Consider the following 57,671-nt stretch of genomic DNA (forward strand, 5'->3'; position numbering starts at 1 on the left):
AAGGAGGTGAAGCTCTTTACTACTTTTAGAGGTGATGCATACGACAATGATAATGTTCCCAATGATTATCTAGCTGGCTTGAATTTTCATTTCCCTTCGGTGTCTTTTCCCTCGTATAGTGAGCAATTCAAAGGATTTGAGAAAAACTATAAAGAGGCCTATGCCATCTCGCCTAACGAGGATGCATCAAGAGGCTTCGACGTCACCATGGACGTGCTCCTAAGGTTGGCGTACAAGCAAGACCTTTTTGTTGCTGCCAACTATGTGGGTGAAACCAGATACTTCGAGAATAAATTCAACTATCAGAGAAACCCCATAGGTGGATACTATAACAATGCGGTTCATATCGTACAATACGACGGGTTGAATATCAAGGAGGTGAAGTAATGAAAAAGCTTTTATTCATCGCGATTTCTTTTTTTCTGTTGAATTCGTTCTCAATAGAGAAAGATGAGCGTATTGAATGGAGGGAGGACCGAAAGCTCACCTGGGCAGATTTTAAGGGAGCGCCAGACGAAGACACTCCCTATGCTGCGATCACGGCCTCAGGTCTCTACCATGAGTTTAGCGGGAAGATCAGGGCAGGAAAGGTAACATACAACAGCAAGGTGGTCTGCTATTTCCATCCTCAGGATTCTTGGTATAAAAAAGAAATGGCCTCAGAAAATCTCCTTGCACACGAGCAATTGCATTTCGATATCTCTGAATTACATGCTAGGCAATTGAGAAAGGCCATCCAAGCGTTCAACTTTACCAAGAACATGCAAAGCGAAATGGATGCATTGTACAAAAAGGCAAACTCAGATATGAAAGCCATGCAAACCCGCTACGATAATGAAGTTGATTTCTCCTTGAACAAAGAACAGCAAAAGGCGTGGCAAATAAAAATACAGAAGGAATTACAGAGACTTGTTGCTTACAAATAACTCTTAAAGGCCTCTTTCCAGATTCCATATCCTTTCGCGTTCATATGCAATCCATCCTCGATAAAGATATCTTTTAGAGGTTGCTTCTCTTTATCAAGCATGGCGTCCCAGATATTCAAATATTCAACGCCTTGTTTGCGTTTCGCCAATTTTTCCAAAAGTCTATTCAATTGTAAATAGTCGTCTTTTAGATGCCATCGTACGAGGCTCGGTTTTGCAGAAATGATCACAAATTGGGTGAAAGGAAGCTTCCGTTGCAACTTTCGGACCAATCGCCTCATATGCCTGAACGTCTTTTTTGCCGATTTGCCTCTGGCAATATCGTTGTCTCCCTCATAAATAAAGACTTTTACCGGGTAAAAGCGCAGCACCAGTTGCTCTCTGTAGAAGATCAGGTCGCTGGTTTCAGAACCGCCAAAACCTGTGTTGATGATATTTCTGCCAGGGAAGTCTGTTTGAAGATGATGCCACATTCTGATGCTAGAACTTCCGGTAAAGACGATTGCGGAGTCTTTGGGTTGCACGTTAGGATACATCGTAATCAACGCATTCACCTCCTCTTCAAATTCTTGGGAAAATGAAAGAAAAGATAGAAAAAACAGGCCGGTTGCCAAAAATGCTCTGAACATATAAAAAAATGTTTGAAGGCTTTGTCGTAAACTTGTGCCATGCAATTACAGCCCGATAAAGATAAACTAATAGAATTGGCTCACTATAAGATGCCTTTTGGAAAATATAAAGGACGCCATCTGGTCGATCTTCCAGAAGCTTATCTTGTATGGTTTAAACAAAAAGGTTTTCCAGAGGGGAAGTTAGGGGCGTTGTTACAGACCATTTATGAGGTGAAGATCAATGGTCTTGAGCCCATCATAAGAAACATTCAACGTCAGTTTCCGGAATAGTGGTATTTCATTTGGAATTGACGGTGATGGATCAATTAACTTGGTTGAAGGGTGTCAATTAGCGCGTGTCAGCCGGCCTACCGCAGGCAGGTTCGAGTGATTGCGAGTGAAGCGAGGAATTGCCCGAACGTTCGGTTCGGACGGGTATCGACAGCTGCTTGTGGATTTTGGGTTACGGGTGGCTCTGCACTCTAGGTTCTATGTTCTCGGTTCTTGACCAATCATTCAACATACATCCATTTCCAGATTTTCAAATTTTCTCATTTTCAAATTCTCATTTTGTAATTCATAATTCGTAAGCTGTCATAGGAAGCTGTTCTCGATACGATCTCTTGGACATCACTCGAACAGACATTCTTATTTCGTAATTCGTAATTCCCAAAGCAATTCCATATCTTTGCATCCCGTAACTAAGAATTCGATTCATGGCAAGGACCAAATATATTTTTGTTACGGGAGGTGTTACTTCATCCCTGGGTAAAGGGATCATTGCCGCTTCCTTGGCAAAACTACTTCAAGCGAGGGGCTATAAGGTTACCATCCAAAAATTTGACCCCTACATCAATGTCGATCCTGGAACGCTGAACCCTTACGAACATGGGGAATGTTATGTGACAGATGATGGGGCGGAGACCGATTTGGATCTCGGTCATTATGAACGATTTTTAAATGTTCCCACCTCGCAAGCGAACAATGTGACCACAGGTAGAATCTATCAAAGTGTTATAGAAAAAGAACGCAGAGGGGAGTTCTTGGGGAAGACCGTGCAGGTAGTACCACATATCACCAACGAAATCAAAGAGCGCATCCAAATTTTAGGAGACTCTGGGGAATACGATATTGTCATTACCGAAATAGGAGGTACGGTCGGGGATATTGAATCACTACCCTATATCGAAGCAGTACGTCAGTTGCGATGGGAGCTTGGTGACGACAACGGTATCGTGATCCATCTTACTTTAGTGCCCTATCTTTCTGCCGCTGGAGAACTAAAGACCAAACCCACGCAGCATTCTGTAAAGACCTTGATGGAGAGCGGAATCAGAGCAGATATTCTAGTTTGCAGAACGGAACATGAGCTTTCTGAAGAATTAAGACACAAGCTGGCGCTTTTTTGTAATGTGCAGCGTGAAGCGGTCATACAATCGATCGACGCATCTACGATCTATGACGTTCCAAACCTGATGCTTCAGGAGGGGCTAGATCGCGTGACCTTGAAAAAATTGGGCTTGGCCGATGACGACAAACCCGATCTAGCGCAATGGAACAGTTTTTTGAGACGCCACAAGAATCCAAAAAGCGAAGTGACCATTGGCCTGATCGGAAAATATGTAGAACTTCAAGATTCGTATAAATCTATCTTAGAAGCCTTTATTCATGCAGGTGCAGCGAATGAGGTGAAGGTGAATGTGGAAAGTGTTCATTCAGAATATATCGATGCCAAGAATGTCGCGAAGAAGATCGGACACTTGGATGGTGTGTTGGTAGCTCCAGGTTTTGGAGAGCGCGGTATCGAGGGCAAGATAGAGGTGGTGCGTTACGTACGCGAACACGATATTCCTTTTTTGGGAATATGTCTTGGAATGCAAATGGCCGTTATCGAATATGCAAGGAATATCTTGGGGTTAGAAGATGCCAACTCAACGGAGATGAACGAGCATACCCCGCATCCAGTGATCAGTTTGATGGAAGAGCAAAAGACGATCACCGATATGGGGGGGACCATGCGTTTGGGTGCCTGGAAGTGTACCATCGAAGAAGGGAGCAAGGCATTTGAAATATATGGTGAAAAAGAAATTATGGAGCGCCATAGACATCGCTATGAATTTAACGATGCCTACAAAGAACGCTTGATCAACGCTGGGATGCGCGCTACTGGCTTAAATCCGGACACCGGCCTTGTGGAGATCATAGAGTTGCCGGATCATCCGTGGTTTGTTGGAGTGCAATATCACCCAGAATATAAAAGTACGGTAGCCAATCCGCATCCACTATTTGTAGCCTTTGTAAGAGCAAGCCTACTGTACGCAGAAAATAAACGTGCCACTTTGGCATAAAAACCGTTTTTGGTTTTCGATTTGATGAACATAAACAGAATACAACGTCTTATAACTAACTAATAGCATTTGACGTTCCTTTATATTATTTGATTACATGGAAGAAAAAAAGTTTGACCCCTGGCAGTTGGTAGGAATGGTGTTGATTGCCGGAATCCTCACCTGGATGATGTTCAATAATTCTGCGGAAAAGCAAGAAGAGCTCGAAGCAGAACAAAACAAGACCGAGCAAGTGGAGGGGGTCGCTTCAGAACAGAATACAGCTGAAACGAAGATAGCGGAAACACCAGCGACCGCAAGTCCTACAGATTCATTGGCTGTGGCCAAATTACAAAGTTCTTTGGGAGCATTTGCCTATTCGGCCACCCTACCATCGGCATCTGATAGCGAACAAGTGTTAGAGAACGACCTGATCTATGCAAAAGTAAGCAATAAGGGAGGACAGATCTCTGAGCTTTACCTAAAGGAGTTTGTTACCTACGATTCATTGCCATTGCACATTGTAAAGGATGGGAATACCTCATTTAATATCAATTTTGGCACCACCGACAATCACATCCTTAACACAAGAGACCTATATTTTGAACCTTCCTTGAGTAAGAATGGTGAGAACACCGTGCTTTCGATGAAATTGAAAGTGGCTGCGGACAGGTTCCTTGAATACCGTTACGAATTGAACCCCAATTCATATATGATCGACTTTTCCGTGCGTTCGCAAGGACTTTCCCAAGTCTTGAATAGCAATGGTCCCATCAACTTGGATTGGCAGATGAAAGGCTTGCGCCGATCTAAGAGTGTGACTTACGAGAATAGATATACACGCTTGTCCTATGAGCATGATGGTGGCAAACACAGCAAGCTTGGTGCAACTGGCGAGGATGAAGAAGTAGAAGAAGGTCTAAGTTGGATTTCCTTTAGGCAGCACTTTTTTAGTGCCATATTGTTAACGGATATACCTTTTAAGGAAGCAACACTATCTTCGGTTGATCTGGTAGAGGATGAGGGCAAGGATGTACAATTCACCAAGGCCTATGCGTCGAGCATTCCTTTGACACTGGATGGTGGAGAGCTGAACTACGGGATGGATTTCTATTTTGGTCCTACCGACTTCAACACCATGCGCAAGTACGACCGAGGCATTGAAAACTCCATTCCATTTGGATGGGGCATCTTTGGGTGGATCAATAAATGGATCTTTACGCCATTGTTTGGTTTCTTAAGCGGATTCTTACCATTTGGAATCGCCATTATTGCTATGACGATCATCGTGAAATTACTATTGTCATTTGTTCAGTACAAACAATATGTATCGCAGGCAAAGATGAAGGTGTTGAAGCCAGAGATCGCCGAGATCAATGAGAAGTATAAGGACGACGCGATGAAAAAGCAGCAAGAGACCATGAAGTTGTACAACAAGGCAGGGGCAAGCCCCATGAGTGGTTGTTTGCCAGCAGTATTACAGATGCCGGTGTTCTATGCGTTATTCATGTTCTTCCCAACAGCATTTATCCTAAGGCAAAAGCCGTTCTTATGGGCAGAGGATCTGTCTTCTTATGACGTAGTGGCAGAATTGCCATTCAATATTCCATTCTATGGAGATCACGTAAGCTTATTCCCGATCTTGGCTTCTATCGCTATCTTTATCTATATGATGATGACCACGGGGCAGCAAATGCAACAGACGCAGCCAGGGATGCCAAATATGAAGTTCATCATGTACTTGTCCCCGCTGATCATGTTGGTGTTCTTTAACAATTATGCTAGTGGTTTAAGTCTATACTACTTCATTTCTAACCTGATCACCATTGGAATCATGTTGGTCATCAAGAATTACATCTTGGATGAGGAGAAGATCCATGCACAGGTCCAAGAACAGAAGAAAAAACCTAAGAAGCAGAACAGGTTCCAGAAAAAAATGGCCGAGATGATGGAACAGGCCGAAGCGCAGCAAAAGACAAAGGCAAAGAAGCGATAGAAATAGCGTGACTTTTGTCATTCGCACAGGCAGGAATCCATCGTCTTTTTAAAAGTTGAGTCCAAGAAAAAACCCCGAGCATTTGCTCGGGGTTTCTTATTTATTCTGTCTTTGAATATTAGGACGCTGGAATCATTACTTCGGCAATAACATGTATTACACCGTTCACTGCTTGTACGTCAACAGCTATAACAGCAATATTCATATTTCCCGCCCCATCTGTTATCTTGGCAGGATTACCATCATCCCCAGGCAGGTTGATAGTAATGCTTCCCTCGAGCATTGTAGGACTAATGCCATCAGTCAAATCACCAGAGCGGATATTGGCCTCGTCTTTCACATGGTGTAGTAAAACACTTGTCAATAGAGCACCATCTATATCCTCTAGAGAATTCCAAGACGGGTTACTGTCAATTAAAGATGCAAAAGCCTCATCGGTAGGAGCGAAGACTGTAAAATCAGGGTCAAACCCGTCGTTATTCGCACCTTCCGTTCTCGCCAAAATATCGGCGAAAGCGGGCTGGTCCGATCTTGTCAACGCCGCTACCAGGCTTGAAAAGTTGCTATCAGCAGTTGCAAAAGTTACAACCGTAGGAGGTAAGATCACCTCATCCACTACATGCACCACACCGTTCGATGCTGGCAAATCAGCAGCAGTCACTTCCGACATCCCGTTAAATGAAACGCCATTATTATCACTCTTCAGATAAATACTGAGGTTATCGCCGTCTGCATTTGTTGCAAGGGTACTACCGTATCCAGTGTTGATCTGAGCCGAAATAATGGTGCCAGAAATGACATGGTTAAGTAGAATGTTTCTTAATGCAGCAATCTCCTCGGGAGTGTCAATTTCATCTAAACTGGCAAATCCAAGAGTGGTAAGTGCTCTACCAAAAGCATCATTGTCTGGTGCTAGTACGGTATAAGCTCCACCACTTTGAAGTGTTGTTACTAAGTCTGCTTTTTCCAATGCCGCCACCAAGCTGGTGAGGTTGGGAGATGATTGTGCAAGTTCTACGATGTTTGGAATACTAGAACCCCCATCGTCATCGTTACTACAAGAAGACACTACAAAAAGTAATGCTACTAAGGTTACTTTGATTAATTTTGAAATCGTTTTCATAAAAAATGCTTTTTGAGTTATTTTTATTGTTGAACAAATATAGTTAAAAGTTAAACAGATTTACTATGAGTATTCGTCATCATATCGAATTTATCATATTTTTAACATTCAACCTCTCCGTTATATACGCACAAAACACGGTCAATGGATTTGATAGCGAGGGTAAAAGACACGGGATTTGGAAAAAATATTACGAAGGCACGGAACAACTGCGATACGAAGGGCAGTTCGAACATGGTAAAGAAATAGGAGTGTTTAAGTATTATTCTAAAAAGAGTAAACAAAAACCAATTGCTACAAGAGCGTTCAATACCGATGATGATACCGCCCAAGTCACCTATTATGCCTTAAATCAACAAGTGATCAGCAAGGGAAAGATGCGAGGAAAACTTCGAATTGGAGAATGGTTGTACTATCATCAGAACTCCGATTTAATAATGAATAAAGAAAACTATAAGGATGGTGTGTTGCATGGCCTTTCTCAGGTGTATTATAAGAATGGACAATTATTAGAGGAGCTTCATTATGAGGACGGAGTGCTTCAGGGTGCTTATGCCAAATACTATCCCAATGGTCAACTGGATCATAAATTTGTCTATGTGGATGGCAAGATCGAAGGACCTGTCATCTACTATGATGTGCACGGGAAAAAGATCTCAGAAGGAAATTATAAGAACAACAAGCGCGTTGGCATTTGGAATTTCTATGAGGATGGGAAGATCGTAGAAACTAAAAATTACAGTCCGGTTAAGAACCCGAAGTTTCTGAAAAAAGGAAATTAGTGAGTATAAAAAGTTAAGGAGTTGACGAGTTGAGGGGTTTAAAATAGAAAGATATATTCTTGCCACTAAAACCAAATCAATCGGTCATTGCGAGCCCTCGTGGGCGAAGCAATCTCCTTATCCTTATAGTTTGGTCTGGCGGTTTGCTTCGGGCTGAGCCCTCACAAAGACGTTTCTTGTTTTTATTTGGATGCATGAGGAATTTTGATGTGTTCTCTCGGGTAGAATTATGCAATAATAGATAAATCGGTCATTGCGAGCGTTGGCAAAGACCTTATTTAGTTCTTACCATGTATGCACGAGTATTTTCCATGTATGCCATTATACTTTTTTCATATCTCTCATTTACCCTGTGATTTTGTAAATTTGCACTTCAAAATTTCTCTCACTAATGAAAAGAGTGGTCGTCGGCCTATCGGGCGGTGTAGATAGTAGTGTTGCAGCATACCTCTTAAAAGAGCAGGGGTACGAGGTCATCGGCTTGTTCATGAAGAACTGGCACGATGATTCGGTGACCATCTCGGACGAATGCCCATGGCTAGAGGATAGCAATGACGCACTCATCGTTGCGGATAAATTGGGCATTCCATTTCAAACGGTGGATCTTAGTGCTCAGTACAAAGAACGTATCGTGGATTATATGTTCAACGAGTATGAGCGAGGGCGCACTCCAAACCCAGATGTGCTTTGCAATAGAGAGATCAAATTTGACGTCTTTATGAAGATTGCTCTCGATCTTGGCGCGGACTTTGTCGCCACAGGACATTATTGCCGAAAAGGAACGATCACAAAGGACGGGAAGGAAGTGTATCAGTTACTTTCGGGTGCCGATAATAACAAGGATCAATCGTATTTCCTTTGTCAACTTTCTCAAGAGCAATTGTCAAAAACGCTCTTTCCTATTGGCGAACTTACCAAACCCGAAGTTCGGGAGATCGCCACACGAGAGAATCTCGTGACTGCAGATAAGAAAGACTCTCAAGGTCTTTGCTTTATAGGAAAAGTACGATTACCGGATTTCTTGCAGCAGAAGCTACGGCCAAAAGAAGGTGTGATCGTCGAGATTCCAGAAACACGGCCTTATTTTCATGCCAAGGCGCCAAAATTTAACTCGAAAGTGGAGGAGCTGGCGCATTTCTCTAAAAAATATAGCTATACCGTTTCCGAAGGAAAAGTCGTAGGAAAACATCAGGGAGCACATTATTTTACAAAAGGTCAGCGAAAAGGCTTGGCTGTTGGTGGAACCGCAGAACCGCTCTTCGTGATCGATACGGATGTCGACGAGAATGTGATATACACCGGACAAGGAAAAGGTCATCCCGGCCTCTATCGCAGAACCCTTTTCGTCACAAACGATGAGCTGCATTGGGTGCGCGAAGATCTGGCCTTGCCCATTGATGGTACTATGGAAGTAATGGCTCGTATTCGCTATCGTCAACCCCTTCAAAAGGCTACCCTTTATAAGGTAGATGGGGGACTTTATGTAGACTTTGAGCAGCCTCAATCTGCAATCACCGAAGGGCAATTCGTGGCTTGGTATTTGGAGGACGAATTGGTAGGTTCGGGCGTAATTTCGTAAATTGCTTTAAAAGTGTTCGATGATGAAGCATGTCCTATACCTACTCCTGCTGTTCACATTTACGACCATTGCCCAAGAGCATGCCTTGGTCTACTTCACAGATAAACCCAACGTGGCCGATGCTTTGGCCAACCCAAATACGATCCTCACGCAAGAAGCGATCGATAGAAAAGCGCTTCACGGCGTGCCTATCGATGAACGCGATGTGCCCATGAATAACACCTATGTTGCGAATATCGCAGCGTTGCCAAATATCGAGCTAAAAGCGCGACTGCGTTGGTTCAATGCGGTGCACGTTATCGGTACACAAGCTGCCATCGATGCACTTGCATCACTAGGATATGTAGATAGTGTCTACTACTTTGACCGTAGCCTTAATCCTTCTTCTCGCAGTGTCATAAGCGAATTTCAAGATTTGCATCTGAGAAAATTAGAGACCTCCGTCATTTACAACTATGGAAATACCAATACCCAGATCACCATGATCAATGTCCATAAACTTCATGAAGCGGACTATACTGCTAATGGTATGGTCATCGCCGTTTTGGACAGTGGTTTTCCAAACGTGGATACCATGGGCGCCTTTCAGCAAATGCGAGACAATGGAAACTATCTGGGTGGATACGATTATGTGAATAGAACTCCAAATATATTCGCTTATACTGGAAACAATCATGGGACCTTGGTGCTTTCCGATATGGCAGGTTTTATTCAGGACCAGTTTGTAGGAACCGCACCCGATGCCGCCTATTATCTTTTTAGAACCGAGGATGCTGGTAGCGAGACTCCAGTGGAGGAATCCTATTGGGTAGAAGCCGCGGCAAGGGCCGACAGTCTTGGGGTCGATGTCATCAATACCTCATTGGGATATAGCACGTTTGATGAAGCCAAGTATAATTATACGACGGCCGACATGGATGGTAACACCGCCATCATCACCAAAGGAGCAAATGTTGCCATTGAAAAGGGAGTGCTGGTCGTTAATTCGGCCGGAAATTCTGGAGGTAGTCCTTGGGGCATCATCACGGCGCCCGCAGATGGAAATGTATTCACGGTAGGCGCTGTTGACGCAGCGGGAAATTACGCTTCTTTTAGCTCAAGGGGCCCCACTGCAGATGGCAGGGTAAAACCCGATGTCATGGCCATGGGCGCTTCCGCAGCAATTATAGATCAAAACAACATCATTACTTCAGCCAATGGCACTTCTTTTTCATCGCCTATCATGGCAGGAGCGGTAGCGTGCCTATGGCAAGCGGATCCCGGGAAGACCAATTTAGAGATCATGCAGTTGTTAAGAGAGCAGAGTTCAATGTTTGGAAGCCCAACTGATCAGATGGGGTACGGAATCCCCAATTTAGAATTGGCGATGAATGTTTTGGGAGTAGCATCTGTCCCTTTTCAAAAATTATCGATAACACCTAATCCTGTGGCGAATAAATTCCAAGTGCTCTTGGGTACCGTTGCCAGTTCGGCACGCATACAGATCTACAGTGTCTTGGGCAAGCAACTCGTGGATAGAATGGTTACCACTTCAGATAATACTATAGATATTGCTACATTTACCAAAGGAATGTATTTGGCAAAGATCACGACGGCCAAAAAAGAACAGACCTTCAAACTTATCAAACAGTAAATGCAGCAAAATAGGATCACCAAACTTTTCAATATACAATATCCGATCATCCAAGCGGGAATGATCTGGGCCAGCGGTTGGCGATTGGCCTCCGCTGCCAGCAACGCAGGTGCGTTGGGACTGCTCGGAGCAGGGTCTATGTATCCTGAAGTCTTGAGAGAACACATTCAAAAATGTAAAAAGGCAACCGATAAGCCCTTTGGCGTCAACGTACCGATGTTGTATCCCGACATCGAGAACATAATGGAGATCATTGCTGAAGAAGATGTGAAAATCGTATTTACCTCTGCCGGCAACCCCAAAACGTGGACAACATGGCTCAAAGAGCGCGGCATCACCGTAGTTCATGTCGTGAGCAGTGTAAAATTTGCATTAAAAGCGGAAGCCGCTGGTGTGGATGCAGTCGTTGCCGAGGGTTTTGAGGCAGGAGGACATAATGGCCGTGAAGAGACCACTACCTTTACGCTCATTCCCATGGTGAAAGAAAAGATAAGAATTCCGCTGATCGCTGCCGGAGGAATCGCTACGGGCAGGGGAATGCTTGGCGCTATGGTCCTCGGTGCTGATGGCGTACAGATCGGTAGTCGTTTTGTGGCAAGTGAAGAGGCTTCTTCTCACCTTGCATTCAAACAAATGGTGGTTGCCGCCGAAGAAGGAGCCACCCAACTCACCTTGAAAGAGCTGGCACCGGTACGCATGCTGAAAAACAAATTCTTCAATGATGTCCAAGATTTATACAAAAAAGGTCCGACAGTAGATGAATTGAAGGCGCTTTTGGGTCGTGCACGTGCAAAAAAAGGAATGTTTGAGGGTGACTTGGAGGAAGGAGAATTGGAGATAGGTCAGATCGCAGGGTTGATTCACGATATAAAACCCACTGAAAAGATCATCGAAGAGATCAATGCGGAATTTGAATCGGTAAGAAAAGAAATCTCAAGTTTTTAGAAGCTTTGGATTGCTCCGCTTGATGATAGGGTCATCCATTAAAAGGAATTATTCTCATAGTTAGAAAAGGAATCGATACTTAAATGATTCCTTTTTACTTTTTTGTCTATCTTGAAACCCCAATATATAAACGAACGATTGCTATATGGCCGACCATCAAGAAAGAATTGATCAGCTATTATCAAAGCTTGAAAGCCTTTTGAGAAGGCAAGAAACCTTTTCCATAGAGATCAGTGAATTGCGAAAGGAAGTAAATGAGTTACGATCTTCACAACAAGTAGCTCCAGAGCCTAAAAAAGAGGTGACCACCGAGACCACCTTGCAAAAACGCACGGAAGAGGTGGAAGACATCAAGAAGGCGACCTTTCCACAGCCACCAAAATCACAGCCGCAACCTCAGGTGGCCAAAGTGAAACAAAAACCTAAAGGCAAATCCGATCTAGAGAAGTTTATCGGTGAGAATCTGATCAACAAGATCGGGATAGCGATCACCGTCATCGGGGTGGCCATCGGCGCCAAGTATTCGATAGAGAATGATCTGATAAGCCCCTTGACACGTATCGTTCTTGGTTATCTCGCTGGCTTAGGGCTCTTGGCCTTTGGGATGAAATTGAAGAAAAAATATGAGAACTACAGTGCGGTTCTGGTAAGTGGCGCAATGGCGATCATGTATTTCATCACCTTTGCAGCCTTTAGTTTTTATGGATTGATCTCGCAGACCTTTACTTTTATACTAATGGTCGTTTTTACGGCATTCACCGTTCTTGCATCGCTGAACTATAATAAACAGCTCATTGCGCACATTGGTTTGGTAGGCGCCTACGCAATTCCCTTCTTGTTGAGTGATGGGTCGGGCGACGTTGCGGTGCTTTTTAGCTATATGGCCATTATTAACGTAGGGATCTTGTTTATCTCTTTCAAGAAATTGTGGAAACCACTATATTATGTGGCATTTTTTCTTACCTGGATCATTTATTTCTCATGGTATCTGGCGGACTATTATCGAGACGAACATTTTTCGCTGGCGCTCATCTTTCTATTTACGTTCTTTATTATTTTCTACACGACCTTCATCGCGTACAAATTGATAAAACAGCAGAAATTCCAATTTGGCGATATTCTGGTGCTATTGGCTAATTCTTTTATCTTCTACGGAATTGGATATGCCCTTTTGGATGGTGATGAGACAGGAACACAACTACTAGGTATTTTTACACTTTTCAATGCGATCGTACATTTTGTGGTGAGTTTACTGGTCTACAAGCGCAAAGTCGCCGACAAAAATCTTTTTCACTTCATTTTGGGACTGGTCCTGGTGTTCATTACCATTGCTATTCCTGTTCAATTGGATGGAAATTGGGTGACCCTGCTTTGGATCGGTCAGGCGACCTTGTTATTTTGGATCGGTAGGACGAAGAATATTGATATTTATGAAAAACTGGCCTATCCGCTGATATTGCTAGCATTCATTAGCTTAATACATGATTGGTCCTCAGGCTATAGCACCTTTGGTTTCTTAAGTAAAGAGCATCTAATGACCCCGGTCTTTAATGTTCATTTTTTAACGTCGCTCTTATTTGCCGGTGGGCTCGCATTCATCATCTTTCTAGAGCGACATCCAAAGTATCCTTCTGCCTTAAACTCTATGAAATGGTTGGCAAGGGCAGCCTCCTATATGATTCCCGGGATATTGCTGCTAGTTTTGTATTATTCATTCCGCTTTGAAATAGAATATTACTACGATCGTTTACATCATTTAACGGCCATTGCGAGCAACGATGAAGGCTATCATACCAATAGCGACCTTCTGCAATTCAAAGCGGTCTGGGTGGCCAACTACACCTTGCTATTCTTCACGGTATTGACTTTTGTAAATATCAAGAGATTCCGGAATCAGCTACTGGGCTATATCAATCTAGGGCTGAATACCTTCTCCATATTGGCCTTCTTAACGATAGGCCTATTTCTCCTAAGTGAACTTCGTGAAGGCTATTTGTCCCAAGATCTTGCGGATTACTTTAATCAAGGGAGTTTTCATATTTGGATCAGATATATTTCATTCGCCTTTATGGCTGCAATGCTCTACGCCTGCTATCGATATGTTCGTCAAGATTTTTTAAAGGCCAATCTTAAGATCGGATTCGATATTCTGTTACACATCAGTTTGCTATGGATCGCAAGTAGCGAACTCATCCATTGGATGGATATGGCTGAGTCGACGCAATCGTACAAACTAGGATTGAGCATCCTCTGGGGAGTCTATTCGCTAATACTTATCGCTTTCGGTATCTGGAAAAGAAGGAAGCATTTGCGAATCGGGGCGATCATACTATTCGGGATCACCTTGATCAAGCTTTTCTTTTATGATATTGCACATCTAAATACACTTTCAAAGACCATTGTTTTTATGTCCTTGGGTATTTTGTTATTGGTGATCTCATTTTTGTATAATAAATATAAAAATCAAATTTCTGATGAACCCAAAAAATAGCAATAGCATTGTTGTCCTTTTCTTCCTTTTTAGCAGCTTGGCTTTTTCGCAAATGGCTGGTTTTAAATATAAGAGAGCGCTTGGTAAAACCACCGATACATGGCACAAGGTGGTATTGCCAGAGGTCATGTTTGAAAGGATAGAAAATAACTTTTCTGACCTACGCATCTATGGAATAACAACGCAAGGCGATACGATCGAGGCACCGTACATTTTGAAAAAAAGTGCTGGGAAGGTCAAAAGGCAGGCAGTTCCGTGTGAAGTGCTCAATACTTCACAACAAGGAGATACGCACTACTTTACGCTTGAGGTGCCCACAAAAAATGCAATCAATCGGTTGACGCTCGATTTCAAAGAAGAAAATTTTGATTGGCGATTGCGTTTAGAGGGGAGTATGGATCAGCGCCAATGGTTTACCATACTCGAGGATTATAGGATACTTTCAATAAAGAATGAAGCGACCGACTATCAATTCTCAAAAGCCATCTTTGCCGATTCAAAATATCGCTATTATCGCATTGCCATCAATAACGCCATAAAACCCGCATTGAATACTGCCGCAGTATCCCTTCTAAATACCGTAAATGGAAGCTACAACAAGTACGATGTTAAGTCGATAGAGAAGCGTAGCCGTTCCAAGGATAGAGCCACGATCGTGGATGTCGAGTTGTCTCAAGCGGTTCCTGTTAGTCATCTTACAGTACAGGTGGATAACGATTACGACTACTATCGTCCCCTCACCATACGCTTTCTAAAAGACAGCCTTAAAACCGAAAAAGGATGGAAATATCAATATGAGACCATGATGCGAAGTACCTTGACTTCAATCGAGAAAAACGAGTTTGTCTTAGATGCTACGATCACAAAGAAGTTGCAGCTGATCATCGATAATTACGACAATAGTCCACTCAATATCAAAGAGGTCGAGGTGAAAGGATATCAATACGAACTGATTGCGCGCCTTACAGAACCTGCCAACTATTTCCTGACCTATGGCAGTCAAAGCGCAAGGATGCCGAACTACGATATCCTGCGTTTCAAAGAAAACATTCCCGAAGTCGTCAACTCTTTATCATTAGGTGAGGAAGTATTGATCGGTAATGCTCAAATAGCTTCTCAGAAACCGCTGTTTCAGAACAAAATATGGCTATGGACCGTTATGGGGATCATTATTGTGATCTTGGGGTGGTTCACCTTCAAGATGATGGGAAAAACAGATTAGCCTTGCAACGAATATAAAAACCAGTGGCGAGCCCATCCTTAGCATTTTCTGCCTACCGACTTGCCACTGACTTTAATGATTGCGACATTCAATTTCTATAACAAATATGCAAAATAGCTATGCTCTGCAAAAGGGTAGCAATCCCGATTGTGATGGCGGAAATACCCTGATAAGAAAGGGTTATTTCTTTCCCACGACGTAATAGCCACAAGAGGTGAAAAAGTTTCTTAGGTAAGGCAATCGAGCGATCAGGTTGAATTGCCGGCGTGTTTTTAGGCCAAACTTGTATCGATAGATAGGATTTGTTAGAAATAGTCGTTTTTTCTTTACTGCAAAGGATTCCTTTTCTAAGATGCGCTCAAAGCGTTCTAGCGAGATGCCCGTTTCTTTGATCTCTAGTAGGATGGCAATGGTCGCTTCTTTCTCACCAAAAAGTTTGAGCATCCCTTTGTAGAGGATCTTCGGAAGCAAATGAAAATAAGGGAGTTTTCCCAAAAAATTGCTTCTGCAAAGCTGTTGGTGACCCCCAAAAGGCATTTGCCATGGCGGAAATCCGAAAAACACCTTTCCGTTTGGAGATAGAAACCCTTCAAGTCTTTTGATAAAGCGCTCCTGATCATGTATGTGCTCGATCACATCTTTTAGAATGACCAGATCGAATTTCTCTTGGAGGTCTTCTGGGAATCGAATGTCATAGATGTCTTTGATGATGAATTTTATTTGCTTTGCCGCTAGTTCTTCCGCAAAGAATTCCTTGGCCAGCTGAACCCTCGATTCGCTGAGCTCAATACCCGTACATCGATGGCCAAGTTCGGTAAATGCCTTTAGCACACCCGCCTCGGCGCAGCCGATCTCTAGAACATTCAGCTGCTTATCAAAGGCCAGCTCACTCTCCACAAAAGGTATGATGTGCTCTTTGGAGGTAAGATATTGATAGTTGAAATAGCGGGCTTTGTCTCCGTGAAATTCAAACATTGATAGCGCGTTCTGATAGCTTCGCGCAAATGTAGCTTTTCTTTTGTAAAATAGAAATGTTAAACAAACTCTAAGGATGGTTCATCCTGCGATAGATAGACAAAAAAATAGTATTTTTAAGGTGCTATGAACAAAGACTTAAAACGAAAAGGATTCCGCTTTGAACAATACAAGGCACCAGAGCAATCTCCGTTTGACAAGCTTTTCGATATTTTCAAGGAACTCATTACCCATACTTCGGGAGATGTGGACGAGGCATTGGATTGGCTTCGCGAATTGGATACCGAGTACAAGCTTACAACGGAAGACTACACCATTGAGGATTTTATAGAAGACCTTAAGAAAAAAGGCTACTTGCGGGAAGAAATAAAACCTGATGGGGGTGGGGGAATGGCAATCACTGCGAAGACCGAGCGTGCGATAAGACAACATGCCCTAGAGCTGATGTTTGGTAAGTTAAAACGCAGTGGCGCTGGCAATCATAAAACGAAATACGCTGGACTTGGCGATGAGCATACAGGTGACTTTAGGGGTTACCGTTTTGGCGATTCGCTAGATCAGATCTCTATGACCGAAAGTTTGAAGAATGCTCAGGTGAATAACGGTCTTGGAAGCTTTAAAATGACCGAAGATGACCTTGTCGTAGAGGAGACACATTATAAAGCTCAGATGAGTACGGTTCTGATGATCGACATCAGCCATAGTATGATCTTATACGGTGAAGACCGTATAACACCAGCGAAAAAAGTAGCCATGGCCTTGGCAGAATTGATCACCACGCGTTATCCAAAGGATACGATAGACATTATTGTATTCGGAAATGATGCATGGCCTATTTCCATAAAGGAGTTACCATATTTACAAGTAGGACCCTACCATACGAACACGGTTGCTGGGCTACAGTTGGCAATGGATATTTTACGTCGGAAGCGGAATACCAATAAGCAGATCTTTATGATCACCGATGGAAAACCGAGTTGCATGCGAATGCGAGATGGAACCTATTATAAGAACAGTGTGGGCTTGGATCACAACATTTTCGAAGCTTGTTATAATACTGCCCGGCAAGCACGAAAACTAAGAATACCTATCACTACCTTTATGATTGCACAAGACCCCTATTTGATGCAATTTGTGAGAGAGTTTACCTATGCTAACCAGGGGAAGGCATTTTATACCGGACTCAAAGGTCTTGGGGAAATGATCTTTGAAGACTACGAACAAAACAGAAAAAAAAGAATACGAGGATAATGATCAAACTGGGGATATACGCTGTTGCGAATCTCAATCAATTTCCGATAACTGAAAACTATGAATAAGGATAATATTAAAACATTGGGAGACCTTAAAGAGGCAGGCTATCGTTCTAAAGGTATCAAGGATGAGCTAAGAAGCAATTTGATAGAGAAGATCAAAGATGGAGAGACCACCTTTGCAGGAATCCATGGTTACGAACATTCGGTGATACCAGAATTGGAGCGCGCGATCCTATCACGACATAACATCAATCTATTAGGGCTTCGCGGACAGGCAAAGACACGCTTAGCCAGATTGATGGTAAATCTGTTGGATGAATGGATCCCCGTTGTGGAAGGCTCAGAGATCAACGATGATCCGCTAAACCCACTTTCGCGCTATGCGCAGAATTTAATTGTAGAAAAAGGAGACGATACCCCAATAGGATGGATTCACCGCGAGGAGCGCTTTTTTGAAAAATTGGCGACTCCAGATGTGACGGTTGCCGACCTTATCGGTGATGTCGACCCTATCAAAGCTGCCAATCTAAAGTTGAGCTATGCCGATGACCGGGTCATTCATTTTGGAATGATCCCGCGCGCCAATCGTAGTATTTTTGTGATCAATGAATTGCCCGATCTACAGGCGCGGATCCAAGTGGCACTTTTTAATATTTTACAGGAAGGCGATATTCAGATCAGAGGGTTCAAACTGCGTCTGCCATTGGATATGCAATTTGTGTTCACCGCAAATCCAGAGGATTATACCAACCGTGGTAGTATTGTGACGCCACTAAAAGACCGAATCGGTTCTCAGATACTTACCCACTATCCCGAAACTGTTGCAACGGCCAAGGTCATTACCTCACAAGAAGCAAAGTTAGATGACCGACAGACCAACAGAGTTCACGTCCCTGAAATTGCCAAAGATCTTTTAGAACAGATCAGTTTTGAGGCGAGAGATAGCGAATATGTAGATGCAAAGAGCGGTGTAAGTGCTCGTATGAGTATCACAGCCTTTGAAAATCTTTTGAGTGCTGCAGAATATCGAATGTTGAAAACAGGTGAGATAGAGACAAACATTCGCTTAAGTGATTTTATGGGAGTCGTTCCTGCGATCACTGGAAAGGTAGAATTGGTCTATGAAGGAGAACAGGAAGGAGCTGCCGCTGTTGCGCAGCACCTCTTGAATGAAGCGATCAAAACCTTGTTCCCTGAGTACTTTCCTAAAATTGAAAAATTAGAGCGGCAGGATGCCAAGAGTCCTTATGATGGTATTGTAGAATGGTTCTTTGAAAGTAATGGGTTCGAACTGTTGGACGACATCAGCGACGCTGAATACAAGAAGTTACTCGACAGCATCTCGCCATTGAATGACCTCATAGAAAAGCACCAGCCAGATTTTCCAATGGAAGACCGTTATTTTCTGAAGGAATTCGTTCTCTGGGGATTGGTAGCCTATAAGAAGTTGAGCAAGCATCGTTTTGTCAAAGGCTATCAATTCAAAGACCTTTATGGAAGCTATATAAGTGGACTTTAGAACATGAGTAAAGGCGGGTATTTTGAGGCGATACATCCGGTGCTTCCAGTACAAGATGTAACAACAGCCTTAGGATTTTATATAGAGGCCTTGGGGTTCGAGATCGCCTTTGCGGATAACTATGAAGATCCTAAGTACGCTGGAGTGAAACGAGACAACATCGAGATTCATCTGCAATGGCACGACGCCTCAGAATGGGTGAAAGGAGTGGACCGCCCCATGTTACGCTTCGTCATTCAGAATATTGAGGCGCTTTATGACGAATATAAGGACAAAGGGGTCTTTCACGAAAGAACTGCGCTTAGAGAAACCGCTTGGGGGACGCGAGAGTTTGCTTTCTATGATCCGTATATGAACGGACTTACCTTTTATTGTGATCTGTAATCACATATTCACAAACTCATATCCAGAAAGCTCATAGGCCCGAAGGTCGATCTCTGTTTCGTTCAATAGGATACCATGCTCTAAATAGGCCTTGATGTTGGCCATCCAGAAGGTCCAGCCATTGCTGCAACCATGATGAATTTCAAGCTTGCTTTTCTCGTCTACAGGAATGTTCGATTGCACCAAACTCAATAATATGGCCTTCTCTTTTTGCTCTAAGGTGACCGTTACTATACAGTCACCGGCAAAACTCCATGCGACAAGGTCGATACCATTGGCGTCCAATACGCTTCCTTTTTCTTCGCTATCCCAGTTATGCCATGCCCAGACATAGCTATCTCCTTTTTTGATGTGTTCCGATGCACTTCTGTTTTTCCCGTCTGGAGAGGTGTATTCGGCTTTCCTTAAAAACCAGGAGGTGATTCCCTCTGCCGTTCCCCAACACCAATAAAGTTTTTCCATGGAGGTTTTGATGTGGATTCGCTTTGTGAAACTTTCAAAACTTAGTTTTTTCATGATGATCAGTGTTTATCGGTTAGTCTTCTGATGAAAGTTGTTGATGTACTTGTCTGCCCAATTCTGCTAAGAACGGAATGCCAACAGTATCATATTCATAATGATCGTCATTAAAGATTTCATTTTCGTTTACATGAACCGTAGCGGTGATGATGAACTCGGTATTCGTTTTGGTATCGACGATATAGGCACAATCGGTGAGATAACCATAGGCGTACCCAACTTTATTGTATATTTCCAAATGAGATGGAAGAGGCGCTGTAGAGTCACCGATAATAAGAAATTTTCCATAGCCATCATAATATTCACTTGCATCATATCCGAGTGTTCTGGGCACTGTTTTCATGGACGCCAGCAAGAGAAGGCGATCTTCTTCCTTAAGCTCAAATTGTTCTTCTGCTTCGAACGCTTGAGGGAAAATGAGTCGCTTCATGCAATTGTGAAGGGTTGTCAATGGCAGGTAGTTCTTTTCTGAAAAATCAAAGGGTTCTTGTACCAGATCCCCATCTTCATAATAACCTTTTCCTTTTAACATTCCATTCAACTGAAGTCTTTCGGGTTCCTTGTTGATGGTACTATGGGTGTGCGTCAATACCGAATCGTTTTCTTCGAATATCAAGACTTTGGTCGTCACATCATCTGCATCTTTGGTCGACAATCGATGTGAAATACGAACAGGATGAAGGCCCTTTGCCTTTAAGTTGCTATTGATATGGTCAGTGCCCAAATATTCAAAAAGACGATTGTAGGCCAAATTGTCGCTTACGGCAAAGATCTTTGACACTTCTTTGGCCATAGTCGTAAGGGTAGTGTCACCTTCAACAAAAAAAGAGGTGTGGCTATCATAGATCCGATCTTTGCAGAGTTTTTCCATGGCGAGTACCGCCACAGGAAACTTGACAGTGCTGGCTGGATAAAAATAATTGCTGTCATTCACTTGAAAGTGATGATCGATAAAGATGACATCCTCATCCTCTTTGAGAATCTCCGAAACGATCACTTGCACTTCGTGGGCTTCAGGATCCGCCATCACTTTTTTGATCTTTGGATGGTCCGAACCAAGTATGACATTGAGGTCAAAAGGTCGGTCTTCGCTGCAAGAGATAAGGATAAGCAGCAATAACAGCGCAGGATATTTCATTATTTGGCTTGATAGTTTTCTTAAAGTTAATAAAAAAAGCGCCACACCATGTGCAACGCTTTTTACCCTAACTAAAATAAAGATCAATGCTTTATGTGACCTTTTCCTTTTCAATAGCAATATTGATATCTGTTTGATTTCTTAATATGTCGTCAATGGTCTCTCTTTTACGGATCAAATGGGCTTGCTGATCGAGCCATAATATCTCTGCTGGACGATAGCGCGAATTGTAGTTGCTGGCCATCGTAAAACAATAGGCGCCCGCATTTCGAAAACATAGGATATCACCTTCTCGTATCTCATTGATCCTTCTGTTATTGGCGAAGGTGTCCGTCTCGCAGATGTATCCTACGACGCTATAGAATCGTTCTTTTCCATCGGGATTGGAGATGTTCTCGATTTGATGCTGGGAACCATAGAGCATCGGTCTGATGAGGTGGTTAAAACCACTGTCGACTTGCGCAAATACGGTTGAGGTCGTTTGCTTTACGACGTTTACATTCGCCAAAAAATGACCGGCCTCACTTACCAAAAACTTTCCAGGCTCGAACGCTAAGGTAAGGTCCCTACCATATTCTTTGCAGAATTCGTTGAAGCGAACTGACAGTTTTTCGCCTAATTCTTCGATATTGGTCTCGATGTCTCCCGGTTTGTAAGGCACCTTGAAACCACTTCCAAAATCGATGAATTCCAAATTCTTAAAGTTCTTTGCCGTCTCAAAAAGAATTTCAGAGGCATATAGGAAAACATCGATATCTAGGATGTCGCTGCCCGTATGCATGTGGATCCCGTTGATGTTCATTCCTGTGTTTTCCACAATGCGAAGAATGTGCGGTATCTGATGTATACTAATGCCAAATTTAGAGTCGATATGTCCAACCGAGATGTTGGTGTTTCCACCGGCCATCACATGTGGGTTGATGCGAATACAAACTGGGATGTCTGGATATTTACTTCCAAACTGCTCCAATATAGATAGATTGTCGATATTGATCTGTGCACCTAGCGCGGCAACTTCTTCAATTTCTTTCAGAGAGACCCCATTGGGCGTGTAAATGATGCGCTCGGCAGTAAATCCGGCGAGTAATCCCAGCTTAACTTCTTGGATTGAAACGGTATCGAGTCCGGCGCCGAGTTGATTCATCAATTTAAGAATGTTGACATTGCTCAACGCTTTCACCGCATAATTGAGGCGGAGCGATGCCACTTGATGGAATGCTGTGGATAAGCGGTTATATTGGTTGATGATGGTTTCTGCATCATACACATAGATCGGACTGCCATATTCCCGAGCGATGTTCAAAAGGTCCTTGTTATTCATTTCGAAACTATTTCTTAGACAAATCTACATGAAGCGAGAAAAGAGAAAAAATATTATTCAATAATTTATAAAAATAAAACAAAATGTTGTAAATATAACAATTAAATTATGACGGATATATTTTCGCTCAGGCTCCTACTTTTCGTAAATTTATGTAAAATTCTATCTATGAGCTATTTGCTGCCAATGTTTCCTTTACAGGTCGTTGTCTTTCCTGGAGAGCGTGTTCCGCTTCATATATTTGAAGAACGCTATCAGGAGTTGATTCGCGATTGCGAAACCGAAGCGATCACTTTTGGAATTCCTCCTTATATCAACAATAAGATGCAGTTTGGCACGGAGATATCGCTGGAGCGGGTGGTGAAGAAGTATCCAAATGGGGCATCGGACGTGGTCTGCGTTGGTTCTCGCATCTTTAAGATCGAAAAGTTCTATGAGAATTTTCCCGGGAAGCTCTACGCAGGAGCAGAGGTTACTTTTCCCGAGCGGATCGACGATTCGGTCACCTCCATAAAGATGAAGGCCTTCGAGATGATACAAAAGCTCTTTAAGCTTATCGGTGCGAAATCTACCACCTATGAGGATAGCTTTAACAGTTTCACCTTTGCGCACACGCTTGGGCTTTCGATCGAAAATGAATATGAATTGCTAAAGTTCACCTACGAGAGCGAGCGGCTAAAGTTCATCATCGACCATCTGGGCACGACCATCCCGATCATCAAAGAAATGCATCGTACCCAAGAACTTATCATGAAGAATGGACATTTCAGAAACTATGACCCTTTGGATTTTAAGGAATTCAAGATAGAATAACTTTTAAATAAAGAAACTTCATTCTAATATACTTCGATAAACTTCGTAGCTTTGGCCAAGTTCTAAAAGTGGCTAAACCATAATTAATAGATGGAAGTGATTCTTCAAAGAAGAGATTATCTCACCTTGTATATTTTACTTGCTGTCATTTACCTGTTAGGGTTGCAAATACCCTTGATGGAGAATGATTCTGCGCAGCATGCCACCATGGCGATGCGCATGTATCTCGAAGACGACTTCCTGAATATCTATAAAGGCGGCAAAGATTATCTAGACAAGCCTCATTTGCACTTCTGGCTTGCGGCATTCTCGTTCAAGCTATTTGGTATTGGTCAATGGTCGTATCGACTGCCAGCCTTGCTATTTACCATATTGGCTGCTTATTCCTCCTTTAGACTGGCACATCATTTATATGGAAAGAAAGCTGGCCATATCACTTCCCTGGTCTTTCTTTCGGCACAGGCGATCATCTTGGCCAATCACGATGTACGGACTGACGCGGTACTAACAGGCGCCGTGGCTTTTGGGGTGTGGCAATTGGTGAGATATATCGATACTCAAAAATTACTTCCAGCCATTTTTGGTGCCGTCGGTGTTGGACTGGCTTTTTCAACGAAAGGTCAACTGGGCGTCTTTATCCCGGGTGCCTGCGTGCTGTGCTATTTGCTTTACGGCCGCAAGTGGAAATCCGTCTTTAGTTGGAAGGTGTTGATAGGGTCATTCTTTTTTTTATTGACCATCACACCGGTCGTTTATGCCTTTTATGTGCAGTTCGATCTTCATCCCGAGAAAATCATAGAAGGACAGAAAAATATATCTGGTGTTCGTTTCATTCTTTGGGATCAAAGCTTTAATCGATTGACGGCTTCTGGTTTTCAGCAGAACAGCCCAGACTATTTCTTCTTTTTCCACACCCTACTTTGGGCCTTCCTACCATGGTCAATAATCGCCTATTCTGCTCTTTTTGTTCGGTTGAAACAACTGTTCAAGATCAGATTCGCTTATCAAAAGGGGATGGAGTTCTTAACCGTAGGAGGGATCATTTTGGTCATGGTGGTCATAAGCTTTTCAAAGTTCAAGCTCCCACATTATTTAAATAGCCTATTACCTATATTCGCAATTTTAGTAGCTGGATTTTTGGTGTTCTTGCATGAAAACGGGAAAACAAAATTTATCAGAACCTTATTGATCATTCAATATGCAACTTTAAGCTTAGGAACTGTATTCGTATTGTTCTTGACTTTTTGGGCGTTCGGTGTTCCATCTGCGATGGCGATCGTCAGTATAGTATTTTTACTGATCGGATTCATTTATTTGCAAAAAGTCCCCATGTCGATGACCAGGAGGATGATCATGATATCGGTATATTTTATGGTACTCATCAATTTTTGCTTAAACACTCAATTCTATCCAAACTTGCTTCATTTCCAAGCCGGTAACAATGCGGCGATGATCATCAAAGAAGCCAAAATCGATAAAGACCGTGTTTTTAAGATCGATCGATGGCGGGCTAGTTGGTCATTGGACTTCTATTTAAAACAGGAAATAGCCAAAGTAAAGATCGAAGAGGTTACCAAAACGCTGAAGAGTGGAGATTGGTTATTGGCCTATGACGAAGAACTCGAACTGTTAGAACAAAAAGGACTTAATTGGGATCGAGAGCATGCGATGGACCACTATAGGATCACACGGTTGAAACTTTCCTTTTTAAATCCGGAAACAAGGCCGGAGCAAGTCGGTAAGGCATATTTGTTAAGAATTGTCGAATAGACGGGAATATTCTTTTCAGTGTATTTTTTTCAGTTTAAAAATTGTTGGTTAACAGTCGGCAGTTTGCTACTTTTGTTGGCTGTAAACAACAACGTATAAGATGAATTTACACGAATATCAAGGAAAAGAGATCCTAGCTAGTTTTGGCGTACGCGTTCAACGTGGTATTGTAGCGCAGAATGCTGCCGAGGCAGTAGCTGCAGCGAAACAACTTACCGAAGAGACCGGAACTGGTTGGCATGTGATCAAGGCGCAGATCCACGCAGGTGGTAGAGGTAAAGGAGGAGGTGTAAAGCTTGCCAAAAACTTGAAAGAGGTAGAGCAACGCGCAGAGGATATCATCGGTATGATGCTAAAAACCCCTCAGACCCCACCACAGGGAAAAAAAGTACATCAAGTGCTTGTCGCTGAGGACGTCTATTATCCAGGGGATAGCGAGCCTAGCGAATTTTACATGTCGGTTTTACTCAACCGTGCCACCGGTCGCAATATGATCATGTACTCTACCGAAGGCGGAATGGACATCGAGACGGTTGCTGAAGAAACTCCTCACCTGATATTTACTGAAGAAATAGACCCATCTGTCGGGTTGATGCCTTTCCAAGCGAGAAGAATCGCCTTTAATCTTGGTCTGAGTGGTGCCGCATTCAAGGATATGACCAAATTCGTAACCGCCTTGTATACCGCTTATATCAAATCTGACTCCAGCATGTTTGAGATCAACCCTGTGTTGAAGACCTCTGATAATAAGATCATGGCAGTGGATGCCAAAGTGACCATTGATGATAATGCATTATATCGCCACCGAGATTATATGGATATGCGCGACCTACGTGAAGAGAATCCTATCGAAGTAGAAGCGAGAGAAGTGGGACTTAACTACGTGGATCTCGATGGTAATGTAGGTTGTATGGTCAATGGCGCTGGTTTGGCAATGGCCACCATGGACCTCATTAAGATGGCTGGCGGAGAGCCTGCTAACTTTTTAGATGTTGGGGGTACGGCAGATGCCAAGCGCGTTGAGGCGGCCTTCCGAATTATTCTAAAAGACCCGAACGTGAAGGCAATTTTGGTAAACATCTTCGGAGGAATTGTACGTTGTGACCGCGTTGCACAAGGTATCGTCGATGCCTACAAGAATATGGGGGATGCAATCAATGTGCCTATCATTGTGCGTTTGCAGGGAACCAATGCTGAAATAGCGAAGGAACTCATCGATAACTCTGGATTAGCGGTGCACAGTGCCGTGGAATTCCAGGAAGCCGCAGACAAGGTACAAGAAGTGCTTGCATAGAACAATTTATGGATATACACCAAAAGGGCTTCACTAGGAAGCCCTTTTTTTATGGCCTTAGTTCAGTGAAGAGGCCAAGATAGAAGCGCCAAATACCATGGTTTTCAGGGGTGTTTAAGTGTGGCGCGATCTGTAACTTTGACAGCAATATTTTTAATTCAAAAATCAATCATGGAAGTTAAAATAAGCAGTAGATCTTTTAAAATGGGCTTGATATTGGGATGTATTCTTATGAGCTTGCAATCTTGCAAGACTGACGCAAAAAATACGGAGGCCGCGGCAGATAACTCCGAGAAGGAAGTTGATGCGGACCAGGCGCTCATCAATAAGTACAACGCCTATGTTGCCGTTTGGAATAAGGTGACTCCTGAAATCGAACGCACACATAGTTTTTATGTGAACATGTTCGACCTTGAAACAGGTTTGCCAAAAAAGAAGCAGGAAGTTTATTATATTCCTGTATATGACCGAACGAATGTCATACTAGATTTGAAAAATATGCTCGCTCAAAAGCCTGAAATGCCAATGCTCGATAAGATAGGGGGCAGTTTGGTTGAAAGTTATGAAGAGCTAAACGGCCCCTTAAAGGAATTAACCGACTACTATAAGCTAAAAGCATATTTAGATGATGATTTTGCGAAAGCGAAGCAATTGCATCCTCTAGTTCTGAAAAATCTAAATTCTTTCATTGAATTGAGCAATGGGATGATTCCACATATCAGAGAAATGGATGAGGCTTTTCGCCAAAAGGAATTGAACGATCTTAAAGAGAAAGGGTTGCATATTCGATATGCACATGCGCTATTACTCGATTCGATGAAAAAGCATTTGGAGACACTTTCAGGCATCGGATATGAAAATTATGGTGAGGTCGATTTGAAGCGCTACGACGAAGCACTGAAGCAGGTAGTTGAAAATTATGGTGTTTTTAAGAAGCGAGCTTCTAAAAATGAAGATTTGAGAAAGGAATTCAAAGGTGCACACTTGCTATCCATGTTTCAAAGGGCTGTAGACAATTACATAAAGACCGCTAGAGACTTTAGGGATACGGCCACAGATGAGAATAAATATAATGCCTTGATGCAAAGCGTTCGTCGGCAGGGAGGGAATACCATTATTGGTCAAGGAAGTCATGAGTCTATATATAAGGCTTACGATAAAGTGATCACCGAATCTAACTATATGAACTGATCACAACGATCAGGTGTATTTAAGATTTTCATGAACTTGCCTGTTAATCTATCGTTAAAATAAACAGGATATTGTAACTAATCTACGGCAAATGAGTCTTAAAGATGTACAGACTTCATTTCTGTATGGTAGTTAGTGGTTAGTTAGTTAATCAGCTCCCGAAGAATTCGTTCTCGGGAGCTTTTTGTATTAGAGCAGTAACCAAACGAGGAAATTGAAAAAAATCCGCTCCCTTATTTAAGAAAATGATCATGGTGAATGTAGATGCTTGACAAAATGTCATTAATTTAATCAAGAATAAAGACATAATGTCACATATTTAACATTGGAACTGTATTTGCCACTAGTGTATTGAAGTTGAAAATTAACAAAAACAAATTAAAAGTATAGAATTATGACACTTGTAAAAAGACGAAACAGCGACCTATGGCTTCCATCGATTTTCGATGAGTTTTTGACACCTGATTGGTTTGGGGGCAGTACCAATAAAAACGTATTGTCGAGAAGTGTTCCTGCCGTGAATATCAAAGAGGATGAAGAAGGCTTTTCTATCGAGTTGGCAGCTCCTGGACTTAAGAAAGAGGATTTCAATATCTCGTTGGATAACGATGTGCTGACCATCTCGACAGAGAAAGAAACGAAGAGCGAAGAGGTAGAAGGGCAGTATACGCGTAGAGAGTTCAGTTACTCAAGTTTCGAGCGTAGCTTCAACTTGCCCGAAACTGTTAACACAGAGGCTATCAACGCCAGTTATGAGGATGGTGTACTCGCTATCGCTTTGCCTAAGCGCGAAGAGGCGAAACCGGAACCAAAACGATTGATAGAAATTCAATAAGACCTTGGAGTTTTGGAGATTCTCCCCTAAAAATCTCTAGATTTTTCATAATGTTTGGTTAGTTAGTTGAATAAACGCCCTCGGAGGAGGGCGTTTATTTTATTGTCAAGTCCCCGCAGTTTTCCATATACGAAGCACTATCAACGCTCAATGGGAATCAATCAATTGCTCAAAACGACGCGCTCTTTCGGAGATGTTGAATTCTTCAATGATCCGTTGACGGGATTTTTTTCTCAAATGACTGCGTGTAGCATCATCCATCTCAAGTATCTTCTCAAATAAAGCCAGGGTCAGGTCTTTATCTCGTTCTGTGATGACGAATCCGGTATCATCAATGATATCAGGAATTGCCCCTACACTCGTTCCTATAGGTATACATTCGCAAAGCATCGCTTCGCCCAAAGCATTTGGGAATCCTTCTGAGATTGACAATTGTAGATAGAATTCACTACGATACAGGTATGTTTTAAATACTTTTTGAGATAAAAAGGGGTGCATGCTTACATTCTTGGGAATTCTAGGGAGTTGCCTTTCTACATCCTTTGACATTCCAATGATGGTGAAAGAACACTCCTTAAAGACCTTGGCAAGCTCAAAGATGATGTCTATGCCTTTGAGTTTGAACCTGGTCATATCGTTGATGGAAGCTACGGTAATAAATGAATTTCGTTCTTTCTTGTGTGGTCCTTCCAGAGAGAAGAGCGGGTCAAAACCATTGTGTATTACCTCATGATCCGTGCGCACACCAGGAAAGTGATGCTTATAGCCTTGGTGCTGTTCGGCAACTTTTAGAAAGTATTTGTTCTCTGAGAGCACTAGGGATTCATGAACTGGAATCAGTTTTGTGCATAATTGATAAGACCATTTGATGAAAGTTCTCAATACAGGCTTTCTCAGACTTCCGTATCCCAAAGAAGGAAATGATACACAATCGGTTCCTCCAAGGATGATAAAGACGGGTGTCTTAAATAGCCTTCCAAATAACGAAGGTAGAAAAGACCAATACCCCCCAAACATCACGATCACCGCTTTAGAATGAAATAGATGCCGACATAAGAAGAGAAATTGTTTGAAGAAATTTATCGGGGTGGACCACTTGTTGGACCAGTGATGCTTCGGCACCTTGACAGCATAGTTTTTCGATAAGAAATCAATATCCTTCTTTATAAAGGTAGAAGGTGCTGGATAGATGTAAATGATCGAATGACGGCTGTCTTCCATGATGCTTAGAATCTCGCTATTGCAAATTTTATTCTTGCCAACATCTTTTTGTAAATTATTCTTTTCTTTTTCAAGGGGTCGAATATCTTATAGGGAAGTTTTTTTTTAAGTTTGATCAGTACATAGTCTGGCTGTTCGTTGGTCAACGAGTAAGCTTCATAATGCACCAAGATCAAATCTTTCGCGTATACCGTTTCCATGATCATGTCCGCTTGTAACGACTGATCGATGATTTGAAGTTTTTCGGGTGTGTGCTGTCGTATATAGTCCAGAGCGGTGGGGTGGGGAATATGAATGACAATGATCGATTCGTCGTGCATCAATTTTGAAATACATTCGAACAGCTGAGCATGATCTTGGCTTGGAATATGCTCTAATACGTCTGGCAGCACAACAAAGTCAAACATTTCTGGATACTCGAACGAATTCATGTCAGTGACGACAAAGTCTATGTTTTTTCGCTTTCCTAGGTTTTCGCGAGCCAACTGGATGGACTTGTCACTGATATCCGTGGCGACGATCTCTCCCTTCACATATTTGGCAATTAAACTGGTCAAGGTGCCAATTCCACACCCGATCTCGAGAATGTTATGATCTTTTTTCAATCCAGCATCTATGAGATAATTCATAATGGTATAATGTCTAACATTGACACCGATGGTAGATTGTTTGTTCGAAAAGTTGTTATACCATTCCTTAACCGCTTCGTTATTCATATGAAGTTTTGTTTGATCATATCAAAATAATCCATTCTTGTTCTAACTGTAGTCTTGTAACGTCTTTATCTCATCCCTTAATTTAGCGGCCTGCATAAAATCCAATTCCTTGGCAGCCTTTTCCATGGCTTTGCGCTTTTCCCTGATCTTCTTTTCTATCTGATCTTTGGTCATATATTCAGGGGCTGGTTCCGCGGCAATACTTTGAGAGACCTCATAATGATAATCGCCGATAGTGGTCTTGTTGCTTAGTACATTGTCGATCGCCTTGGATAATGCTTTTGGGGTGATGTTGTTTGCGGCGTTATAAGCAAGTTGTTTTTCTCTGCGATAATTGGTCTCATCGATCGTCTTTTGCATGCTATTAGTGATCTTGTCAGCATACATGATAGCTTTTCCATTCAGATTACGAGCGGCACGACCCACAGTTTGAGTCAAGGACCGATTGCTTCTTAGGAAGCCTTCCTTGTCAGCATCGAGAATGGCGACCAAAGAAACTTCGGGCAGATCGAGCCCTTCACGCAGCAAATTCACTCCGACTAGAACATCGAAGATTCCTTTGCGTAAGTCTTGCATGATCTCTACACGTTCTAAGGTATCTACATCGCTGTGTATGTATCTACAACGCACCTGGATTCTGGTCAAATATTTGGTCAACTCCTCAGCCATTCTTTTGGTCAAGGTAGTGACCAAGGTACGCTCGTCCTTTTCCACCCGTAGCTGTATTTCTTCAACCAGATCGTCTATTTGATTGAGGCTCGGTCTTACTTCGATTTCTGGATCCAAAAGCCCTGTGGGTCTTATCACTTGCTCTATATAGACGCCATCGCTCTTTTGCAATTCGTAGTCGGCCGGCGTCGCACTCACGTAGATCACCTGATTTTGTAGCGCTTCAAATTCCTCAAATTTAAGTGGACGATTGTCCATTGCCGCTGGCAACCGAAATCCGTAGTCTACTAGGTTCTCCTTCCTGCTTCTATCCCCACCATACATGGCATGCACCTGCGAGATGGTCACGTGGCTTTCGTCTATGACCATGAGATAGTCACTAGGAAAGTAATCCAAGAGACAGAAAGGGCGCGTACCAGCATCTCTTCCATCGAGATAGCGTGAATAGTTCTCTATACCAGAGCAATATCCTAGCTCTCTGATCATTTCGAGATCAAAGTTGGTGCGTTCATCCAGTCGTTTTGCCTCCAGTGGCTTGCCGATTTCCTTAAAATAGTCGACCTGCTTTACCAGGTCATCTTGAATTTGCCTGATAGCTTCCTGTAGTCTGTCTGGTGAAGTGACGAAGATATTTGCAGGATAGATGAGTAGGCGCTCATATTTTTCGATAACATGATTGTTCTTTGGGTCAAAGGACTCTATTTCCTCGATCTCATCACCAAAAAAGTGAATGCGATAGGCATGGTCTGCATATCCCGGAAAGACGTCTACAACATCACCTTTCACCCTGAAACTGCCATGTAAAAATTCCGCCGTTGTTCTAGAGTATAGACTTTGAACCAGCTGATGAAGGAACTTAGTACGCGATATCACCTGATCGCGCTTGATCTCTATGACATTCTTTTTAAATTCCACTGGATTTCCAATTCCATAGAGGCAGGATACCGATGCGACGACCAACACATCTCTTCGTCCCGATAGGAGGGAGGAAGTAGTGCTCAACCGCAGTTTTTCTATTTCTTCATTGATCGAAAGATCTTTCTCTATGTAGGTTCCGGTAACAGGAATATAGGCCTCTGGTTGATAATAGTCATAATAGGAAACAAAGTATTCTATGGCATTATTCGGAAAGAATTGTTTAAATTCTGAATATAATTGTGCGGCCAGGGTCTTGTTGTGAGCTAATACAAGCGTAGGCCGTTGTACTTCCTCAACGACATTGGCGATCGTAAAGGTCTTTCCCGACCCTGTAACTCCCAAAAGAGTCTGATATTTTTCACCAGAGACGATTCCCTCCGAGAGTTGCTGAATTGCTTCTGGCTGATCTCCAGTAGGACTAAACTCAGATTCGATTTTAAATTTCATTTTTGCTTCCTTGCTTCGAAGTAGTAAAAATACGAAAATAGCTCGCCTTTGTAACTCAAAGCCTTCCGATTTAGTGGTCAAAGTTTTTCACACTAATGGGCAGTTTTATTGCGATCTTCTAAAAGGATACCGATAACGATAGCAAGATGGGAAAGGCCATAGAAGAGCATTGTCAAATAGTCTTCATAGGGCAGCGGCCCTACAAACCTACTGTAAGCGACCATACTTTGTGTGATCACATAGAGCATGGTTCCGAAGAGTACCAGATAAAAGCTATTTGCCTGTACTTGCTTAATTCTGAAATAGGCACTTTGTAGTGAACTGAACATCACCACCATGAAAATGATGATCGGAATAAAAAAATCTCCAAGAAAAGGTATTAAGAGTCTTAATAGAAAGAAACAATAGGCAAGTACAATAATAGAAAGTATGAAAAGGCGTGGGATATTATATTCAACCTTGAACTGAAATACCAATACGTAAAGTACGTTGGCAATCAGGAAAAAAATGAAGCCGATCATGAAGTTAAGATCGTTCTGATAATTCAAAAATATAATGTCGCCTATCGCATAGCATGCTAAAGCCACCAACATGAAAATTTGCTGGGTACGATCTAGATGCTTTCCATTGAGAAAGAAAAAAATACCAAGGGAGATGATCACCGCGGGTTTTGTGAAATATCTCACGGAATAAAGACCATCAATATTAAGGCAGGCGAGGTCAATAGCTACAATGCCTAAGAAAAGTATAATAAATGGCCAAAGGTTTTTCATTCGTCCCAATAACAGTCACAAAAATAGAAATACAATGAATACAAAACAGGAATAGGTTGTGAATGCCAATATTTTGTTGTTTATCAGGGGGTTTTGTGTTATATGAAGTAAAAAAATTAGCGTTTCAATGTAAAATGTCCTTTGAATTCTCTACCATCTTGTAGAATAGCTTTGAACCAGTAATCCGATGCAGGTAAGGGTTGCCCATTAAAGGTACCATCCCAACCTTTTCCAAGAGGACTCAATTGTTTCACCAATTTGCCAAACTGATTAAAAATATAGATTTGGGCGACCGACTGGAGCGGCTGTTCTAGCCCTTTGAGCTGCCAATAATCGTTATGAGAATCATTGTTTGGGGTGAAGAACTTCGGGTGCCCAATGACCGCGGCCGTAAATTCACCTACTGTTCCACAACCATTCTTGTCACGAACAAAGAAATCGACGAAACCCGAAGGAACGTTTTCAAACACATTGCTATCTTGAAAGGGTCCAAGACCACTATATATGGAATATTCATAATCACCTTCCCCATCGACCAGGATGGTAACGGTATTGTTATCTCTAAGATCACCGATATCGAAACTCATAAAAGTGGCGATATTGGAAGGGACCATCTCAAAGTCTTTAGCGTTCGTGCATAACATCTGAGTACTGAACGAGCTATATTCCACTCCTATCTCTAACCTATAGGTGCCTGGTTCTACAATGTTCGCAGTCTGTTCCGACGAGATGGTGGTCAATGTTCCATCATCATTTATCTTATACCAGGCATAAAAATCAAATCCAGGTTCTGCGATCGCTATCTCCAAAGGGTCATTTAGGCAAATGATGCCGTTTTCGATCAACACTTCAGGTTTTGGATCCACAATAAGCTGAATTGTTTCAATATTTTGGCACTCATTGCTGTTTTCTACCCTTACGAATATCGTTACGTCTTCAGTGACAAAGGTATTCGGTAAGGCGTCTTCCTCTGAATAAGCTTTATCAAGAGAGTCATAGAAAAAGACACTTTCAAAACCCGAGAAAAAAGTGGTCCTAATGGCATCAAGATCAAAGGTGGCCAATAACACTCCGTCATCTCTATCGTCGTCGCAGGCAGCGAAGGGTCCGGTGTTGGGAAGGCTCGCCAAAGTGGGTTGCACACTCAATGTAAGAGTTGCAAAATCCTCACAACCTGGTCCTGATTCGATTTTTACGATGATCGTACTGGTCACCGTGTTTCGATACGCTGTGGTATTGGTTATTGGCGTGTCACTGCTCAAGTCGGCCGCGCTCTCATAAAAAGTTACGGTAACGTCTGTGGCGCCTCCTGTGAGGTCATTAAGTGCCTGGTTAAAGTTGAAGGTGGTAATGCCATCCATCGAATTAGCTGGGTCAACATCACATTGTACCAACGTATAGTCAAACGCTTCAGGCAATGGGTTTACAGATACGGTGGCCAAACCTATCGTTGGACAATCTCCGTTGTTTGGGTTGATCTCTACCCGATAGGTACCTGAACTACTCACCTCAAGTTCATAGGGGTTTCCCGTAGGAATAACAGGGACGCCATCGACCGTCCAATCGTACGATGCTCCAAAAATCACTTCCGGTGCACTGAGGGTATATGTTTCTCCCTCGCACAATTGTAGCACGGTGGTACCATCGTTTTCTGGATCACCATCCGCAATAATATCTACTGTATTAAATAGCGATTGAATAAAAGGAGGTAGTCCCTGTCTAGAAACATTCGGGCTTAGGTTTATGGCATTGTGACTGTAGTTACTGGCAAATCCCAATTCATTGGGACTCTCGATTACACCAAGAAACTGGCTTCCATTGAGATAAGAAAAAGAAAGGGTACGATAAATCTTCCCGTTGCTTCCTAGCTGAAGCGCGCCCCTGTATGAATTTTGGCGCTGATCGATGAATACTTGAGAGGCTTCGATATCTGTAGCTGCAAGATCGAACTGCACCAATGCAGACTCATGAGGTCCGTTGAAGCCAGCATTGTTATAGCTGTGGACATATAAAAAGCGGTTGTTCGGCGAAAACTCTACCCCATACGGAAAAGAGCTCGTCCCACTTATTGTTAGTTCTATAGGATTACTTACAATACCCGTGTTGATATCAAAATCGAACAGATACATTCCAGACTCGACGTTGGCACTGGCCAGTTTGGTGCCATCAGGTGAAAGTTTTAAATAACCGCGATCATCCTCAATTTGTAAGGATGAAATAGTGCTTCTAACAGGTACTGGGTTAATTCCAAGGTCGTTTACCTCATAGCTATAAAAGGTGTTGAGGTTAGGACTGCCAATACTTGCTGGCCCCTGCGTAATCACCCAGATAGAATTCTGGAAGCAATTTTTCACCACTGCCGATAATTTTTCAGACGAATCTGGTAAAAGATTCACATTCTTGGTAGTTACCGCACCATTGCCACCATCCAGACTCATGTCAACGATAGAATAATTAAAACCGGTATCGGGATCTCCATCCCCAAAAACGGTATCTACTGTAAAAATGTAATAAAGAAAATCGCTATTGGGCACGGGCACAATAATACCCGATTGGGCACTTGAAGGATCCCCGAAAAGACCATTCCCGTTAGCCATTACTTGATGGTTTCTTGTATAGACGGTGATTCCATCGGTATAGAACAGAAGGTCGCCGTTGGCATCCGAGATGGTGGCACAACCTTCATCCGTGAATAATTGGCCATCATCGGTAGCGGTAACGGTACCATCAGCGTTGAACCTAAGTCCGGCTCCATCGCCAAAATACCAATTGTTGGCCTCGCCCTGAGAAAATATTAACGTATGAAAACACAGCGCACATAGTGTGGCTAGAAGATTTTTAGTGGTCATTGGTCTTATCTTAGATCATAAGAGCCATAAATATAACTATAAATCTCGTCTCTTCAGTAAGGCATACGACCAATAGATAAATAATGTCGTCCAAACGAGAACGATCAATATTTGATACCAGTGAACGTCATGGTCAAAATTGAAATTCTCCCCGATCTGATTGCCTAGATTCTTTACGGCCGAAAGTCTGGTAAAAGGTTCTTTAACGAGATTTGACATCGATTCTAGAGGGAGAAAATTTTTGATGTTCTGAGCAAGTTTCCAATCCTCCAGCTGCCAACCGAGGAGGCCAAAAGAAATTTGTTCAACGATATACCACAGAATTAAGAAACCAAGGGCAAAGGCCGAACGTTTTACTAAAATGCCTAAGAAGAGACAGAATGAAAAGAAACCTATCAATTTGATAAAAAATGCCAATAGATATTCCAATTCAGAGAAGATGATCTGTAGTTCATCGAAGTCGGAATATGCCAGCCCCAATATCATGGAAACAACAAAGAGAAATATGGTCGAAACCCCAGCAAATACCAATACGGTTATAAATTTGGAGAGCACGAACTCTTTTTTGCTTAGGCCATCAATAAGATTTTGCTTTAGCGTTTTATTGCTATACTCGTTCGCCATCATAGAAACGATGACCACCGCTAAGAACAATTTGAAGAGCGCAGCTATAAACGAGTTAAAATGCCAGATATATGGAAAGTTGAAGATGCCCAATTCGGCCAGATGGAATTTTATCGGGCCAATGTCAAATTTGATGGCCGCGATCAGCGAAATTAAAGTGAGCAATACAAAGTAAGAGATGATCAACACCTTGCTGGCTTTGTTGTTCCAAAGTTTTATGAATTCTATATTGAGTAGTCGTACCATTTTTATCGATTAGTTGATGATTGCCGAAGGCCGTTTGTATGTTCCCCGCGCAGATTTACTTTTAGTTTTGCTGATTTTTGGTAAGGGTCAAGAATTGCTCTTCCAAGCTCTCTTTTCGCTTTACCAAATGTGAGAGCGTAATACCTTGCTCAAACATTTTCTTGTTGAATTCAGCGGCCTCCATAGGCTCATTCAAAAAAACAGTGATGGTACCGTTTTCTGTTTTGATCGAACCAAAGGCAGTGTCTTTTTCTAAGAGCTGCGCCAGCACATCATTATTTTCGGCCTTCAATTCGAAGAACCCATGGCTGGCCACCATCTCATCCACAGGCCCAGAATATAGCTTTTCACCTTTTCTGAGGATCACCACATGGCTGCATACCTTTTCGACCTCATCCAACAAATGAGACGCTAACAAGATCGTCGTACCATTGGCGGCGATCTTTTTAATGATCTCTCTGATCTGATGAATTCCCTGAGGGTCCAAGCCATTCGTAGGCTCATCCAGTATTAGGATCTCTGGGTCGTTGAGAAGGGCAGAGGCAATGGCCAGTCGTTGTTTCATTCCCAAGGAATAGGTGCGGAACTTGCTATCCTTTCTATCGAGGAGCCCAACGATCTCGAGCTTTTCTTCTACTTTGTCATTCGGCACATCTTTGATCTTACAGACCAGTTTCAAATTCTGAACAGCCGTCATATAAGGATAAAAATTCGGCCGTTCGATGATGGCTCCTACCTTCTTTAAGGCATCATGGGTAGAAACGTTGCCGTCAAACCATTTGAAGTTTCCTGCCGTACGATTTACAACATTTAGTACAATTCCTAGGGTGGTCGATTTACCACTTCCATTCGGGCCTAGGATTCCGTAGACATTCCCTTTTTCAATCGAAAATGAAAGGTCTTTTACGGCAGTCACATAGCCATATTTCTTGGTGAGATTTTCAATGGTTAGTATGGTTTCCAATGAAGTTTTTTTTAGATTGTTATACTAAGTTGACGACGGGCATGGAAAAATGTTACATAAAGATAGTAACTTTACCCAATGAGTGATGAAAAGTTGATGTCCAAGAAAAAGCCCTCTTATAAGGTGGGCGAAAAGTTCTTCGAGTACTTGTCAGAGTATAACAGGACGACCCATATACCGATCTCCTACGATGATCTTTTGCGATTCTCGGGTTCTGTGGCCGTTCTAGACAAAAATGATGAGGATACGCTCTGGGTACGTGTGTATTACAATGAGTTTGAACGAGAGGAGATCGACCGAGAGTTAAAACAGGTTTACAGTATCTTCCATTCGGATGGTAACGAGGATATCATATCATTTCTCAACATCGATGCTATTGATTATTGCACTTTTGGCAATTCAAAACCCTTTAGGGTCAAAGTACGGAATATTCTCAACGACAATTTTACATATTTCTATATCAAGAAAGCAGATGCTTCGCGAATATACGGCTTAGAGTTAGAACATATGCTCTCACCTTACAATCTCAATTTTTTGGTGTTCAACGATACCTTGATCGAAGAGCATATTGCAGGCATCCCTGGTGATGTTTTCATTCAGGATTATTTGCCAGCGTGTACGGAAACCGAAAAATCACAGATAGCCAAAGAGTTCGTTAAATTCAACGAACGCTGTATGATCAGACTGCTGGGCGACATGCGTTCCTATAATTATGTGGTAGTGCCTGTTCACGATTTCGACCACGTGGTATATCGGATCCGGGCGATCGATTTTGATCAGCAATGCTACGAATCGAAGTTTAAGGTCTATAGACCGCAGTTCTTCAAGGAGAATTCAACTTTGGTGATGATGGTGCAGGATAAACTTTTGGCCAACTCGATCGAACAGTACAAGAAAGAAGAGCGTTCGGTCATTGCCAAAAGGATGAAAGGGGCGGACAAGCGTATCAAGAAGCTTTTGAAGTGTATGGTGAAGGATAAGATATCACCCTTTGAAAACGTGAAGATACTACGTGCCGAATTGTATGAATACACTTTAGATATGAAATTCAAACGCTGCAGAACGATGGGGCAATTACTGCGTACGGCCCTCGAGTTTGTAAAGCGAAATTATGAGGACGTCAATATGAAACGCCTGTTGCAAGGGTAATTTAAGTCAGCAGTTGGCAGTCGCAGCTAGCAGTCGATATTTCACATGCGGTACGTTAAAACTTAGAAATATACACTACGACTTCTGCTCCTTGTTGAAGTACACCAGATAATAATACATTTGCTTTTCCTCATCCCAGCCTTTCTCCACAAACTTCTCGGCAGATTCAGGATTGATGAAATCCATCTTTATCTGAATATTCGTGTCTAATTCGATGACGTTTTTGATGCTCTTTCTGGCGGCAGATACGGCCTTATTCGCAATGGGAAAGTTAGAGACATCCTCGATGCTATACTTTGGGCCGCGCTCTACCTTGTAGTGCTTGAATTCGGGTATCAGGTCGGGATTGTCGATCACTTCATTTAAGAAGTTGGTCTCCTCAAACTCATCATTCTTGGCAAAATGGTTCACCGCCCGGTTCATGAATAACACCTCTTCTTTTTTATCCTCGGCTGGCAGAACTACGTCTTTGGCAAAATCTTGACAAAATTTCAGATATTTTTTGGTGAAAAAGTTTTCGTCCTCAAAGGCATCCACTCCTAAAAAGTGCTCTAACCAATATTTGGTATCATAGCGGTTGCTGTCTATCGAAAGTATCTTATAGCCCTCTTCTTTTTTGGTGTTGAAGATAAGGGCCCCTTTGTCTAGCTTGTTCAAATTGATACCTTGCTGCAACACCATTTCCAAATTGCTCTCTTTTTCCTCAAATTGAAGGAAATCGTGTTTCAATTCTGATTTGAATATCCCAATCGCATCTACTTTTTCGTTATCCAGCATCACATTGGTGAGATAGGTAACATAGACCTCACCAGCTTTAATATGCGGATGCTGCGACTGTTCAAATAAATGCGAAGCGATCTTTTTCGAGCTATCATGGATCGAATCGGGATCATCGAAAACCGTCGATACAATATTGTACAGGTGGTTGAACTCAACGTCCACCTCATTGCTAAAGCGAAAATAGTTTTCCTCTTTGGTACGGAAGGGTCCAAAAAAATAATCCTTGATCAAGGGAGTAAGTTCATCGGTGAGTTGATATGGAGATGCAGATAAGAAGATGTTCTCGTTTCTACTTCTGTTGCCTACTCTATGAATCGAAAGCGATTCTATATTTAATGGATATAAGTTTAGCATCAGTATTGATTTTTGTCATTCCTGCAAGGGCAGGAATCTAATTTAATTATTAAAGCTTGAGTTAGAGTAAGAAACTCTGAGAGGAACCTAGCTGCCCAAGACAGCTTAAGAATACCTTATCTCGTCTATCGCCGTCAATTCCAATTCTCGTCAAAATCTAGATTTTCATAATCATCGATATCTAGACCTAGATCATCAAATTCACTGTTCACATCACCTTCCTCCGTCTCAAATTGTTTCTCTGGTGCAGCATCGGGTAATTCGCCATGCGCAAACATTAGGTTGGGGTAGGTCCGTCCGGCCTGTTTTTCACCGATGTCTGCGAGTTCAACGAAGAAGGTCCACATGTTGAGGAAATCGTAGATATAGATGAGCTTTGTATTATCGCGGTTGGCAATGGCATCCAACGAAGTTTCTTCCATGATCATGCCTTCACCAGTATCAAACATAGAGATCTCCTCTCCCTGATTCCAATCGTTGTCACTGGTATAGAAAGAGGCCATTTCCCCACCATCGAACCCAAAAGCTTGTACAATGCTATTGTGAAAGTCTTCAAAAGAGGCGTTAGCCTCAATTTCTATATCTCTAAAGATGTCCTCTTCGGTATCTAATATAACTCTAAAGCGGTAGATCATGTTAAAAAACTTAAATGCGCAAATTTACAAAGTTTCCACAGATGTAACAGCTTTTCTCGACTCTAAGAATAAATAAAACTGCACACCAAACAATAGGGTAGCGATGACAAGGTGCAACGGCTGGGACCCAAATGGGAAATCGATATAATACATGGCCATTCCGCTAAGGATCTCAATAAAAAGCAAAAGCATCACCCAATTCATCTTGCGATATCCCAGTTGAAGTTTGCTGTTCCTATAATAAAGGAAGGCATTCATGGCAAACACCAAGATAGAGAAAGAGCGATGAAAATAGAATTTGAAGGTGGGGTATGACAGCCACGCCTCAGGCGCATCGTATCCGTAGAATTTTACCTGTTCGTCGACATACTGCCTTACCTGTGTTCCAAGAATGATCTGTCCAAGGGTAAATAAAATGGTTATGATGAGTACGTTCCTAAAAACCCCGTCATATTTGATCGATGCAGTGCTGCTCCTTGTAACGTAGATGAGATAGAGAAGCATGGCCACTATGACCAATGCCATCACCATGTGTACAGTGATCTTATAAGGTGCTAGATTAGAATCCACGACGGTTTTTCCAAGCCACGCCTGAAACCCCATTCCGAAGACGGTCAACCACGAAACGACCGTCAACCACCTTTGCTTTCTGAAAAACCAAAAGGATAGCACAGCCATCACGAGGATGGGAATTCCCGAGAGCGCTCCTAAGAGCCTGTTTACATATTCTATCCAAGTATGCAGTGGATTGAAAATGGCATAGTCGTGCTTGGTATAGCTGTCCCAATTGCTATCATTGTAAACATTTCCAGAGGTGAAATCCTTTGGTGTGATCCTCAATTCCTCATCAACGATGATAATTCTTCCTTCCTTATAAAAATGGTTGGGTCGCCATTGCAACTCAGTTTCTTCGGTTGGAGGGATATAGTAACCAAAACATTTTGGCCAATCCGGACATCCCATCCCAGAGCCCGTCATACGTACTACCGCCCCAGCAACAATAACCAGATATATGAGTATCAATGCTGTCTTTGCAGCTTTTCTGAAGTATTTTCTCATGCCTTAAGCCCCATTTTTTCCGCTTTCCTTATCATAAATGCTCTCGCTGCCTCGTATTCGTTCGGGATCTCTCCTTCCAATATGGCCTCTTTGATCGCATCTTTTATCATTCCAATTTCTCGGGAAGGTTTCAAATTGAACGTTTGCATGATCTCTTCGCCTGATACCGGAGGCTGAAAGTTCCTTACATGATCACGTTCTTCTACTTCAACGATCTTGTCTCGTACGATCTTAAAGTTGTTATGGTATTTCTTGAAGCGCTTTGGATTCTTTGTAGTGATGTCTGCTTCACAAAGCGTCATAAGGTCATCGACATGGTCGCCAGCGTCAAATACCAATCTTCTAACGGCAGAATCGGTGACAATGTCTTGGGCCAAGACGATCGGACGACTGCTCATCAACACCATTTTTTGCACGAATTTCATCTTTTCGTTAAGAGGCATTCGCAATCGCTTAAAAAGCTTATAGACCATTTTGCTTCCTACAAATTCGTGTCCGTGAAAGGTCCACCCCACTTTTTTACTGAACTTTTTTGTTGGTGCCTTTCCAATATCATGAAGCAATGCCGCCCAGCGCAACCATAAATTATCGGTATTTTCAGCAATATTGTCCACGACCTCCAATGTATGCCAGAAGTTGTCTTTGTGGCGCTGCCCTTCTACCTCATCGATGCCCTGAAGCGCACTCAATTCAGGTAATATATAGGGAAGGAGCTGTGTTTTATGCATCAATGCTAATCCAATTGATGGCTTCGGGGTGCTTAGGATCTTGTTCAACTCATCGACGATCCGTTCCTTTGAAATGATCTTTATGCGCTCTTTGTTACGCTTTATAGCGTCCAATGAGGCTGGCACTATGGTGAAATTCAACTGTGTGGCAAACCGGATGGCACGCATCATTCGTAAGGGATCATCGCTATAGGTAATATCGGGATCCAAGGGAGTTTTGATAAGCTTCCTCTCTAAGTGGCCTACGCCGTCAAAAGGGTCCAGTAGATCTCCAAAGTTTTCCTTCTTCAAGCTTAACGCAAGCGCATTGATGGTAAAATCCCTTCGCTTTTGATCGTCTTGCAAGGTTCCGTCTTCAACGATAGGTTTTCTGCTATCGCTACGGTAGCTTTCTTTGCGGGCACCGACAAACTCGATCTCTACATCATCGGTTTTGATCATGGCAGTTCCATAGTTCTTAAAAACTTGCACTTTGGGCTTTCCTGGGAGCAGGTCGGCCACTTTTTTGGCAAGAAGAATACCGCTACCAACGGCTACAATGTCGATGTCTTTAGCGTTGCCTCTTTTTAAAAGAAAATCACGCACAAATCCACCGATGACATACGCCTCTAGTTCCAGATCTTCGGCCGCGTTTGCTATGATGTTAAAGATATTCTTTTGAAGTGCTTCTTTATAATTCATTTTAATTTTTGCCACGGATGCATAAATCCTCTATTTCTTTCTTGAATTTTGAAAGATTTCACAAATTTACAACCTATTTTAATCATAGAATAACTCTTTGATGATCTAAAAGGTCTTTATGGAAGTTTGCTAAAATTGCAAGTCTGTTAGAAGAAACTTTTAGATCATTTAGACATTGGGCACTATGTTTGTCATGAATTTATTCGTGAGATTCTAAGCTCAAAGTTCAGACTAACTTTTATCGTGCATTTGTGTCGAATAAAACTATTTGCGTAGGATCTTTACTTCACCATCATTGGTTAACTTAATGATGGTAGATGGATTGCCACCAACTTTATCGCGATGCAAATCTACTACATGGTCCACACTGTTGATAATGTCTGGGTCGATCTCTTTGAAGTTTTGAGGTGCGGGATCTCCACTTATATTGGCCGATGTGGAAACCAAAGGGCGTTGTAGCTTGTCGATCAAGTGTCTACAAAACTCATCTTTGACTATTCTAATGGCCAAAGTGTTATCGGCTGCGACCAAATTCTTTGCAATGCCACGTGGGTTGTCGTAGATAATGGTGGTGGGCTTGGTTGTACTTTTAAGAATATCGAAAGCGATGGCCGGAACTTCTTGGACATATCGTTGTAACATCCTTACATCTGAAACGAGACAGATAAGCGCCTTGCTATCATCTCTTCTCTTGATCTTATATATGCTACTTACAGCGGCCGCATCGGTGGCATCGCAACCAAGTCCCCATACCGTGTCGGTGGGGTAGAGTATGGTGTCTCCCTGTTTAAGATGCCTTAACGCAGTCTCTATCGCTTCTTTCATGGCAGAAATCCAATACTTGATTCTTTATGTCCTCATTGGTGAGGTGTTCGATATAATCATTTCCAAGGTAGTGCTTTTTGTCAGTGTTGTCCATATTTTCCAAGGCGGTGGAAAATAGCGTGTAACAATCCTGAAAATGAACCTTCTCATTTAAAGATAACACCTCGATTGGAAATAAGGCAGGAAGAACTATAGCATCAGGAAAATGTACTTGATACGCAGTGATTTCTCTCGGATGTGTTTTAATGACCACTTTGGTGGAAGCCGAGATGTTTTCGATAATATCCTTGTAAATATCGATCTTGGTTTGTTCATCTGCTACCAGACCATCTTCCGATAACGGCTGAGTAAGGATCAACGAGCATTTTCCGTTTAAATCTTTGGTGCCTGTATCGTACATAAACAGTTGATAGATCTCTTGTTTTAATTCATCGGAAAGCAACTTCTCGATCTTCTTGGTGTTAAGCTCCACAGCTTTATTTTTTAATTTAGAAGGAAGTTGATCCGGGTTTTGTGCATGTACGGCAATGATTTCATCTCCATGACCATTCTCTACCAAACATTTTGTGAGGTATTTTTTCTTGATCATTTCAGACAATTTTGGGACGAACTGATAGGTCTTAAACCCGTCTTCGATCATGTGCAATCGATTGTTGGGGTATTTTAAGAAAAAATAATTCTTGGAAGAATCCGTATCACAAAAGTAAATATCTGATTGTTCGATAAATGCCTGCTCCTCTTTAAGCTCTGGACAGGTCTCTTCTATATATTCTGTGATTTTCTGTTTCTTTCTAAAGGTATAATTGAACTTTCCGATATGAGCAACTTGTGTCTTTCGGCAAGGCATCATGATCACTTTTCTGAAGAAGATCGACTTTTCCAAACTAGGGATGAGCTTTTCAATTTCGGGTGTATTCTCTACAAGAATCAGCAAATTATCTTGCTTTTTGTCTATTTCATAGTCATTCTGTACAATTATCTTGAAAATAGACATGTAGATGTTATAGATCGTTGAGCCGACAAAAGTGTTTGGGGTGTTCATACTTAGGTCAAGTTAATGATATGATAAAAACGCTCTTTTTGCATCTTATATTTTATACGATCAGAAATAAGCAATGGTAACTTTTGCAACTTTCTTTTTATACTATCCAGGTAATAGGATGCTCCTTTCTTCTTGTTTCGCCATGAGTCTTCCCACCAATGGATACAGACCGTGTTTTCTGTAATACACGCTGGTGAATATTCTTCTAACCAGGAAAATGGAAAGAAATAATCGGTAGTAAGGATCTTTACATCATTTACGGTTTGCGTCTTGTATTCGTCAACGCCATATTTTTTTAAGATAACGTTGCTTACAATGGGTGGTCCGCCCATCGCATTGAAATGGAGTCGTTGCTTACGTTCGGTCTCCTTGATACAATCCAAAACAAACTCATTGCCCTTATTGGCACCGATCACTGCCGAATTCAACGGATATATCGAATCTTCAAGATCAGTCTGAAAGCCCACAAACGCCTCTTCTTCTAGCAATGCTCCAAAGTCTTTCAATATTTCAATGTCCGTATCAAGATAGATGCCACCTTCAGTATAGATAGAGTAGAGTCGCATATAGTCTGTGATAAAGGACCATTTCTTTTGCTTGTACAGTAACTTCAAAAACGGAAGCCTGTCAAATGGGGTGTTGCTCTCGTCCCACTTCTTTATCTCATAATCTGGAAGTTTCTCTTCCCATGAGGCGATGCATTTTTTTATGGTGTCATTGTAGCTGCCATTACCATACCAGCAAAAATGTATTTTTTTTGGAATCATCAAAATGTTTTTTGAAGGGGAATTTGTTTATTTGTAACCCCTTTGCCACAATTTGGCGCAAATATACCAATTTCAACCAATTATGTTGACTTTGTGATGTTTTAAACGAAATTCAGAACCGTATGGCTATCAGCGGATTGGTGATCAGTTTTAATGAAGAACGACATATTGGCGATTGCATCGATTCGTTATTTCGAGTCTGTGATGAGGTCATCGTGGTAGATTCATTCAGCAAGGATGATACCGTAAAGATAGCAACTTCCAAAGGGGCCAAGGTCATCTCCCAGGAATTTTTAGGGGATGGGAAGCAACGAATTCATGGATTACAATTCTGTAAGAACGATTGGATCCTCAATCTTGACGCCGATGAACGTTTGGACGAAGACACTTATCAATTCATCATGAGTGAAGCTTATTTAGATCTTCCACACGATGCCTACAATTTGCGGATGCGCAACTTTTTGGGAGATGAGGAGGTCAATTACTCAGGTTGGTATCCAGACTACACCTGTCGTTTCTTTAACAAACAAACGGCAACGCCCTCTACCTCCAAAGTACATCAACGTATTCAGGCCAACAATATCAAAGACACCAAATTACACCTCTATCATTACGGATGGGATAGCTTCTTTCAGATCATTTCGAAGAAAAACCAATATACCGATTGGCAAGCCGAAGAATTGGTAGCGAGAGGGAAGAAGGCCAAGTGGTTCGATCCTTTCACCCATGGGTTTGCGGCATGGTTTCGATGCTATTTCTTCAAAAAGGGCGTGTTAAATGGGGTAGATGGATTTACCTTTGCATTGATACAGGCATTTTTCTCTTATATGAAATACGCCAAGTTGTTGAAACTTCAAAAAAAGAAAGACAGGTCATGAAGATATTGATCACAGGGGTAGCAGGTTTTATCGGGTCGCACTTGGCAGAGCATCTCGCTTCAGAAGGTCATGAAGTGGTTGGCGTGGATAACTTCAACGATTATTACGATGTTAGCTTGAAACGATTGAATGCATCGCAAGTAAGAGAAAAAGGGGTGACCATCATCGAAGCGAATCTAAATGACGATCTCGAAGCTGTTTTGCCTTCGGGATTTGACTATGTCTATCATCTGGCTGCACAGCCTGGTATCGCGGCTCATATATCCTTAGAAGAATATGTGAACAACAATATTTTCGCCACACAAAAGCTGTTAGCTTGGACGTTGAAATACAATCCGGAGGTCAAGCTTTTTGTGAACATCGCCACCTCTTCGATCTACGGACTGGAAGCCACGCTGCCGGAGACGGCCGAAGTAAAGCCAATATCCTTTTATGGAAGTACGAAGCTCGCCGCCGAACAATTGGTACTCGGCTTGGCAAGGACCAAACAGATGAATACGTGCTCTATTCGATGTTTTTCAGTATATGGCCCAAGAGAAAGGCCAGAAAAGCTGTATACCAAGCTTATCAAGGCGATCTTTGAAGGAACAAGGTTTCCGTTGCATCAAGGAAGTGAAAAACATTCGCGTAGCTTTACTTACGTGGGTGATATCGTAAAAGGACTCGCTGCGGTCATTGGAAAAGAAACCATCTGCAATGGAGAGATCTTCAATATCGGTTCGGATCAAGAATTTACCACTGGCGAAGGAATCGCATTGATCGAAAAGATCATCGGAAAAAAAGCGATGATCCAACATACGGCTCCGCGTCCGGGAGATCAACTGCGCACCACGGCGATCATTGATAAAGCGAGAAAACTATTGAATTACGACCCCACTACCGAATTCGAAGAAGGCTTAAAACAACAAGTGGCGTGGTACAGAGCAAACTTCGTCAAGTAGCTTTATTTTCCTTCCAGAGTTTGGCAAGCGTTACATATCGCGAATGCACACCCAATGCATTCAAATGCGAAATAATGATTCCCTTCTTGCCATCTAAAATGCCCAACCGAATAATGTAATGGTTAAAGAATTTCCATGTAGGTCTAAAGATCTTTAAGAAAAGGTTGCTTTTCTTCCCCTTTCTGAATTCCTCTTGCGCCCGCAGTTGGCCGTATTTGATCATTTTCCTTTTGTAGTCTTCATAATCGCTATACGAATAATGAATCAGCTTGTTTTTGAATTTCCCAAGGCTGCCATCAATTTGAAGCTGCTCATGCACGATGCGATCGCCTTCAAACTGACACTTGCTTTTTCTGAATAGGCGCACATTCTTGTCCGTTTGCCAACCACTGAACCGAAGCTTTTTATCATTGAACATAAATTGTCGGTAAAACCAATAGGCAACATGCGGCTTTTGGTCGTCCTTCAAAGTTGCATAGATCTCTTCTCTGAGTGCTACGGTAACTTCTTCATCGGCATCGAGGAACAACACCCAGTCGTTGTTCGCTAGGCTTAACGTGTATGTCTTTTGTTTGGTGAAATCCTCGAATTTATGTTGAAAGACCTTTACCTGCGGGTACTCATCTTTTAAGATGTTCAAGGTGGTATCTGTACTATACGAATCCACGATGATGATCTCATCGGCAAAAGCGATCGAGTCCAAGCACCGTCTGATGTTTTCCTCCTCGTTATAGGTAATGACTAAGGCTGAGAGTTTTTGCAAGGTAGCGTGTCTTTAGCATCGCAAATATAAAGCAGTTTGGATCAGTAACATAAAAAAGCCCATGTTTTAAAACATAGGCTATTGCTTCTTAGACCGCTACATCATGTTCTCGCAACGCGTCATTTAGCGACGTCTTTTTATTGGTGCTTTCCTTGCGCTTGCCAATGATCAGTGCACAAGGCACATTGTATTCGCCCGCAGGGAATTTTTTGGTGTAGCTACCTGGGATCACCACCGATCTTGGAGGTACTTCTCCCTTCATTTCTAAAGGTTGGTCTCCCGTAACGTCGATGATCTTGGTAGAGGCAGTGAGTACTACATTGGCTCCTAAAACGGCCTCCGTACCAACACGAACGCCTTCTACGACGATGCATCTCGATCCGATAAAGGCATCATCTTCGATGATCACTGGTGCTGCCTGCAAGGGCTCCAAGACCCCACCAATGCCAACACCTCCAGAAAGGTGAACATTCCTTCCGATCTGTGCACAACTACCAACGGTGGCCCAAGTATCTACCATCGTTCCTTCATCCACGTAGGCGCCAATATTCACATAGCTTGGCATCATAATGACTCCCGAAGAAATATACGCGCCATGTCTCGCCACGGCATGTGGCACCACTCTGATCCCTTTTTCCTTATAGCCTGTCTTTAAAGGTATTTTATCGTGAAATTCAAGCGGTCCTGCTTCGATGGTTTCCATCTTTTGAATAGGGAAGTAGAGGACCACGCCTTTCTTCACCCACTCATTTACCTGCCAGCCACTTTGAGTAGGTTCGGCGACGCGAAGTGTCCCTTCGTCAAGTAAAGAGATCACCTTTCTGATCGCCTGTTGAGTGTCTGTTGATTTCAATAATTCTCGGTTGTCCCAAGCCTTCTCTATGATTGATTGTAATTCGGTCATTTATTGTTGCTTTTTAGGCAAAGATAAGCGGTGGTTTTCAATAAAGCGAGCGATTTTATACTTGTAACAATATAAACCGTATTTTTGCCAAAAATCTTCAAATGGCACGAATTTTGGCGATAGATTATGGGAAGAAACGAACGGGGATTGCGGTCACGGATGAGCTGCAGATCATCGCTTCGGGACTTACTACTGTCGCCACGGATGAGTTATTTGATTTTTTGAAAGATTATTTGAAAGAAGAGCAGGTAGCGCTTTTTGTGGTCGGAGAACCCAAACAAATGAACAATGAGGCTTCGGAAAGTGAAGTGCTCATCCGTCCGTTTGTAGAAAAGTTGAAGGCGACCTTTAAGGATATTCCTGTGGAACGCGTGGATGAACGATTTACGTCCAAAATGGCGTTTCAAACGATGATCGATAGCGGATTGAAGAAAAAGCAGCGACGAAACAAAGCTTTGGTAGATGAGATAAGTGCAACTATCATTCTTCAATCTTATTTATATAATAAATAACATGAATGTTGACCGTTTGGTGTTAATGAAACGAATATGATTTTACCTATTGTGGCTTATGGCGATCCTGTATTGCGAAAGAAGGCCAAAGAAATTAGCAAAGATCACCCTGATCTGTCTACCTTGATCGAGAATATGTGGGAAACCATGTATCAGGCTAGTGGAATCGGCTTGGCTGCTCCGCAAGTCGGAGTGCCCATACGATTGTTTTTGGTCGATGCAACACCTTTTGGAGAGGACGAGGAACTTACCGAAGAAGAGCGAATGACCCTTAAAGAGTTTAAAAAGGTCTTTATCAATGCGCAAATGCTAGATGAAACTGGGGACGAGTGGGCTTTCAATGAAGGCTGTCTGAGCATTCCCGATATCAGAGAGGATGTCTTTCGTCAAGAAACCATTCGGATCAAGTATTTGGATGAAAATTTTGAAGAGCATGTTGATGAGTTCGACGGGATCGCTGCTCGCATCATCCAACACGAATACGACCATATCGAGGGAATATTGTTTACCGATAAACTTTCGGGCTTAAAGAAACGTTTGATAAAAGGGAAGCTGAACAAGATCTCCAAGGGCTTGGTCCATGTCGATTACAGAATGAAATTCCCTTTGGCGAAAAAAGCACGGTAACCTTTTGGAAAAATAAAAACTACCTGTGAAATTTGTGGAAATAATCTTTACAGGAAATCATTCAAACTTTACAATATGAGTTTAGAAAAAATATTATCGATCACTGGCAAGCCAGGATTATACGAATTGAAGACCCAAACACGCTCTGGTTTTGTGGTGGAGTCGCTTTTGGATGGTAAGAAAATGGCAGTGAGTTTGCGACACAACGTAAGCTTGCTTTCAGAAATTGCAGTTTATACCCTTTCAGAGGAATTGCCATTGAACGATGTTTTTGAAAAGATGCATCAAAAAGAAAATGGAGAAAAGGCATCGGTGAACCCAAAAGACGAAAAAATAAAGTTAGAGGAATATTTTTTTGAGGTCTTACCTGATTACGATGAGGATCGTGTCTACGCAAGCGATATCAAAAAAATTGTACAATGGTACAATTTGCTTATCGACAAGAAGTTGCTGAAATTCGAAGAGGAAGAGAAGCAAAAGAAAGAGAAGAAGGAGAAAGCTAAGGGCAAAGGGGAGAAGAAAGCGGCGACAACGAAAGAAAAAGAATAGTTGATGACGTATCTATCTGTTGATCTATAAAAATAAAAGAGGCTGGCTATGATGCTAGCCTTTTTTCATGATCTTTCTGCTGAAGACATTTCCATGCGCGCTGCGAATATTCAAGACATACGTTCCCGGAGCGAGATCGCTTATATCGATGGTCAAAAGTTTCTTCATAGCGCCGATCGCGGTCTTCAGCTGTTTACCGTCCAAAGAATATAACGCGACATTCAGATCTTCTTGAAACTCACTCTCAACAAGGATATTCAATAGGTCGTTGGCAGGATTCGGATATAATTGCAGCTCATAGGTATGCTCACTAGCAGTAATGTCCTCAATGCCCAAAGTACCGTACTCAATGGTCCAGTTTACGGTTGTAAAATGTAAGGTGGCATGGTTGTCTACACGTAACAGGCTGGTTTCATCACGCACATTCACATGGAGTACGTTTGTACCGATATCGAGCTCATTTTCCGCCACTGAAACCATATCAACATCCGCCGCATAGGCATTGCCATTTAAGGTCCAATTGGTTTTGAGCGTATTTGGGTTGGGCAAGATGAGATCGAGAGCAAAATCCACCGGAAAGCTTCCAGGCATTATCGTCATACCGTTGTCCGGGACAAAGGATTCGACAGGATCTACCATGGTATGGATGGTTTCAACGATACCTTCTGCGCAGACCGAACAAAAAGGATAGGTCAATGTTTGCATGATACAGAATTGATGCGGCTTGTACCACTGCGAAGCGTTGCCGCCACAGCAATGCTGAAAAATACCTACGCCATTATCGCCATCCCAATTTTTCCATTTTACGGTCAATGGATCATTGTCCTGTGTCATATTAATGGCTTCGCCAGCAAAGATATCGCCCGCCCAGTATTCATCCTTTAACCCAACAAACGAATGTCCTATCTCGTGAATGGCGATCTCTTTTCCAAACTGTTCGGTCGAGGCCACGGGGATCTCTCCGCCACTTCCTCCGTAGAAAGGAGTGTTAACCAACATGATGGCTTGGTCGTAGGCAGGAACATTGTCTGCCAAGACATCCATTGCAGTAACATTGTTAACTGTCAACGAACGATGAAAGCCAAAACTATCGAACTGAGCATCAAAATAGGTGTCGAAAAATCCGGTGGCATGCTGTGGCTCAGGCACGTCCGTAGCCGTTCCTGCATGGTCAGCGCCACTTTCGTTAGAAGGAGTTTTGATCAAGAAGACATTGAAATATGACTGGTATTGCGTAAAAGGTGCTTTGTTGAAGAGAGCAGAGGTAAAGTCGTTGGCATCTGCGATGAGCTTGTTAAATTCCGAAGCTTGATAGCCATCTCCCATGATCACCAGATTGATGAACTTATCATCGGCACCATTGAATTGAAGCGTATCGACGTCAAAGACCTGTGCCTTTGAAACAAAGGCCATCAGGCTTATAACGAATACTATCATGCTCCTCTTCATGTCTACAATGCTGCTCTATACAATGATATGGTATCTTTTGAATTTGCTAGGACACGCTTAACGGTTACAAATTTAGTGCCTTTTTTTGCAAATAGACGTATGGTAAGATCGGTGCTGTCGAGTAGCACACGTCTTTTTTCGAATTCTTTGTTGTCGTTTAAGTACTCTACATCCTTTAACAATGGGTTCTGCGTAATATATTGGGAGGTGGGATGGTTGTCTTCGTCAAATAAACTAAATATGAATCGGTCAGCGCTAGGACTAGATAAAGGACCTTTTCTTTCTTTGGCAGAACCTTCAGAGAATTTCTTCGCTAGCAGTTTAATGGTAACTTCATTGTTGCCAGTATTCTGAATGGCTCTAAATGTTAGGAAAGCCAACTGATCAACGGTCGTTGTACTCTTTTCTATTTCGGTTCTTTCAATAGGAGTCTTGCTGCTTGAACATGAAAGTAAGCTGAGGAATACGAGTGTCAGATATGTTTCTTTTATATTGAAAACCATCTGCTTATAAGATTTTAGGGCGCCTAAAATTAGCCAATTCTATTAAGTTAGGACTGTTTTTGTCGTTAAAAAGCGTTAATAATTGCTGAAAACTACGTTATGGCCTATAAACGGCTTTGCGTACATTTACGAAAATTCTTTGTTATGAATAAAAGAGAGCAGCAACTAAAGGCCTTTGATCGATTGCTGACCATCATGGATGAGTTGAGAGCGCAATGTCCTTGGGATAAGAAACAAACGCTTCAATCTTTGAGGCATCTTACCATAGAGGAGACCTACGAGTTAGGGGATGCTATTTTAGACAATGACTTGCAAGAAGTAAAGAAGGAATTGGGAGATCTTTTACTTCATATCGTCTTTTATGCAAAGATAGGCAGCGAAACCGGAGATTTTGATATCGCTGATGTATCCAACAGTATTTGTGACAAACTCATCGATCGACATCCTCATATATACGGCGATGTTGAAGTGAAGAACGAAGAAGAGGTAAAACAGAATTGGGAGCGATTGAAGTTAAAGGAAGGAAAGACCTCGGTGTTGGAAGGAGTGCCAAAAAGTTTACCCGCGATGGTGAAGGCCAACCGTATTCAGGATAAAGTGGCTGGTGTTGGATTTGATTGGGAACAGCCAGAACAGGTCTTTGAAAAACTTCAGGAAGAGTTGGCAGAATTTCAAGAGGAGGTCATCGCAGGTGATAAGGAGAAAATAGAGGCCGAGTTTGGCGATGTACTTTTTTCGATGATCAACTACGCTCGCTTTTTAGACATCAATCCGGAGAATGCCTTAGAGCGGACCAACAAAAAATTCATAAAACGATTTCAATATTTAGAAACAAAGTCACAGCAGTATGGCAAAGAATTGAAGGATATGACACTTGCCGAGATGGATGTTTTCTGGGAAGAGGCGAAGAAATTATAATATTGCTCAGGGTACTCGTATCTATCTTGTATGAAAAATGTTATGTAATATTTTGTACATTCAAATAAAATATCAACCATGAAATACGTATTCAGAATTTTGCTGCTGGCGCTTGTGGCTATTGGCGGCTATTATGCCTATGAAAACTTCATCGCCGATAAGGCTATTCATATCCTAGAAGATGTACAGCATGAACTTTCTATGACTGAAGAGTTCGTTTTTTCGAGGGACAACATGAAGTTCTCGGAAATTCAGAACAATAAGAAGTTTCTTGCGCACGTAAATTACCTATATACTTGGGAAGCCAACGTACCCTTTGGCTTTTCTAGTAAAGATTTAAAGCTCGATTATGATAAGGATAACAAGGTATTGAATGTCGAGATAAAGACCTTGAGGTTATTTCCTTTTCAGATACATAACAAAAAGGCCAAAAAGACGAGCGAGTTCGCTTGGTTGAATCAAGGGGATCCGGTCGCAAAATTTTGGCAGAACATCGAAGGTCACACAAAGGATTTGATCAATAAGGAATTTAGCAAGAAGCCAAACGAAGTTGCCTCAGTAAAACAAATATCGAAAAATTCCCTAACCATTTCAGTACAAAACATCTTAAAGAAACTGGCTCTAAAAGATGTTGAGGTGCGAATACGAATCGATAAGTTAGCACTCTATAATGGCAAAAGGGTATGAACAAGAATTCTAAATTAAGATCAGAAAGTTTCTTATTATAAGGATTTCAGTCTTTTTAACTTCGCCTTCCACACATCCAAGGCGTCCTTGTGTCTTTTAATATTCTTATGAACATCTTTGACGATAGGATTGCTATCGTCGGCGTGTTTAAAGAATTGTAGATTGTTCTCGAGTTGATTGATCTCCGATTTTATCTCGTCGATCTTTCGAAGTATAAAGGTACGCTCTTTCTGAATGCCTATATCATCGCCCTCTAATCCGTCCAAACGGTTGCCATACTTCATCAATTCGGCCTCTTTCTTGCTCATATTCAATTTTCCAAATAAGGCATCTAAGACCTTATTGAACTTGCCTTCTACATTGCGTTTGTTAAAAGGGACTCGCCCAATAGCCTTCCATTCTGCTATTTTTTGCTTAATGGCTGCAAGATCTGTATCGCGATCACCGGTAAGTTCAAATGATTTCAGGTTGTCTAGAAACTCCTTCTTTTTCTCGAAGGCTTCGTTCTCTTCTTTATTGGCCTCATTTCGTGTGGCATGAAATCTGTCGAAATAATGATTACAGGCACTTTTGAACTCATTCCATATTTTATCCGAATATTTCCGTGGCACATGACCGATACTTTTCCAATCGCTCTGGATCTTCTTCATGATCGGGGTGGTGCTTTCCCAATCCTCGCTGTCTTTGAGGGACTCTGCAAGCTTCACCAATTCCATTTTTTTGTTCAGATTGTTCTGCTGCTCCTTTTTAAGACCCTTGTAAAAATCGTTCTTATTTCGATTAAAGCTGCGTACCGCTTCTTTAAAGGCAGACCAGGTTTCCTCGTTTTTCTTTTGTGGTACTCTTCCAGCGTTAAAAAAGGATTCTCGCAATGCTTCGATCTCCTTGATCTTTTTCTGCCATGCACTATGTGAATTCACCTTTTCTGAACCTACCTCGATGATCTTGCCGATGATCTCTTGTTTTTTGATAAGATTATCCTCAAAGGTCTTCTCCAGGTCTTTGTAATAATCTTGACGTTTGTCGTGGATGGCTTTGGTCGCAGCACTAAATCGATTCCATATCTCTTCTCTATGTTCTTTGGCAACAGGTCCCACTTCTTCTTTCCAAAGTTTGTGCAAGTTTTGAAGTTCTCTAAAGGCAAGACCTACATCGTCCAGTTGCGTTAACTCTTCGGCCCTTGTGATGATCTTCATCTTTTCTTCGAGATTGTGCTTGAAGTCTAGATCTCTAAGGTCCCTGTTCAAATGCAAGAAATCGTAAAAACGCTCTACATGGTGGTGATAGGTGCGCCAGATGTTGTTGTACTGCATTTTAGGGATGGGTCCTGCATTTCGCCAAGCCTCCTGAAGTTCTTTGAAATGCTTGTAGGTAGTGTTTATGTTCTCTTCTACATTGATAAGACCTTTGAGTTCTTCAATGATCTCGATCCGTCTTTGAAGATTGGTTTTAAGGTCTTTCTCTAATTGCTGGTAGTGAGCGTTTCGTTTTTCTTTATACTCGCTGTAGACGGCATTGAAACGCGATTTCACCGGCGCATTATACCTAAAGTCGATGTCCTGTCCACCTTCAGATAAAAATTCCTCTTTCTTTTGCTCGATAAGTTCGGAATACTTTTGGTTGAATTCGTTACGAATTCCATCCACATGCTGCTTTATCGCTTGGATCTTCTCATTCCTTACCAGCTTGGCAAACTCATCGACCAAGGCTTCCATGGTCATGGAATGGTAATCAAGCATTGGTATTTCGTGGCGTCTGGACTTTTCTTCATCTTCAGCATCCTCCGCTACGGAATCATCTATTTCATTAAGAGCATCTTCATGCTCCTCCTTTGTTTTTTCACCAGTGGTGACGGGCTCTTTTTCTTCGGCATCTTCAACTTCATCCGAAGGGGTCGTGGCTTTGACACTTTGGTCTGAAGCTGTTTCAGAAAGTTCTTTGGCTGGGGTTTCGGTAGTATCCTCAGAGGCCTTATCAGCTTTCGACTCATCTACAGGCACTTCTTCACTTCCATCTGCCAAAGGCAGGTTATCATTTTTTTCTTCTAACATCATTAAAATGTTTGTGGTTCATCATTGCTTACGCCCCTCTAAGATACTAACAACAGCAGAAATAGCAAAGTTTTTTGCTATATCCACAAACCATGGAAGATGAAAGGGTGCTCATTGGTCGTTCCAGATTTCCCAAGCCTTTTCGGCTTGTAATTCTAGCATCTTTAGCCCATTGATGGTCGTAGCGCCCTGCTCCCGTCCCCTTCGCAGAAAAGTGGTCTCTGCCGGATTGTAAATAAGGTCGAACAACAGGTGGCGCTCGGTTAGCCGATCATACGGAACATTTGGATGCTCTTGGATATTAGGATGCGTACCTAAAGGGGTACAATTAACGATGACAAGATGATCAGCCATGATGCGATTGCAAAGTTGATGATAGGAAAGCTCTGCCGCTTTTGGTCGTCTTGAAACAAAGGTCGGACGTATGCCCAAAGATCGTAAAGCATGAAAAACAGCCTTTGAAGCGCCACCAGTTCCAAGGATCAGAGCTTTGAGATGGTGCGATTGGAGTAATGGTCTGATCGATTCGGTAAAGCCGTAATGATCGGTATTGTGCCCGATCATCTGGTCACCTTTGAATTGTATGGTGTTAACTGCCCCAATTTCTGACGCCAATGCACTCAATTCGTTTAAATAGGGGATGATCTGTTCTTTATACGGAATGGTCACATTGAGTCCTTTGATATCTAGGAATTGCTCCAGTACTTGCGTGAAGTCTTTCACATCTTTAAGGTCAAAGTTCTGGTAGATATGATCCTCTAGTCCAAGCTTTTCAAATTTCTTGCTGAAATA

The 57,671-nt window shown here is 42.2% G+C and carries 53 protein-coding genes (2 of these 53 cut by a window edge); 27 read left to right on the forward strand and 26 right to left on the reverse strand.

Features of this window, described 5'->3' with window-relative positions; translation table 11 throughout:
- Together ACFQ1M_RS03510 and ACFQ1M_RS03515 are read left to right on the forward strand one after the other, a co-directional pair.
- Nucleotides 1-387, forward strand: the final stretch of a protein-coding gene (locus ACFQ1M_RS03510) for a LysM peptidoglycan-binding domain-containing protein (protein ID WP_386403938.1). The gene continues 1,827 nt to the left of window position 1, outside the view; the window shows 387 of its 2,214 coding nt (coding positions 1,828-2,214); the start codon falls outside the window, past its left edge; it ends in the stop codon at nt 385-387.
- On the forward strand, nt 387-926 hold the full coding sequence (locus ACFQ1M_RS03515) for a DUF922 domain-containing protein (protein WP_386403941.1): 540 nt from the start codon (nt 387-389) through the stop codon (nt 924-926). The genes ACFQ1M_RS03510 and ACFQ1M_RS03515 overlap by 1 nt, the downstream gene beginning before the upstream one ends.
- Here the strand turns inward: ACFQ1M_RS03515 and ACFQ1M_RS03520 are convergent.
- The gene (locus ACFQ1M_RS03520) at nt 917-1,555 is read right to left on the reverse strand and encodes a GDSL-type esterase/lipase family protein (RefSeq protein ID WP_386403944.1); all 639 of its coding nucleotides are present in this window, start codon (nt 1,553-1,555) and stop codon (nt 917-919) included. The genes ACFQ1M_RS03515 and ACFQ1M_RS03520 overlap by 10 nt on opposite strands.
- Before the next feature lie 39 nt (nt 1,556-1,594).
- On the opposite strand from ACFQ1M_RS03520, the gene ACFQ1M_RS03525 reads away from it, so the two are divergent.
- The 3 genes from ACFQ1M_RS03525 to yidC all read left to right on the forward strand — a co-directional run bounded on the left by ACFQ1M_RS03525 (nt 1,595) and on the right by yidC (nt 5,860).
- A complete protein-coding gene (locus tag ACFQ1M_RS03525; protein WP_386403947.1) occupies nt 1,595-1,828 on the forward strand; it encodes a DUF3820 family protein in 234 nt (77 codons plus the stop codon).
- 425 nt (nt 1,829-2,253) lie between these two features.
- The gene (locus ACFQ1M_RS03530) at nt 2,254-3,885 is read left to right on the forward strand and encodes a CTP synthase (protein WP_386403950.1); all 1,632 of its coding nucleotides are present in this window, start codon (nt 2,254-2,256) and stop codon (nt 3,883-3,885) included.
- 97 nt (nt 3,886-3,982) lie between these two features.
- Nucleotides 3,983-5,860 (forward strand): membrane protein insertase YidC, encoded by a 1,878-nt coding sequence (gene yidC, locus ACFQ1M_RS03535; protein ID WP_386403953.1) that lies wholly within the window; start codon nt 3,983-3,985, stop codon nt 5,858-5,860.
- A 118-nt stretch (nt 5,861-5,978) separates the two neighbouring features.
- Here the strand turns inward: yidC and ACFQ1M_RS03540 are convergent, their stop codons facing one another.
- A complete protein-coding gene (locus ACFQ1M_RS03540) occupies nt 5,979-6,983 on the reverse strand; it encodes a fasciclin domain-containing protein (protein WP_386403956.1) in 1,005 nt (334 codons plus the stop codon).
- 65 nt (nt 6,984-7,048) lie between these two features.
- On the opposite strand from ACFQ1M_RS03540, the gene ACFQ1M_RS03545 reads away from it, so the two are divergent.
- The 6 genes from ACFQ1M_RS03545 to ACFQ1M_RS03570 all read left to right on the forward strand — a co-directional run bounded on the left by ACFQ1M_RS03545 (nt 7,049) and on the right by ACFQ1M_RS03570 (nt 15,635).
- A complete protein-coding gene (locus ACFQ1M_RS03545; protein ID WP_386403959.1) occupies nt 7,049-7,765 on the forward strand; it encodes a toxin-antitoxin system YwqK family antitoxin in 717 nt (238 codons plus the stop codon).
- 391 nt (nt 7,766-8,156) lie between these two features.
- Nucleotides 8,157-9,344 (forward strand): tRNA 2-thiouridine(34) synthase MnmA, encoded by a 1,188-nt coding sequence (gene mnmA / locus ACFQ1M_RS03550; protein ID WP_386403962.1) that lies wholly within the window; start codon nt 8,157-8,159, stop codon nt 9,342-9,344.
- Nucleotides 9,345-9,363: 19 nt separating this feature from the next.
- Nucleotides 9,364-10,977 carry a S8 family serine peptidase gene (locus ACFQ1M_RS03555; RefSeq protein WP_386403965.1) on the forward strand — a complete coding sequence of 538 codons (1,614 nt, stop codon included), beginning with the start codon at nt 9,364-9,366 and terminating at the stop codon, nt 10,975-10,977.
- Nucleotides 10,978-11,922 carry an NAD(P)H-dependent flavin oxidoreductase gene (locus ACFQ1M_RS03560; protein WP_386403968.1) on the forward strand — a complete coding sequence of 315 codons (945 nt, stop codon included), beginning with the start codon at nt 10,978-10,980 and terminating at the stop codon, nt 11,920-11,922.
- 145 nt (nt 11,923-12,067) lie between these two features.
- On the forward strand, nt 12,068-14,413 hold the full coding sequence (locus tag ACFQ1M_RS03565) for a DUF2339 domain-containing protein (protein ID WP_386403971.1): 2,346 nt from the start codon (nt 12,068-12,070) through the stop codon (nt 14,411-14,413).
- A complete protein-coding gene (locus ACFQ1M_RS03570) occupies nt 14,397-15,635 on the forward strand; it encodes a DUF3999 family protein (RefSeq protein ID WP_386403974.1) in 1,239 nt (412 codons plus the stop codon). The genes ACFQ1M_RS03565 and ACFQ1M_RS03570 overlap by 17 nt, the downstream gene beginning before the upstream one ends.
- 180 nt (nt 15,636-15,815) lie before the next feature.
- Here the strand turns inward: ACFQ1M_RS03570 and ACFQ1M_RS03575 are convergent, their stop codons facing one another.
- Nucleotides 15,816-16,610: a class I SAM-dependent methyltransferase gene (locus ACFQ1M_RS03575; protein ID WP_386403977.1), complete on the reverse strand. Its 795-nt coding sequence runs from the start codon at nt 16,608-16,610 to the stop codon at nt 15,816-15,818.
- Between the two features lie 126 nt (nt 16,611-16,736).
- On the opposite strand from ACFQ1M_RS03575, the gene ACFQ1M_RS03580 reads away from it, so the two are divergent.
- From ACFQ1M_RS03580 to ACFQ1M_RS03590, 3 genes are read left to right on the forward strand one after another with little or no spacing between them, the layout of a single operon-like run.
- Nucleotides 16,737-17,861: a vWA domain-containing protein gene (locus tag ACFQ1M_RS03580; RefSeq protein ID WP_386403980.1), complete on the forward strand. Its 1,125-nt coding sequence runs from the start codon at nt 16,737-16,739 to the stop codon at nt 17,859-17,861.
- Nucleotides 17,862-17,921: 60 nt separating this feature from the next.
- A complete protein-coding gene (locus tag ACFQ1M_RS03585; RefSeq protein ID WP_386403983.1) occupies nt 17,922-19,385 on the forward strand; it encodes a magnesium chelatase in 1,464 nt (487 codons plus the stop codon).
- Nucleotides 19,386-19,388: 3 nt separating this feature from the next.
- Complete coding sequence (locus ACFQ1M_RS03590; RefSeq protein ID WP_386403986.1) at nt 19,389-19,769, forward strand: glyoxalase superfamily protein; 381 nt, start codon at nt 19,389-19,391, stop codon at nt 19,767-19,769.
- Here ACFQ1M_RS03590 and ACFQ1M_RS03595 read toward each other — a convergent pair whose 3' ends face one another.
- From ACFQ1M_RS03595 to lysA, 3 genes are all read right to left on the reverse strand, one after another.
- Entirely contained in the window at nt 19,770-20,285 is a 516-nt protein-coding gene (locus ACFQ1M_RS03595) for an SRPBCC family protein (protein WP_386403989.1), read from the reverse strand. It abuts the gene before it with no gap.
- A gap of 19 nt (nt 20,286-20,304) precedes the next feature.
- Nucleotides 20,305-21,426: a serine hydrolase gene (locus tag ACFQ1M_RS03600; protein ID WP_386403992.1), complete on the reverse strand. Its 1,122-nt coding sequence runs from the start codon at nt 21,424-21,426 to the stop codon at nt 20,305-20,307.
- 91 nt (nt 21,427-21,517) lie between these two features.
- Nucleotides 21,518-22,747 (reverse strand): diaminopimelate decarboxylase, encoded by a 1,230-nt coding sequence (gene lysA / locus ACFQ1M_RS03605; protein WP_386403995.1) that lies wholly within the window; start codon nt 22,745-22,747, stop codon nt 21,518-21,520.
- Nucleotides 22,748-22,915: 168 nt separating this feature from the next.
- Here lysA and ACFQ1M_RS03610 point away from each other — a divergent pair, with 168 nt between their 5' ends.
- The 5 genes from ACFQ1M_RS03610 to ACFQ1M_RS03630 all read left to right on the forward strand — a co-directional run bounded on the left by ACFQ1M_RS03610 (nt 22,916) and on the right by ACFQ1M_RS03630 (nt 28,650).
- Nucleotides 22,916-23,560, forward strand: coding sequence for an LON peptidase substrate-binding domain-containing protein (locus ACFQ1M_RS03610; RefSeq protein ID WP_386403998.1), 645 nt, complete (start codon nt 22,916-22,918; stop codon nt 23,558-23,560).
- 90 nt (nt 23,561-23,650) lie between these two features.
- Nucleotides 23,651-25,330 (forward strand): ArnT family glycosyltransferase, encoded by a 1,680-nt coding sequence (locus ACFQ1M_RS03615; protein WP_386404001.1) that lies wholly within the window; start codon nt 23,651-23,653, stop codon nt 25,328-25,330.
- 100 nt (nt 25,331-25,430) lie between these two features.
- Nucleotides 25,431-26,624, forward strand: a complete 1,194-nt coding sequence (gene sucC / locus ACFQ1M_RS03620) for an ADP-forming succinate--CoA ligase subunit beta (RefSeq protein WP_386404004.1) — start codon at nt 25,431-25,433, stop codon at nt 26,622-26,624.
- A 171-nt stretch (nt 26,625-26,795) separates the two neighbouring features.
- Complete coding sequence (locus ACFQ1M_RS03625) at nt 26,796-27,815, forward strand: DUF3829 domain-containing protein (protein WP_386404007.1); 1,020 nt, start codon at nt 26,796-26,798, stop codon at nt 27,813-27,815.
- A gap of 394 nt (nt 27,816-28,209) precedes the next feature.
- Nucleotides 28,210-28,650 carry an Hsp20/alpha crystallin family protein gene (locus ACFQ1M_RS03630; protein WP_386404010.1) on the forward strand — a complete coding sequence of 147 codons (441 nt, stop codon included), beginning with the start codon at nt 28,210-28,212 and terminating at the stop codon, nt 28,648-28,650.
- 147 nt (nt 28,651-28,797) lie between these two features.
- Here the strand turns inward: ACFQ1M_RS03630 and ACFQ1M_RS03635 are convergent, their stop codons facing one another.
- The 7 genes from ACFQ1M_RS03635 to ACFQ1M_RS03665 all read right to left on the reverse strand — a co-directional run bounded on the left by ACFQ1M_RS03635 (nt 28,798) and on the right by ACFQ1M_RS03665 (nt 38,077).
- Nucleotides 28,798-29,871, reverse strand: a complete 1,074-nt coding sequence (locus ACFQ1M_RS03635; RefSeq protein ID WP_386404013.1) for a glycosyltransferase family 4 protein — start codon at nt 29,869-29,871, stop codon at nt 28,798-28,800.
- Nucleotides 29,872-29,876: 5 nt separating this feature from the next.
- Nucleotides 29,877-30,587, reverse strand: a complete 711-nt coding sequence (locus ACFQ1M_RS03640) for a class I SAM-dependent methyltransferase (protein WP_386404016.1) — start codon at nt 30,585-30,587, stop codon at nt 29,877-29,879.
- A 42-nt stretch (nt 30,588-30,629) separates the two neighbouring features.
- Nucleotides 30,630-32,621 (reverse strand): excinuclease ABC subunit UvrB, encoded by a 1,992-nt coding sequence (gene uvrB, locus ACFQ1M_RS03645; protein WP_386404019.1) that lies wholly within the window; start codon nt 32,619-32,621, stop codon nt 30,630-30,632.
- A 92-nt stretch (nt 32,622-32,713) separates the two neighbouring features.
- Entirely contained in the window at nt 32,714-33,394 is a 681-nt protein-coding gene (locus ACFQ1M_RS03650) for a lysoplasmalogenase (protein ID WP_386404021.1), read from the reverse strand.
- Nucleotides 33,395-33,510: 116 nt separating this feature from the next.
- Nucleotides 33,511-36,243 (reverse strand): T9SS type B sorting domain-containing protein, encoded by a 2,733-nt coding sequence (locus ACFQ1M_RS03655; RefSeq protein ID WP_386404024.1) that lies wholly within the window; start codon nt 36,241-36,243, stop codon nt 33,511-33,513.
- A gap of 36 nt (nt 36,244-36,279) precedes the next feature.
- Nucleotides 36,280-37,113 (reverse strand): ABC transporter permease, encoded by an 834-nt coding sequence (locus tag ACFQ1M_RS03660; RefSeq protein ID WP_386404027.1) that lies wholly within the window; start codon nt 37,111-37,113, stop codon nt 36,280-36,282.
- A gap of 61 nt (nt 37,114-37,174) precedes the next feature.
- Nucleotides 37,175-38,077: an ATP-binding cassette domain-containing protein gene (locus ACFQ1M_RS03665; RefSeq protein ID WP_386404030.1), complete on the reverse strand. Its 903-nt coding sequence runs from the start codon at nt 38,075-38,077 to the stop codon at nt 37,175-37,177.
- A 78-nt stretch (nt 38,078-38,155) separates the two neighbouring features.
- Here ACFQ1M_RS03665 and ACFQ1M_RS03670 point away from each other — a divergent pair, with 78 nt between their 5' ends.
- Nucleotides 38,156-39,226 carry a hypothetical protein gene (locus ACFQ1M_RS03670; RefSeq protein WP_386404033.1) on the forward strand — a complete coding sequence of 357 codons (1,071 nt, stop codon included), beginning with the start codon at nt 38,156-38,158 and terminating at the stop codon, nt 39,224-39,226.
- A 75-nt stretch (nt 39,227-39,301) separates the two neighbouring features.
- On the opposite strand, the gene ACFQ1M_RS03675 is transcribed toward ACFQ1M_RS03670, so the two are convergent.
- From ACFQ1M_RS03675 to ACFQ1M_RS03705, 7 genes are all read right to left on the reverse strand, one after another.
- A complete protein-coding gene (locus ACFQ1M_RS03675; protein WP_386404036.1) occupies nt 39,302-40,360 on the reverse strand; it encodes a nucleoid-associated protein in 1,059 nt (352 codons plus the stop codon).
- A gap of 134 nt (nt 40,361-40,494) precedes the next feature.
- Complete coding sequence (locus tag ACFQ1M_RS03680; RefSeq protein WP_386404039.1) at nt 40,495-40,995, reverse strand: IS1096 element passenger TnpR family protein; 501 nt, start codon at nt 40,993-40,995, stop codon at nt 40,495-40,497.
- Between the two features lie 24 nt (nt 40,996-41,019).
- Nucleotides 41,020-42,054: a COX15/CtaA family protein gene (locus ACFQ1M_RS03685; RefSeq protein WP_386404042.1), complete on the reverse strand. Its 1,035-nt coding sequence runs from the start codon at nt 42,052-42,054 to the stop codon at nt 41,020-41,022.
- Nucleotides 42,051-43,463 (reverse strand): CCA tRNA nucleotidyltransferase, encoded by a 1,413-nt coding sequence (locus tag ACFQ1M_RS03690; protein WP_386404045.1) that lies wholly within the window; start codon nt 43,461-43,463, stop codon nt 42,051-42,053. The genes ACFQ1M_RS03685 and ACFQ1M_RS03690 overlap by 4 nt, the downstream gene beginning before the upstream one ends.
- Nucleotides 43,464-43,727: 264 nt before the next feature.
- On the reverse strand, nt 43,728-44,288 hold the full coding sequence (locus tag ACFQ1M_RS03695) for an L-threonylcarbamoyladenylate synthase (protein WP_386404049.1): 561 nt from the start codon (nt 44,286-44,288) through the stop codon (nt 43,728-43,730).
- The gene (locus tag ACFQ1M_RS03700; protein WP_386404052.1) at nt 44,251-45,330 is read right to left on the reverse strand and encodes a glycosyltransferase family 52; all 1,080 of its coding nucleotides are present in this window, start codon (nt 45,328-45,330) and stop codon (nt 44,251-44,253) included. The genes ACFQ1M_RS03695 and ACFQ1M_RS03700 overlap by 38 nt, the downstream gene beginning before the upstream one ends.
- Nucleotides 45,331-45,332: 2 nt before the next feature.
- Nucleotides 45,333-46,097, reverse strand: coding sequence for a glycosyltransferase family 32 protein (locus ACFQ1M_RS03705; RefSeq protein ID WP_386404055.1), 765 nt, complete (start codon nt 46,095-46,097; stop codon nt 45,333-45,335).
- A 122-nt stretch (nt 46,098-46,219) separates the two neighbouring features.
- On the opposite strand from ACFQ1M_RS03705, the gene ACFQ1M_RS03710 reads away from it, so the two are divergent.
- Together ACFQ1M_RS03710 and ACFQ1M_RS03715 are read left to right on the forward strand one after the other, a co-directional pair.
- Complete coding sequence (locus ACFQ1M_RS03710; protein ID WP_386404058.1) at nt 46,220-46,975, forward strand: glycosyltransferase family 2 protein; 756 nt, start codon at nt 46,220-46,222, stop codon at nt 46,973-46,975.
- Complete coding sequence (locus tag ACFQ1M_RS03715; RefSeq protein WP_386404061.1) at nt 46,972-47,916, forward strand: NAD-dependent epimerase/dehydratase family protein; 945 nt, start codon at nt 46,972-46,974, stop codon at nt 47,914-47,916. Before ACFQ1M_RS03710 ends, ACFQ1M_RS03715 begins: the two co-directional genes overlap by 4 nt.
- Here the strand turns inward: ACFQ1M_RS03715 and ACFQ1M_RS03720 are convergent.
- Entirely contained in the window at nt 47,909-48,679 is a 771-nt protein-coding gene (locus tag ACFQ1M_RS03720; RefSeq protein WP_386404064.1) for a glycosyltransferase family 2 protein, read from the reverse strand. The genes ACFQ1M_RS03715 and ACFQ1M_RS03720 overlap by 8 nt on opposite strands.
- A gap of 88 nt (nt 48,680-48,767) precedes the next feature.
- Nucleotides 48,768-49,583: a 2,3,4,5-tetrahydropyridine-2,6-dicarboxylate N-succinyltransferase gene (locus tag ACFQ1M_RS03725; RefSeq protein WP_386404067.1), complete on the reverse strand. Its 816-nt coding sequence runs from the start codon at nt 49,581-49,583 to the stop codon at nt 48,768-48,770.
- A gap of 101 nt (nt 49,584-49,684) precedes the next feature.
- Here ACFQ1M_RS03725 and ruvX point away from each other — a divergent pair, with 101 nt between their 5' ends.
- The 3 genes from ruvX to ACFQ1M_RS03740 all read left to right on the forward strand — a co-directional run bounded on the left by ruvX (nt 49,685) and on the right by ACFQ1M_RS03740 (nt 51,271).
- The gene (ruvX, locus tag ACFQ1M_RS03730; RefSeq protein WP_386404070.1) at nt 49,685-50,095 is read left to right on the forward strand and encodes a Holliday junction resolvase RuvX; all 411 of its coding nucleotides are present in this window, start codon (nt 49,685-49,687) and stop codon (nt 50,093-50,095) included.
- Between the two features lie 36 nt (nt 50,096-50,131).
- The gene (def, locus tag ACFQ1M_RS03735) at nt 50,132-50,722 is read left to right on the forward strand and encodes a peptide deformylase (protein ID WP_386404073.1); all 591 of its coding nucleotides are present in this window, start codon (nt 50,132-50,134) and stop codon (nt 50,720-50,722) included.
- Nucleotides 50,723-50,797: 75 nt separating this feature from the next.
- Nucleotides 50,798-51,271, forward strand: coding sequence for a DUF5606 family protein (locus ACFQ1M_RS03740; protein ID WP_386404076.1), 474 nt, complete (start codon nt 50,798-50,800; stop codon nt 51,269-51,271).
- 54 nt (nt 51,272-51,325) lie between these two features.
- Here ACFQ1M_RS03740 and ACFQ1M_RS03745 read toward each other — a convergent pair whose 3' ends face one another.
- Nucleotides 51,326-52,708, reverse strand: coding sequence for a T9SS type A sorting domain-containing protein (locus ACFQ1M_RS03745; RefSeq protein ID WP_386404079.1), 1,383 nt, complete (start codon nt 52,706-52,708; stop codon nt 51,326-51,328).
- Between the two features lie 14 nt (nt 52,709-52,722).
- On the reverse strand, nt 52,723-53,223 hold the full coding sequence (locus ACFQ1M_RS03750; protein ID WP_386404082.1) for a hypothetical protein: 501 nt from the start codon (nt 53,221-53,223) through the stop codon (nt 52,723-52,725).
- A 144-nt stretch (nt 53,224-53,367) separates the two neighbouring features.
- On the opposite strand from ACFQ1M_RS03750, the gene mazG reads away from it, so the two are divergent.
- Nucleotides 53,368-54,141, forward strand: coding sequence for a nucleoside triphosphate pyrophosphohydrolase (mazG, locus tag ACFQ1M_RS03755; RefSeq protein ID WP_386404086.1), 774 nt, complete (start codon nt 53,368-53,370; stop codon nt 54,139-54,141).
- A 78-nt stretch (nt 54,142-54,219) separates the two neighbouring features.
- The gene (locus tag ACFQ1M_RS03760; protein ID WP_386404089.1) at nt 54,220-54,828 is read left to right on the forward strand and encodes a hypothetical protein; all 609 of its coding nucleotides are present in this window, start codon (nt 54,220-54,222) and stop codon (nt 54,826-54,828) included.
- Between the two features lie 35 nt (nt 54,829-54,863).
- On the opposite strand, the gene ACFQ1M_RS03765 is transcribed toward ACFQ1M_RS03760, so the two are convergent.
- Nucleotides 54,864-56,879, reverse strand: coding sequence for a DUF349 domain-containing protein (locus tag ACFQ1M_RS03765; RefSeq protein WP_386407056.1), 2,016 nt, complete (start codon nt 56,877-56,879; stop codon nt 54,864-54,866).
- 111 nt (nt 56,880-56,990) lie between these two features.
- Nucleotides 56,991-57,671 carry the 3' portion of a shikimate dehydrogenase family protein gene (locus ACFQ1M_RS03770; RefSeq protein ID WP_386404092.1) on the reverse strand. 78 nt of this gene lie beyond the right edge of the window, so 681 of the gene's 759 nt are visible here — the last part of the coding sequence; the start codon falls outside the window, past its right edge; its stop codon occupies nt 56,991-56,993.

It is taken from the genome of Sungkyunkwania multivorans (assembly GCF_042675645.1).
In the GTDB taxonomy this organism is placed as follows: Bacteria; Bacteroidota; Bacteroidia; order Flavobacteriales; family Flavobacteriaceae; genus Sungkyunkwania; species Sungkyunkwania multivorans.

Excerpts from the sequence above, each read along its gene's own strand:
- yidC (WP_386403953.1), top strand. The coding sequence starts at position 3,983 with ATGGAAGAAAAAAAGTTTGACCCCTGGCAGTTGGTAGGAATGGTGTTG.
- ACFQ1M_RS03615 (WP_386404001.1), top strand. The coding sequence starts at position 23,651 with ATGGAAGTGATTCTTCAAAGAAGAGATTATCTCACCTTGTATATTTTA.
- ACFQ1M_RS03745 (WP_386404079.1), bottom strand. The coding sequence starts at position 52,708 with ATGATAGTATTCGTTATAAGCCTGATGGCCTTTGTTTCAAAGGCACAG.
- ACFQ1M_RS03530 (WP_386403950.1), top strand. The coding sequence starts at position 2,254 with ATGGCAAGGACCAAATATATTTTTGTTACGGGAGGTGTTACTTCATCC.
- ACFQ1M_RS03740 (WP_386404076.1), top strand. The coding sequence starts at position 50,798 with ATGAGTTTAGAAAAAATATTATCGATCACTGGCAAGCCAGGATTATAC.
- ACFQ1M_RS03580 (WP_386403980.1), top strand. The coding sequence starts at position 16,737 with ATGAACAAAGACTTAAAACGAAAAGGATTCCGCTTTGAACAATACAAG.
- ruvX (WP_386404070.1), top strand. The coding sequence starts at position 49,685 with ATGGCACGAATTTTGGCGATAGATTATGGGAAGAAACGAACGGGGATT.
- ACFQ1M_RS03640 (WP_386404016.1), bottom strand. The coding sequence starts at position 30,587 with ATGAATAACGAAGCGGTTAAGGAATGGTATAACAACTTTTCGAACAAA.
- lysA (WP_386403995.1), bottom strand. The coding sequence starts at position 22,747 with ATGAATAACAAGGACCTTTTGAACATCGCTCGGGAATATGGCAGTCCG.
- mnmA (WP_386403962.1), top strand. The coding sequence starts at position 8,157 with ATGAAAAGAGTGGTCGTCGGCCTATCGGGCGGTGTAGATAGTAGTGTT.
- uvrB (WP_386404019.1), bottom strand. The coding sequence starts at position 32,621 with ATGAAATTTAAAATCGAATCTGAGTTTAGTCCTACTGGAGATCAGCCA.
- ACFQ1M_RS03680 (WP_386404039.1), bottom strand. The coding sequence starts at position 40,995 with ATGATCTACCGCTTTAGAGTTATATTAGATACCGAAGAGGACATCTTT.
- ACFQ1M_RS03525 (WP_386403947.1), top strand. The coding sequence starts at position 1,595 with ATGCAATTACAGCCCGATAAAGATAAACTAATAGAATTGGCTCACTAT.
- ACFQ1M_RS03545 (WP_386403959.1), top strand. The coding sequence starts at position 7,049 with ATGAGTATTCGTCATCATATCGAATTTATCATATTTTTAACATTCAAC.
- ACFQ1M_RS03710 (WP_386404058.1), top strand. The coding sequence starts at position 46,220 with ATGGCTATCAGCGGATTGGTGATCAGTTTTAATGAAGAACGACATATT.
- ACFQ1M_RS03515 (WP_386403941.1), top strand. The coding sequence starts at position 387 with ATGAAAAAGCTTTTATTCATCGCGATTTCTTTTTTTCTGTTGAATTCG.
- ACFQ1M_RS03715 (WP_386404061.1), top strand. The coding sequence starts at position 46,972 with ATGAAGATATTGATCACAGGGGTAGCAGGTTTTATCGGGTCGCACTTG.
- ACFQ1M_RS03725 (WP_386404067.1), bottom strand. The coding sequence starts at position 49,583 with ATGACCGAATTACAATCAATCATAGAGAAGGCTTGGGACAACCGAGAA.
- ACFQ1M_RS03695 (WP_386404049.1), bottom strand. The coding sequence starts at position 44,288 with ATGAAAGAAGCGATAGAGACTGCGTTAAGGCATCTTAAACAGGGAGAC.
- ACFQ1M_RS03675 (WP_386404036.1), bottom strand. The coding sequence starts at position 40,360 with ATGCTAAACTTATATCCATTAAATATAGAATCGCTTTCGATTCATAGA.
- ACFQ1M_RS03660 (WP_386404027.1), bottom strand. The coding sequence starts at position 37,113 with ATGGTACGACTACTCAATATAGAATTCATAAAACTTTGGAACAACAAA.
- ACFQ1M_RS03565 (WP_386403971.1), top strand. The coding sequence starts at position 12,068 with ATGGCCGACCATCAAGAAAGAATTGATCAGCTATTATCAAAGCTTGAA.
- ACFQ1M_RS03570 (WP_386403974.1), top strand. The coding sequence starts at position 14,397 with ATGAACCCAAAAAATAGCAATAGCATTGTTGTCCTTTTCTTCCTTTTT.
- sucC (WP_386404004.1), top strand. The coding sequence starts at position 25,431 with ATGAATTTACACGAATATCAAGGAAAAGAGATCCTAGCTAGTTTTGGC.
- ACFQ1M_RS03685 (WP_386404042.1), bottom strand. The coding sequence starts at position 42,054 with ATGAGAAAATACTTCAGAAAAGCTGCAAAGACAGCATTGATACTCATA.
- ACFQ1M_RS03600 (WP_386403992.1), bottom strand. The coding sequence starts at position 21,426 with ATGAAATATCCTGCGCTGTTATTGCTGCTTATCCTTATCTCTTGCAGC.
- ACFQ1M_RS03575 (WP_386403977.1), bottom strand. The coding sequence starts at position 16,610 with ATGTTTGAATTTCACGGAGACAAAGCCCGCTATTTCAACTATCAATAT.
- ACFQ1M_RS03760 (WP_386404089.1), top strand. The coding sequence starts at position 54,220 with ATGAAATACGTATTCAGAATTTTGCTGCTGGCGCTTGTGGCTATTGGC.
- def (WP_386404073.1), top strand. The coding sequence starts at position 50,132 with ATGATTTTACCTATTGTGGCTTATGGCGATCCTGTATTGCGAAAGAAG.
- ACFQ1M_RS03590 (WP_386403986.1), top strand. The coding sequence starts at position 19,389 with ATGAGTAAAGGCGGGTATTTTGAGGCGATACATCCGGTGCTTCCAGTA.
- ACFQ1M_RS03560 (WP_386403968.1), top strand. The coding sequence starts at position 10,978 with ATGCAGCAAAATAGGATCACCAAACTTTTCAATATACAATATCCGATC.
- ACFQ1M_RS03555 (WP_386403965.1), top strand. The coding sequence starts at position 9,364 with ATGATGAAGCATGTCCTATACCTACTCCTGCTGTTCACATTTACGACC.
- ACFQ1M_RS03520 (WP_386403944.1), bottom strand. The coding sequence starts at position 1,555 with ATGTTCAGAGCATTTTTGGCAACCGGCCTGTTTTTTCTATCTTTTCTT.
- ACFQ1M_RS03705 (WP_386404055.1), bottom strand. The coding sequence starts at position 46,097 with ATGATTCCAAAAAAAATACATTTTTGCTGGTATGGTAATGGCAGCTAC.
- ACFQ1M_RS03700 (WP_386404052.1), bottom strand. The coding sequence starts at position 45,330 with ATGAACACCCCAAACACTTTTGTCGGCTCAACGATCTATAACATCTAC.
- ACFQ1M_RS03625 (WP_386404007.1), top strand. The coding sequence starts at position 26,796 with ATGGAAGTTAAAATAAGCAGTAGATCTTTTAAAATGGGCTTGATATTG.
- ACFQ1M_RS03765 (WP_386407056.1), bottom strand. The coding sequence starts at position 56,879 with ATGTTAGAAGAAAAAAATGATAACCTGCCTTTGGCAGATGGAAGTGAA.
- ACFQ1M_RS03650 (WP_386404021.1), bottom strand. The coding sequence starts at position 33,394 with ATGAAAAACCTTTGGCCATTTATTATACTTTTCTTAGGCATTGTAGCT.
- ACFQ1M_RS03750 (WP_386404082.1), bottom strand. The coding sequence starts at position 53,223 with ATGGTTTTCAATATAAAAGAAACATATCTGACACTCGTATTCCTCAGC.
- ACFQ1M_RS03635 (WP_386404013.1), bottom strand. The coding sequence starts at position 29,871 with ATGGAAGACAGCCGTCATTCGATCATTTACATCTATCCAGCACCTTCT.
- ACFQ1M_RS03670 (WP_386404033.1), top strand. The coding sequence starts at position 38,156 with ATGAGTGATGAAAAGTTGATGTCCAAGAAAAAGCCCTCTTATAAGGTG.
- ACFQ1M_RS03655 (WP_386404024.1), bottom strand. The coding sequence starts at position 36,243 with ATGACCACTAAAAATCTTCTAGCCACACTATGTGCGCTGTGTTTTCAT.
- ACFQ1M_RS03610 (WP_386403998.1), top strand. The coding sequence starts at position 22,916 with ATGAGCTATTTGCTGCCAATGTTTCCTTTACAGGTCGTTGTCTTTCCT.
- ACFQ1M_RS03540 (WP_386403956.1), bottom strand. The coding sequence starts at position 6,983 with ATGAAAACGATTTCAAAATTAATCAAAGTAACCTTAGTAGCATTACTT.
- ACFQ1M_RS03690 (WP_386404045.1), bottom strand. The coding sequence starts at position 43,463 with ATGAATTATAAAGAAGCACTTCAAAAGAATATCTTTAACATCATAGCA.
- mazG (WP_386404086.1), top strand. The coding sequence starts at position 53,368 with ATGAATAAAAGAGAGCAGCAACTAAAGGCCTTTGATCGATTGCTGACC.
- ACFQ1M_RS03595 (WP_386403989.1), bottom strand. The coding sequence starts at position 20,285 with ATGAAAAAACTAAGTTTTGAAAGTTTCACAAAGCGAATCCACATCAAA.
- ACFQ1M_RS03630 (WP_386404010.1), top strand. The coding sequence starts at position 28,210 with ATGACACTTGTAAAAAGACGAAACAGCGACCTATGGCTTCCATCGATT.
- ACFQ1M_RS03585 (WP_386403983.1), top strand. The coding sequence starts at position 17,922 with ATGAATAAGGATAATATTAAAACATTGGGAGACCTTAAAGAGGCAGGC.